The organism is Halopseudomonas sp. (genome assembly GCF_036961105.1).
Classification (GTDB): domain Bacteria; phylum Pseudomonadota; class Gammaproteobacteria; order Pseudomonadales; family Pseudomonadaceae; genus Halopseudomonas.
Window position 1 is genome coordinate 57672 of the sequence record NZ_JBALWW010000013.1, and the last position, 52509, is coordinate 110180.

Sequence of the window (52509 nt, forward strand, 5' to 3'; positions counted from 1 at the left end):
GACACCCGTTTGCGCCAAATACGTCAGCACAGCGGTGGTATTGAGATGGCGCTCAGTGACGGTACTCGACTGGAAGCTCGCCTTTTGGTCGCTGCGGATAGCCGTTTTTCAGAAACCCGACGTCTGCTCGGCATTGGCTCCCAGATGAAGGACTTTGGCAAGAGCATGATGGTCTGCCGCATGAACCACGAGGTCGACCATCAACAGGTCGCCTGGGAGTGGTTTGGCTACGGCCAGACGCTGGCTCTGCTGCCGCTAAATGGTCGCCAGTCCTCTGTGGTCATTACCCTGCCGCCGCGCGAGATCGAGAAGCTGCACGAGATGGACCCGCTGGCCTTTGCCCGCGAAATGGAAGCGCGCTTTTCAAACCGGCTGGGCAGCATGGAGCTAGCCAGTGGCCGTCATGTTTACCCGCTGGTCGGCGCCTACGCTCGGCGTATCGTGGCCCATCGCAGCGCGCTGATTGGCGACGCCGCCGTGGGCATGCACCCGGTTACGGCACACGGTTTCAACTTCGGCCTGTCCAGCGTACAGCGCTTGAGTCACTTGCTCAGAGAAGCCCATCAACGCCACCGCGATATCGGCGCGCATGCCCTGCTGGCACGTTATGAGCGCCAACAAAGGATGGCAACCTGGCCGCTGTACCAGGCCACCAACCTGCTGGTGGAATGCTATACCAACGATCGTCTGCCTATGCGTTTGCTGCGCGGTGCGGCGCTGCGCGCGGCGCAGCAGCTGATACCGCTAAAACGCGGTATTGCCCGCCACCTGACCACGGGATAGAGCACTTAGGGGAACGCCATCTGATCTGCATTATGGCTTAACTTCTGAGTCTGTTTTGTTTTGCTTTGCTTATCTTTTCTACAGTGCTGCTACTTTTGCGGCTACGGCCGCAGTCACTGTCAGAAAGGTTTTCAAGATGCCAAACACGGGTGCTGTGCAGCCTTACAACTATTGGGTGGTACGCCAGTTCGCCATCATGACGGTCGTGTGGGGCGTGGTAGGTATGTCTGTCGGGTTATTGGTCGCGTCGCAGCTGGTTTGGCCAGCCCTGAACTTTGATCTGCCCTGGACCAGCTTTGGCCGCCTGCGCCCAATGCATACCAGCCTGGTGATATTTGGCTTTGCCGGTAGCGTACAGTTCGCCGCCAGCTACTCACCGAGAGCCCTGCTGATAAACGAAAAAACCCGGCGCGAGGCCGGGTTTTTTCATTTATTGGCGGAGGGACAGTCCGCGCATACCGTGTCCGGGCTTTTCCGAACCTTTCCGCAAACCCTAGTATTAACGGGGCATACAGCCTACTATCTGTCCATAGCCGTTCGCACCAAAACCCTAGCTTCCGAACAAAAGTGTGGGAACAAGTGTGGGAACAAATTATTGGCGGAGTAATTTTGATGGGCAAGTTCAACCCCAAGCAAGTAGAGAACCTGACCGACCCCGGCACCTACGAGGACGGCGACGGCCTGCGCCTGGTCATTAAGAAGACTGGCCGCAAATATTGGGTGATGCGCTTCCAACTCAATGGCAAGCGCCGTGATATGAGCCTGGGGGCATACCCGGATGTTTCGCTGAAAAGTGCCCGCAGCAAAACAGCCATACATCGTGAACGGATAACCAACGGCTTAGACCCAATCAGCGAACGAGAAGCCAACCGGGAGGCCGAACGCGCCGCAGCCGCAACCCTGAGCGCCAAACAAACCACCTTTGATGGCGTGGCCGCAGATTACATTGCAGCCCACCGCCCCGGCTGGAAGAACGCCAAGCATGCCCAACAATGGGAAAACACCCTGAACACCTACGCTTCGCCCTTCATTGGCAAGCTGTCACCCGGTGACATAACCACCGAAGACGTATTGAAGGTGCTACAACCGATCTGGACGACCAAGCCAGAAACAGCCAGCCGCGTGCGCAATCGCATTGAACTGGTATTGGACGCCGCCAAGGCCCGACGCCTACGCGAAGGCGAGAACCCTGCACGCTGGCGCGGGCATCTGGACAAGCTGTTGCCCAAGCGTGAAAAGGTGCAAGCCGTGAAGCATCACGCCGCCCTGCCCTGGTCCGAACTGCCCGCCTTCATGGCTAAGCTGCGCAAGCTGGACAAGGTGACGTTCAAGGCTATGCAAATGACCATCCTCACCGCCTGCCGTACCAGTGAAGTGCTGGGCGCAACGTGGGATGAAATCGACCTGCAAGCCCGCGTGTGGACCGTACCGGCTGAACGCATGAAGATGCGCAAGGAACACCGCGTGCCGCTCGCTGATGCGCTTGTGGAGGTACTGGAGCAATTGCCACGGTATGACGATAACCCGCATCTATTCCCCGGCATGAAAGCAGGCAAGCCCCTGTCCAATATGGCTATGCTGATGGGACTGCGACACATCAAACGCGACGACCTGACCATGCATGGCTTTCGGTCAACATTCCGCGATTGGGCCGGCGAATGCACACCGCACCCGCGCGACGTTTGCGAGCAGGCGCTAGCCCATAGCCTGGGCAATGCAGTAGAGGCCGCTTATCGACGTGGAGACCTGTTCGAGAAGCGCCGGGCGCTGATGGATGATTGGGCGCACTACATCACCACCGCGCCAACGGAAAAAGTGATTCAAGGGAATTTTTCAAAGAAATCAGGATGACCACACCGGGCATCCGATAGGTGCCGAGCCACTGCGTCAACAGCGGCCCGGCTATCACACGGCGACCACTGAGAGGTACACGCCATGCAACAGCAAGATGATAACACCACGCAATCAGCACCCGGAGCGGCTCAAATGAACAAGCCTGAGCAGGGAGTAAATCCAATGGAGGTTTACGACCATTGCACACAAGCGCGGGAGATATTCCAATGGATGGAGGCGCTTTCCGGCGCAATTACGGACGCCAGCAAGAACGAGACGTGGGGGCCTTATAGAGCCAAGCGCCTAGCCGGCCTGATGCATTATCTCGCAACAGACTGGGGGGCCTACTTTGACGGAATAGCAGAAACCACTGCCAAGAACTACGGCTTCGATCACACCGTATAAACCGAGTTCGACCAGCCTAGCCCGACGGGGCGAAAAGCGGATCACCTACCCGCCTGGCTGGTTGATTTAGTAGGTCGCTTGAGGAGGCGTAATGACAAGTAAAATAAATTCTAAAGAAGAACTTCCTGAGTGGTTCGACCTAAAAAAATATGAACCTGTTTCGGCTTTTACAGCACGTGATTGGCTTAATGAGTTAATGCTTCGCACTTTTTCCCTCAATCAAACAATAGGCGCAAGAGAAATGTTTGAAGAGACTACTGATGAGAAGGTGCATAGCCCGCTGCAAGAAGCTAAACCAGAGCAAATGAAATACGTTTACGACTTCATCGACTTCCTCGATGCAATTCGACAACGGCCTGTTGGCTGCCAACTAAAAGGGAATTTTTTTTGGGATGCTGCAACTGTTTTGACACAGCCGGACTATGTTAACGGAAAGGCAGGGGTTCTCCCGTTAACAATGAGGGACCTTTATTTTCAGAAAATCGTGGACGAGGGGGAGCTGGAGGACGGGACGGGGACAGTAGCTGACGCCGAGCGCTGGAAGTATTTGACCGAAGAAATAGAAGTAGATCTCGAAGACGAAGAATTTCCATTCATTCCCATATCGCTGAACCGGTACGATCCTAACCGTTGGCAGGAACCGGCGCTGGTTGTAGATTTAAACTTACCTGACGCCTTGATATTAGAGTCGTTTAAAAGCTGGTTAAAAAATCGTCGAGCATCCCCGCCACCCGGCTTGAAAGCTAAGCGCAAGCCTCCTTACGAATGGTGGAGCCGCTACGGCCTACTGCCGTACATCGACTTACTAACCTGGAGCTATCAAACCGGCCACCATATTCCAGACCGGGTAATGGCGGAAGCGATTTCCAACTACAACTCTGGAGAGGATCGGTTAAGGAAAACGATTAAGCCAATCGTGGCCGATCTCAACGCACAAGTTGATGGGCTGTTGGAGTTGGTAGCGACCGAGCAAGCGCTTAGCTCCCCCGGAAGTTTTTGAACAGAAAATTCTTCCGGTATTTTTTTCGTCCGAAAACTTGGATCGAACCGAGGAAAAATAAGGTATTGAATAGCCATCGTCCACCCCATACCGGGGCCAACCGCAAAGGTAACGACGATGACCGAAAACGAACGCACCTACCGCTGTATCTGGCGACTACCTACCGTCAAGGCCCGCACCGGCCTGGGCCGGTCAACCATTTACGATCTGATGAAAGCCGACCGCTTCCCAAAGGGACGCCGCATTGCCGGGAGCAATATAACCGGCTGGGATAGCCTGGAAGTGGAGGCATGGATTGCCAAACAGTTGGGTGAGGTGGCCTAAATGACAAACAAGAAAAAGGCCGACCCGAAGGCCAGCCCCAAAACACACAACGCCAATAATACCAGCGCCAGCGCTCAACGTGCCCGACTATTGGAGCGCCTGCACCTGGAGCCGGTAGATACCTTTACTGCCCGCGATGAAATGAATCTGATGATGCCCGCCGCACGCATCAAGGAGCTACGCGACGCCGGCCACAACATCAAAACCCAACGCATCACCAAGACCGACCAGCAGGGCCGCAAGCATCACGGCGTAGCGCTGTATTTCCTAAGCCAGTCGGAGGCATAACCCATGAGGAATACCCAACACTGCAAAACAGCGGTGACGCTATCGGCTTGCCTGCTGAACGGTCGGCACCTGTTGCTGGCGCTGCAATCGGCTGGCCCGGATCTGGTTTTATTGCTGGCGCTGGAGGTGATGCTATGGACTATCTGAACGCCTTCCGTACCGCCCCGCAGGCGGTCTATGGGCCTATGGACCTGGACCCAATAGCAGACGGCATGATTCATCGTTTCACCGTGCCGGGCGACCGACCGGGCAGCAATAACGGCTGGTACGTCCTGCACGCTGGCGTCATTGCATCGGGTGCCTTTGGTAGCTGGAAGGTTGGCGACTGCCACACCTGGAGCAGCCGGGAGCCTGCCGACCAGCGCGAAGCCGAACACCTGCGCCAGCAGATGGAACAGGCCCGACGCCAACGGGAGGCAGACCAACGCCAGCGCCAGCAAGCCACCGCTGAATATGCCTGCTGGAGCTGGGACAACTCATGGTGCGCTGACCCGGCGTTTCCCTACCTGAGCGCCAAGGGCTGCCTCCCCTACACCCTGCGCCAGCGTGGCAACATGCTGCTGGTGCCGCTGTATTACGCCGGCCAGTTGGTGAACCTGCAACGCATCGCCGCCGACGGCAGCAAGCGCTTTCTGTCCGGTGGCCGCGTTAAAGGCTGCTGTAGCCCGCTGGGGCTGATACAGGCCGGCCAGCCGCTGTACCTGTGCGAAGGATGGGCAACGGGCGCAACGCTGCACGAGAACACCGGCCACCCCGTCGCCTGCGCGATGAACGCCGGCAACCTGCTGGCAGTCGGGCAGCAGCTGCAACGTACCTACCCTGACGCCCTGCTGATCGTAGCCGGTGACGACGACCGCCAGACCGAGGGCAACCCCGGCAAGACCGCTGCCATTACCGCCGCCGAGACGCTGGGCTGTGGTCTGATCCTGCCGCCCTGGAGCGGTGACGAACCCCTGAGCCTGACCGACTTCAACGACCTGCGCCAATGGCAGGAGGGCAAGCAATGACGCTGATACCTGAACCGCAATACTCAAAGCCTCTGCCACTGCTACCGGACACCGCACCGCCTACGCCCTACCCGATAGAGGCCCTGCCGGTACTTATGCGCGAAGCCGTCCAAGCCATTGCCGAACTTGAGCAAGTACCGTTAGCCATAGCCGGCCAATGCTCTATCGGCGCTGCTGCCCACTTGGCGCAAACCCGCGCTAATGCATGGCACCCCGGAGGCAACCCGGCTGGCGCGCCCTGCGCACTGTTCATGCTGTCACTGTTTGGGTCTGGTGAGGGGAAGTCCAGCGCCCGCCGTCTGGCATTCAAGACTATTGACGAGGCAGAGCGGGTGGCCCGCAATCAGCACCGCCAGCAGTGCGAAGAAATCAGCATTCAGGCACGGCAACTCAAAGGCAAAGCACGAGATGAGTTTATGGAGGCCAACCCGCTACCGGATGACCCGCGCACCCAATACAGTGACGCGACATTCGAGCCGCTGGCCGGCGACTTTATCCGAGGCAAGCCCGCTGCAAGCTGGGACACTGACGAAGGCGGGCAAATGCTGGGCGGATCATCACTCAAAGCTGACACCGTGGCGGCAACCTTGGGAGGGCTGACAAAAGCGTTCGACGCTGGACACTTCGAGCGCACCCGGTCACGCGGCAATGCCGAGGGCTCTGGCGTTGCTTATAACCGCCGCCTAAGCATCCACCTGCTGGCCCAGCCTGTAGCTGTGGCCGAAGCCTTGAGCAATCCATTACTGACCGGCCAAGGCTTCCTAGCACGCTTTCTGTTTGCCGCGCCCGATAGCCTAGCCGGCACTCGCTTTATCACTGTCGAATCATTGACCCGGAACGCTTACTCCGACGCACGCATGCAACGCTATTGGGCACGCTGCAAAGAGATAGCAGCCAGCCCTGAATATATCGACCCTGAAACCAACGAAGTAACACCGCCTGTACTCGCCCTAGATGCTGCTGCTATACGCAGCTGGGCCGACTTCAAGAACGATATTGAATCAACGCTTGGACCGCTGGGGGAATATGCCGGGATCAAACCCTTTGCCAACCGTGGAGCAGAACAAGCGCTGCGCCTTGCTGCCGTGCTGGGATGCTTTGAAGGGCTGGAGCAAATCAATGGCGACTGTTTAAACCGGGCCTGCCTGCTGGCGCGCTATTCATTGTCGGAGTGGCTACGTTATACCGAGGTGGGTAGCACCAGCCCACTACTGAAAAACGCAGCCTATGCCATGAGCTGGATGCTCAACCCCACGCGGGTAGATAACTGGCGGACGTTCGACAAAACAAAAGCGGGCAAGTCCTGGCCGCCGGTAATTCGACCTGCCAAAAGACGTGACGCAGTATTGGCCGCGCTGGTGGAGCATAAGCATCTACTGACCAGCAATGGCGAGCAATTTAGAATCAACCCTCGTGCAGAAGCTGCGGAAACTGCGGAAACTGCGGAAAGCCAGCAGCGCCAAGGCTCACCCGTTGCGGATGAACTGCGGAGAGTTGCGGAAAGCGCGCAACCTGCACACGCTGCCTATCCGTCATCCGCAGATTTTCCGCAATCTTCCGCAGATTCTCCGCAAACCAAAACCCAGCAAACACGGGGCTTTCCGCAAAATCCGCAGCTTCCGCAACCTGAGCCATCCGCAACCGCTCATGCTTATGGTGGCGAACTATGAACACCGCCGCCCTGATCGAGCAAGCAAACACGGCGGGCATCATGCTGGCGCTGAACGGCGACCGCTTAGCCTGGAGCGCCAGCAAGGAACCGTCGCCCGAACTGCTTACCCAGCTACGGGAAAGCAAAGGGCTGATCATCGAATATCTGTACCAGCAGCAACGCGCCTGGCTGGACCGTGTGGCCGCCCTGCTGAATACCAGCGCCAGCACACTACTGGAGCGGGGATTGATCGACCTGGACGATCTGGCGGAGCAGTACCGTATGCACCCACGCTTTGCCGCCCGACTGATCGAGACTAGCCCGGCATGGCTGGGGGTTAGCCTGGTACGAGACGAGGTGCGAGCCTCCCACGCGCGGGAGGTGCGTACCCAGTGCGTACCGCCCGAAGTTAACAACGTAAACACCCCCACGCGGGAGAACAGCGCCAACAAGCGGACAGTGCCAGAGTGGATAGCAGCACGCGACGCCTTCCACAGCCATGCAGTAGGTCACTGCGACGAGTGCTACCCGCCAGCAGGCCGCTACTGCCCGACCGGCTTAAACTTGCTGGCGCTGTATCAAAGGGCCACGCCATGAGCAGCACAGCGCAACTGCGCAAGCTATGGCGGCAATACCACCTGGCCAATCAGGCCCGCTATCAGGAGTGGGGGGAACGTGGCTACTGCCACCCGCCCCCGGCGTCTGTGCCCTACCCTGACGAGCTGGACGGCCTGACGTGTGGAGCCAAGACCAGAGCCGGCACGCCGTGCAAACGCCGTGACTTGTACCTATCTGGCCGCTGCCGATTACATGGTGGTCTATCGACTGGACCCAAGGGCAAAGCACCAACCCCATGAGAGCGGTGAGATTACGGTAAGGCCACCCCAAGATCACCCCAAGGCTAAACCCCATGAGAGGTTGTCAAAAGTTAACATTATCGGAGTCCTAAAAAGGATCGCCGCCCCGTTCGTGAAATAACCCCATGCAATGCACACAACGTTACACCGCCGTTACCCTCACGTTAGATAACGTTACTTCACCGTTATGAGATTCCCACCGATGGCGGTTATTAGAAATGTGTCCAGCGCTGGGCATGTCTCCCGCGACCTAACCGGCAAAGGCCACCGGCACCCCCACCCATTGGGTCCTCCCTGCCACCCCCTGGCCTGCGGGTAATTCGAGGCCCGGCGCTGCACTACATACCAGCCAGCGCCAGCAGTTGGTTGTTATTTAATCGTCACCCTGGACCAGCGCCAGCAAGCGGCCTACCGCGTAACAACGTAACAACCAGAACCGGGGGCCTATCCAATACCCAGCCGACGGTAAAGCGGAGACCGCACCCGATCCCATGCACAGATTATTTTCCCGGCCATGAAAAATGTTAACCGATGACGTTAACCATAAGGCCGGGGGGGATGGGGCAAAAGCCTGGCCAGTAGATGGCCGCAGCCGCCTACCAAGTTCACGCCCCACTAAGCGCAACAATTTAGCGTGTAATGGCGTGGCCCAAAGCCAAGCGGCCAAGGCAGGGGGTAGGTGAAAAGCTCGGACCAACGACAACCCGAACGACGGGGGGAACCCTTTTTCTGTTTCCACAAAATCCGCATTTTGGCCCGCTGGGGAAACACCCCATGCATGCACCGTTTAAATGTGATGGAAACCCACCTCTAAAGCCTGGGGCCGGGCGCTAATGGTGAATATCGCCCGTCACGCGACGCAATAGTGTGGGAACAAGTGTGGGAACAACCGAGCCCAGAAACAACAAAGCCCCGATATACGGGGCTTTGAGTACGAATAGTGGCGGAGGGACAGGGATTCGAACCCTGGGTAGGCTATTAACCTACGCCGGTTTTCAAGACCGGTGCATTCAACCGCTCTGCCATCCCTCCACGGCGGGCAATACTACCGGAAAATGCTGGTGAGTCAATGGGGTACATCGCAATGTGGCCAACTTATTACAGCGGATAATTGCCTGGTTCGTGAGCCTGCTCACCCTTTGCACATGAATAGAAATAGTTGTGCGCAAGCCTTGCCTTGATTTGACATGGTTTACCCGTATTATCTGGCAGTAACGAATGGATTATTTGATCTACCTCTACAGGAGCCGTGCATGAATATGCAAGAACGCCACTCAACTCTGCAACATAGCGGTGTAAACGAAGCGGAAGTAAGCAAGCTGTTCCGCAATACCTACACTCTGCTGGCCATGACCATGGCTTTCTCGGCCCTGGTTGCCTTCGTGTCCATGAGCATGAACCTGCCCTACCCCGGCATCATAGTGACGCTGGTGGGCTTTTACGGGCTGTTGTTCCTGACCACTAAGCTGCGTAACTCGGCCTGGGGCCTGGTCAGCACCTTCGCTTTCACCGGTTTTCTGGGTTACACCCTGGGTCCTATCCTCAACGCCTATCTCAGCCTGCCCAACGGCGGCTCTGTGGTAACCCTGGCACTGGGCATGACCGCGATGGTGTTCTTCGGACTGTCAGCCTACGCAATCATCTCGCGCAAGGATTTCAGCTTCCTGTCCGGCTTCATCATGGCGGGCTTTGTAGTGTTGCTGGTAGCCGTGGTCGCCAGCTTCTTCGTACAGATGAGCGGCCTGCAGCTGGCCATTTCCGCTGGCTTCGTGCTGTTCTCTTCAGCGGTAATTCTGTATCAGACCAGCTCCATCATTCACGGTGGTGAAGACAACTACATCATGGCGACCATTACTCTGTTCGTCTCGATCTACAACCTGTTCCTCAGTCTGCTGAGCTTGATCGGCGCCTTCAACGACGACTGATAACAATCAGTAGGTTATACTCGATGGCCCGCCCGCAACGGCGGGCCATTTTTGTTTCAAGAGCAGCTCACCATCATGAATTTTGCCATCGCCCTGCTTGCCGGGCCCCAGGATCCGGCCGCTCGCAGCGCCCTGAACTTTGCCCGGGCGGTGCTCGACGGCGGCCATCAGATAAGCAGGCTGTTCTTTTACCGCGATGCGGTACATCTTGCTTCCCACCTCTCCGTCCAACCCCAGGATGAAGCCGACCTGGCCCAGGAATGGCGCGACTTCATCGCGACCAACCATCTGGATGCCGTAGTCTGCATCGCTGCTGCATTGCGTCGAGGCGTGCTGAACGAGGCCGAAGCCTACCGCTGGGAGCGCCCCGCTGCCAATAGCGGTGACCCCTGGGAGCTGTCGGGCCTGGGTCAGTGGGTCGATGCCATGCAATCAGCCGACCGGGCGGTGACCTTTGGAAGCTAAGCTGCGCAGCCTGCTGGTTATCAGCCGCCACGCACCCGCGCAGGCGGCAGCGCGGGAGGCGCTGGACCTGGCACTGGCTGCGGCCGCCTTTGGCGTGCCGGTGGGCATGCTGTTTCTGGATGCCGGCGTGCTGCAGTTGCTCAAAGGTCAGGAGCCGGCTCTGATCCAGCAGAAGTCGCTCTCAGCCAACTTGCAGGCATTGCCAATGTTCGGTGTAGAAGACCTGTTCATCTGTCAGCATTCGCTGAGCGAACGCGGTCTCCAGCCTAACCAGCTATTGTTGCCGGCGAAAGCGGTGGAAGGGTCGGAGATAGCGACGCTGCTCGAGCACTATGATCAGGTGGTCACCCTGTGATCGCCGATTCTTTGGGAGTCTGAACATGTTGCACCTTCTTCGTCACGCCCCGCAGGATGCCAGCCGCTTTGCCAGCAGTTTGCGCGTCATGGGCCCCCGCCAAGGTCTTTTGCTGCTGGAAGATGGCGTTTACAGTCTGCTGCCACGCACCACTGCCTTGAGCGCGCTACAACTGCTGCCAGCCAGCGTACGCCTGTATGCGCTGGAAGCCGACGTTGTAGCGCGCGGCTTGCCCATGGACGACGTGCCCAAGCGAGTCAAGCTGATCGACTATCCAACTTTTGTGCGCCTGTGTACCGAATACGACAAGGTACTGAGCTGGTGAGCCAGGTATTGCACGTGGCAGGCCGCAGCATCGCGATAGACAAGGAAGGCTTCCTGATCGATCTGCAGGATTGGTCAGAGCCCGTCGCGGCGGCCCTGGCCGAGCAGGAGGGTATCAGCCTCAGCCCAGCGCACCTGGAAGTGATCAGAGTTCTGCGTGAGTTCTACCAGACTTATCAGCTGTCCCCTGCCATGCGCCCACTGGTCAAGTACGTGGGCGAGAAGCTGGGCAAGGACAAGGGCACCAGTCTGTATCTGCTCGGGCTGTTTCCCGGCAGCCCCGCCAAGTTCGCCGCCAAGCTGGCCGGGCTGCCCAAACCCGACAACTGCCTGTAATCGCTGTCTGCGTCTTGTCGGTTTACGGTTTACCAGCGCGCCCGGCGCTCATACCTCCGGCAAAGTGGTGAGCACCACCAGTTGATCGTCCGCTTTCAATCGTAGCGGCTCGTCGCGCGGCGGATTCAGATGCAGGCGACGGCCTTCCTCGTCCGGCTTGCTGCGATAGACCCCCAACGCCGTCTCGCCCTGCAGGGCCACGACCGCCTCAAGGTCAGCAAAGGTAGTCACGCTCTGCATCGAATAATCGCTGATCTGCCGGAAGAGGATCTCCGCTCCCCCGGTCGTGAACAGTTCCTCGAACATCAGCCCCAGTTCGCGGCGCTGGGCGATCTGCGCCATCAGATGGCTGAGAATCATCGGACTGACAATACTTTCACCACGCTTGCGCACTACCAGCGATTCGTTGGCAGGGTCGCTCAATTCCAGCAGTATCTGAGGTCGATGACTGCGTTCGCGCAGCAGTTCGTCGATGACCAGATAACCGACCATGGAGCGGGCGTCGGCTTCTTCGCCAGACTCCATTCGATCAGAGGAAAGTAGCAGCACGCTGTCGAAACGCTGCGTCAGCAGGTCCCGTAGCGCACCTTCAACCATGTAGTCTGCCTGCGTGTGCTGACAGCTCACGCGCGCCGTCTGCTCACTGTAGGCATTGATTTCCGCAACGCGCTGACTGGGCTCGACCACCGCGACCAGATCCACCTCGAAGCGATAGTCGGCATAGCCGGCCAGCTCATGGATCAGCGCTGGCACACGCCGGTTCCAGCCGAGAATGAGCAGGCGTCGCAGACCGCCGGCCACAGGCTTGACTTGGCGGATTGGGCGCTGCAACAAGCGCAACGGCTGCTCGGTATTGCTTTGCGGTTCGGCGTGGCTGTAATCGCGCGCCAGCATGACGATCTTGTCGCCCTGGCGAATCACTTCGTCCGTTGGCGCATTCAGCCAGGTGCGCCAGCTATCGCCCAGCGGCCGCATCAGACCGCAGAGAATCGCCTGCGGCGCCTGCCGGCCAACCTCACCGAGTGTCTGCCCCACGCTGTTGTCGGTCGAACGAATGTAGAACTCGTTGCCGTCGTGCACGGTCATTACTTCACCAAACAGCTCCGGCATGCCCGGGTGAATCAGCGACTGGGCAAACAGACGACTGACCATGGCATCGCTGGCAAGCACTTCCAGCGGTCCGCTGTAGGCGCGGCGCATTACGTTCAGCTTGCGCATGTCGTCGATTTCGGCGACCACATAGGGCGCGGGCGTTCCACGCAGATGCGCCTGAGCCTGCAGTGTCAACAGCGCCTTAATGGTTTCCACATCGCCGGTCAGCAGACTGTTGCCGGTCTGGTTACGCCCGGGAATCAGCACTACCGCCGCCTGCAGACACGCCACGCGGTCCAGATCTTCAGGTTGCAGCGCGGTGCCTGAGCGCAAAATGATGTTGCCCATGGCGCGACGGATCAGCGGGACTTCTCGCAGCTCTTCAACCCGTTCGGCATTGATTTCGTCGGCCAGAATCACCAGCCGCAGGCGCTTGGTGGCGCGGGCGCGCAATAGCCGTTGAATCCCGCCGCTGGTGTCGAGAATTTCCTGAATCAGAGGAATGGTACGATTGGTCCAGCCGAGAATGACAATGTGATCGCGCACCGTGACGGGCGTCAGGCCCTGCTCCAGCTTGACCATCATGGCAATCAACCAGCGGGTCATGATCGCTACCAGCGCGCCCAGAAAGACCACATAGCCGCTGACGGTCAGCACGGTAGAGACGATACGTCGCCAGGTCCCTTCGTCATCGCCCAGGTAGCCCGGATCAGTCAGACGCAGAAACGCCCACCACACCGAATCGGCCAGACTGCCGCCGGCCGGTGCAGTCGGCCAGGCCAGCCAGCCGCCCACCAGCGAAATCAAGGCAATAAATGCGGCCACCACCAGCAATTGATAATGCGCGCCTTTCACAAACTGCCGCTCAATCAGATAGCGCAGACGATCAACGAAGGAAAATGGCAGCATTCAAGGCCCTCTTTGCTTTGCCGGGATGTCGCAAGGGAGCTGCGCCGTTTGTAACTGACGGGATCAGCATCCAGCTGCGGTTTTTGATGCAGTGGTATTGTTAAAGTTGCAGCCAAATCCTGCTAGATTGAGCGCACTCGATATCCGACTCCGCGCAGAGCCAAGAACGACACTATGGAAAATCTCGAACATATTCTTGGCCTGGCGCTGGTCGTACTCTACTGGCTTTTCACTGCGGCCGTCACGCTGCGTGTAGTGGCCAAGCGCAACCCGGTGAGCGTTACCCTTTCCTGGTTGCTGGTGATCTATATCCTGCCGGTATTCGGCGCCGTGTTTTACCTGATGCTGGGCGAGCTGAATCTGGGCAAACAGCGTGCGCGGCGTGCCGAAGCCATGGTGCATCCATTCATGCAGAGTATTGCTGCGGACTTCTCTGCCACCAAGGCACCCATCAACGACAGCTCGCTGACCCACGGCATCTATCAATTACTGGCTACCCGGATGGGCATAGGCGCCCTGGGCTATCAGCGGATGCAGTTGCTGGATACGCCGGAGCTGATATTTTCCAGTCTCTGCGCCGATGTGCGCGCGGCCACCACTGCCATTCATATCGAAACTTATATCTGGTTTCCCGGCGGACGGGTAGATCACCTGTCCGAAGAGCTGATCAATGCCAGCAAGCGCGGCGTCAAGGTCTCGCTGCTGATTGATCACGCCAGCAGCCGACCTTTCTTCCGCTCCAACTGGCGCAAGCGCCTGGTCGATGCCGGGATTGAGGTCGTGCCCGCCCTGCCCGTGCGACTGCTACGCGCGCTGGTGCAACGTATCGACTTGCGGCTGCATCGCAAACTCATCGTGATCGACGGACAGATTGCCTACAGCGGCTCGATGAACATTGCCGATCCGCTGTATTTCAAGACCGAAGCCAAGGTTGGCGCCTGGGTCGACATCATGCTGCGCCTCGACGGCCCCGCAGCGCGCGGGCTCGACAAGGTGTTCGCCTGGGACTGGGAAGTCGAGACCGGGTTGCGGCGCCTGGAACCGGCGCCTGCCAGCATGCCGGTGTGTGACAAGTGGCTGTCGATTCTGCCCTCGGGCCCCGGCATCGGGGACGATCTGATTGGCCAGGCGGTGCTTTCAAGCATCTACCGCGCCAACCACAGCATCACTATCAGTACTCCCTACTTTGTACCCTCGGAGGCGATCTTCAATGCGCTATGTCAGGCAGCACAGCGTGGCCTGCGGGTAAAGATACTGCTCCCGGAGCGCAATGATTCCAAATTGGTAGGCTGGGCCAGCCGCGCGTTCTATGAACGCTTTCTGCAAGCCGGTGGCGAAATTTACCTGTTCCGTGATGGCCTGCTGCACACCAAAGCCATGTTGATGGATGATCAGTTGGCGTTGGTAGGCAGCGTCAATCTGGATATACGCAGCCTGCAGCTGAATTTTGAACTGACCCTGGCGCTGTTTTCGGCAGATGAATGCGCGCGTATAGGGGGCGTACTGGATGGTTACGAGGCAGCGTGCCATCGCCTGCAACTGGAAGATTGGCAACAGCGCTCACGGGCGGCGCGCATTCTGGAGCGAGGGGTCTTTTTCCTCAGCCCCTTGCTGTAGGGCGCCTGGAAAGTGACTCAATGCGCAGGCAAAAATAAATCTGCAAAAGCAGGTTGCTTTCCCGACGAGGGCGATTACAATCCTTAATGAGTTTGATTATCATTATGGATGAGCGCATGAAAGTACACCTGCTTCCCGTCAGCCTTACCGTCGCCATGATGAGCCCCGCCATGGTGATCGCCAACCCTGCCAGCACGGCATCCGGTCATTCGTTACACGCAGCAGTCATGCAACTGAGTGCGCACAATCAATTCTTGCAACAGCTGCTCAACGCGCCGCTGGACAGCGCAACTTTCAGCCTGATGGACGAGCTGAGCTACCAGTTGGAAAGTGACCTATTGCTTCTGGGCACGCCAAGTGCACCGGTCGCCGCACCGCTGGAATCGCTGCACCAAGCGGTGGAACATCAGGACGGCAATGCAGTGCTTTTGCATGCCACAGCCTATCTCAGCGCTGCCCAGCTCTGGCTGGGATTACAGCAAAGCTGATGCCAGGTGGTTTCTACTTTCAGAGCTGGCTGTCGATTGGCAACCAGCCCAAGGTCCAGCTCATGAAACGTCGAAAAGCGCCCGCAGCCGGCTCCTTGTGCCAGGTTTCCCCGTCTGCTTGCCATTGCAACTGCTCGGCGTCGTCGAGCGTAACCTGATAGGCAAAGTCTTCCGAGGTCCAACGGTCAAACAGCTCGACCATTTCCTGCGCGATATCCTCTTGTTCGATGTACACACCTGCCTCGGTGTTGAGCTTAACCGAGCGCGCATCCAGATTGATCGATCCGACAAACACCGCCTTGCGGTCAAACACAAAGGTCTTGGCATGCAGGCTGGCCAGGGACTCACCCATGAAGGGGCTGGCGCGTTCCTGCTGTCCCGCAATGGGACGCAACTCCCACATCTTGACTCCGCCACGCAACAAGGGCTCGCGAGATTTGACGTAGCCGCTGTGCACCGCCAGCACGTCGGTGGTGGCCAAGGAGTTGGTGAGCACAGATACCGCCACGCCTTTGTCGCGAATACCCAGCAGCAGGTTTTCGCCCCCTTCAAGGGGCACGAAATAGGCAGAGGTCAGCAATAGCTCGCTTTCAGCCGCCTTCATCGGTTCAACCAGGCTGCGCCCGAGGAAAGCGACCTCATTGCCGTCGCCATGCGGGTCGGATTTGGAAGGGTCATCGTAAAACCATTTCGCTGGCCCCCAATGCCACTGCAACCGGTCACTCTCCATTGCCGTGATAAAGGACGAACGTTCCGCCGCTTGCAGGTACGGGTCGTTTTCCGCTTGCCGGTTCATTGAGCCCAGAATGGCACGCATATCGGCCAGTGCCTCGGTATCGGACTTTTCCGACAGCGCAGCAATGGGGATGGCTATGCCGCTGTTCCAGAAGTTGTCGAAGCTGTCGGAGGCAGCGTCGGCAATGGGGCCGATACCCATCACGTCGACATCCTGAAAGTCGATATCGCTCAAGGTGAAGTACTCATCACCAATATTGCGTCCACCGGTTATCAACGCGCGATTGTCCGCAACGATCAGCTTGTTGTGCATGCGGTAATTGATGCGTCCGAACTCGCCAACCTTGCTGAATATCCTCAGCCAGGGATTGCGCAGGCTCAGCGGGTTGTACAGTCGTACTTCAATGCGCGGATGATGATCCAGCGCAGCCACGCGGAAATCCTTCAGGCCGCTGCCCACATCATCCAATAAAAGACGCACGCGTACGCCACGGTCTGCGGCCTTGAGCAAGCGCTCGGTTATCAGGCCGCCGGTGATGTCCGCCTTGTAGATATAGTATTGAATATCCAGGCTCTGATCGGCCATGTCGATCAGTTTGAGACGCGCAGCCAGGGCATCGTTACCTTTGTGCAGCAGGGTGAATCCCGAGAGCTCGGATTCCGCCGGCTGCTCTCGGGCAACATACTTGCTCAAACGTGTTTGCGGGTCGGCGGGCAGATAGTACGACGGTAGCTCGTCATGACTGACTCCTTGTGTCGCACAGCCCCAAAGGAGGCTGGAGATTGCCAGCAAGCCGAGTATTCGCATCCGTAGTAACCTTTTCCATTTGCCCGGCTATTGAGACGTCAGCCGGGCATGAGAGGTTCCTCGGCGCAGTTATTGCTCCGTGTAGATATCGGTCACGACCAACTGGTAATCGAATCGCCGACCACCCCGATTGTCAATCACCACGTAGCCGGCGCCCGAGGGTTTCAGACCTTGAGTATAGGCTGCACTGTACAAGGCTCGCCAGGCGCCCTCCACCGTCTGGGTATCCGGCTGATAGTGCAGGCTCAAAACCCGTTCTTGCGGGCGCTGTACAACCCGATAACCAGCAACGCTGGTAATGCTGCCTTCCACCGGGTAGCTGACTAGCGGCTTGAGCAGCGTTGGCGTGTTGTCTGCCAGGTTCTCGAAGGCTAGATTGAGTGGCCCGGTGATTTTGGCCCCCGCCTTGCGCCGCGTTGTCATGACCACGCTAACGGCAAGCCGGCCGACTTCTTCTGCCATCTCCGAGGGCGCCAGTTCTGCCGGGCGCCCAAACAGCGTCATGGCGGGGCGAGTGAGCAACCGGATGGCGTATTGGGTGCCATCGTCCCTGATGGTCATTTCATCGCCGCCGCGGATATCCACCAGCTTCTGTGCGCTAACAGGCACCGGCGCGTAGGCGGCCTTGCACAGGTCCGAGCTGCGGTAGCTTTGGCGTTGAGCAGAATCGAGCTGTGGATTCTTCTCCAACTGCTGACAGATCTGCTGATCGTATCCGCTCCATGCTTGACGAGCGGCGCCCGCATCCACCAGGGTATCGATCATTCCCTTGCCCGCTTCGCCAGCAGCAATCAGCAATGCAGTTTGTCGGGTGGATTCCGCTTCACGTCTGTCCGGCCCGCCAACACCAGCGCCAGGCGTACGTTTGGTCTGCGCGTGCACATTGGCGCCCGCATTCAGCAGCAACCTGGCACTGGCCGGCTTATCGGCCTGCGCGGCAGACATCAACGCGGTCTTGCCCCAGGCATTGCTGGCATCCACGGCAAAGCCTCGCTGCAGCAGAAAAGCGATGGCGTCCGGATTCTCGACTGCGGCCATCAAGGCAGTATCGCCATCTGCGCCCAAGCCACGCTGCGAGCCCAGTACCTCTGTTTCGTAATCAACGAAGTCGCTGATGACTGACAGCGGCGCACCATTGAGCAACACACTATGCAAGGTAGCAAACTGACGGCCCTGTTCCAGCGCACCGGCCTGCGGCGCTATGGCATAGCGCGGGCGGTAGCTGGCAAAGGGCGCCGGCGGTGCAGCCGGCGCCTGTACCGGCGCCTCCAGGTTCTCCATCGCACGGGCAAAGGTCTCATGGAACAACAAGTCAGCAGCGCTAGCAGCTTCCTGCGCGTTCAATCCCTGTGCGGCAAACATCGACACCAGCTCCTGATGCGCCGGCTGCAGCATGGGCATCACCCGGCGATACAGCTGTTTGGCGCCTATGTTGCGCTCTGACCATTCGAAGAACTCGTCCATGGCTGCATCATGCCGTGCGCGTATGGCTGCCTCCCGGCCGTTGCGCTGCAGTTGATCAACGCCCAGCAACGGCAGGTTGAGTAGCGTCCACTGGCGCTCTTTCCAGCGTTGGTGCAGATCGCGTCGTTCCTGCTGCGAGTAACCCGGCAGCGGGTCGCCAGCCAGTTTGTTCAGCTCGGCATCCAGTGCACTGTAGGAAGATAGGCCGCGTAGCGTATTGGTGCGCGGCGGAGTCAGATAGGCTTGTAGCAGGCACTGCGGAGTCACCCCGCCCTGCAGACTGTAGATGCCGGCATAGGCCGACTCCCCGCGGGCTGCCGGCGAGTAGAAACCCCAGGTTTCATTCACTAGCGCCAGGGTCTGGCCACGATAGGTGAACACATCAATGCTGCCGTAGTCACCAGTTTGTGATGACGAAGCGTGGGCGCGGCCGCCATAGTTGGGCTGCTCGGCTACCCAACGCGGCAGCATACGATCATCCATCACCACCTGGCCGTTTATCCGCAGGCCACGGGCACGCTGCTGATAACCGGCATACAGGCCCGCATCATACAACTCGACGCTGATCTGTTGGCCGCCTATGTCGGCGCTGCTGACCGGGGCGTGACTGCCGGCCTTGAGCTCTGCACCCGGCAAGGCCGCCATACTGATGCGGCCATCACGCGCCATAGCCTGATTGAGCCCATTGACGATGGTGCTGCATAGGCCGCTGCTGCGGTCCTCGGCAACGCGAAACTCGGCATAGGTCGACCAGGCATGGCGCTCGCGCTGGGCCTGTGGCTGCGGCGCGGGCCACGCCTTGAGTTGTGCCTCGCGTTGGCGATACATCGACTGCAGGCAGGCAATCGCATTGCTGTCGGCACTGACACCGGTCCCGGTATCAACTCCCAGGCCGCACTGCCCCGCCCGGCTCAGTAGCCACTGAGCCTGGTTGGCTTCCAGGACCAACGCGCCCGGGAGGTCGAGCTGATCAATGCGCTTGCGCAAGTAACCGGCCAGTTCCTTGTCCTGCAAGGCCAGCGCATCGCTGGCACAGATCTGGCGGTGTACCGCCGGCAAGGCGCCGGAACATTCAAAGCTGGCCTTGGTGTCGGCATTGAGTGGTGTCAGCCTGGGCGTCAAATCCGGTTTCGGCGCCGGGGGCGGCGGCGCGGTAGCACAGGCGCCCAGCGCAGCAATGGTTACAGCAAGCATCAGGCGTTGATTGATCGACATACTTGTCTCCTGCCTATTTGATGAAGATGGCGGTGCCATAAATGGTGTACTGGCCAGCGCCGTCACCTGGCGGCGCTGGGAATGGCCCGGCGCTGCGGATGGCTTGTTCGGCCGCCTGATCCAGCACCGCATCACCGCAACGGTCAATCTCGAACGACACCATGCGCCCATTGCCGTCTACGGTAATTTCGTAGGGGATGTAGCACTGACGCTTGAAATCATTGGGATCGCCCTTGTAGCCCGGTGGCGGCTTGTACACTGAGCCTTCGGGGCGTTTCAGGTTGGCGATAACCCGATTCTTCACGGTATCGGCATAACCGGACGGTGCCATTCGCCCACGGCTGCTTGGCGCGGCTGTCGGCGCCGGCGTCTGCGGGGCTGCCCATTGCTGGTTGGCACCGAAGCTGTGTACTGGCGGGCCACGCGGCTTGGGCGGTTGCGGCGGCGGTGGCGTCGGGCGCTCCACTACCCGCGGTTTGGGTTCAGGCTCAGGCTCGGGTTCAGGCTCTGGTTCAGGCTCCGGCTCCGGTTCCGGTTCGGGCTCCGGCTCGGGCGGTGGTGGCGGTATTTCCACCAGCTCCACGGCCACCACCTGCTGTTGCGGCGGCGCGGCATGGCGAAACTGGTTGCTGAAAAGCCACACCAGCAGCGCCGCATGCAGGCCCAACGAGACCATCACCACCAGCAGACGCATCGCCCACCGGCTGCTATCTGTCGTGCGATTCATCAGGGCTCCAGCTCTTCCGAGGCAACCAGACTGATACGGGTGTAGCCGGCTTTTTGCAGCGAATTCATGACCCTCATCAGGGTGCCGTAATCGACGGCCTGATCACCGCGCAGGAACAGCCGGGTATCCTTGGCGCCGGCGGTAACACCGGTTATCAAGGCTGGCAGATCACTTAGACTGGTGGCTTGCTCCTGCACAAAGAGCTTGCCGTCGGCCTGTACGCTGACATAAATGGGGTCCTGCGGCGGCGGACTCGGTGTCGCCGCATTGCTTGGCAAGTCCACCGGCACATCGACAGTCGCCAAGGGCGCCGCCACCATGAAGATAATCAGCAGTACGAGCATCACATCCACAAAGGGCGTGATATTCATTTCGGCGTTTTGCTGATAGTTATGCCGCTTGACCAGCGGCCCTGAACTGAGCTGGATTCCCATATCAGCGCCCTTCGTCGAGCTGGCGGGAGGCGCCGGCAATCATCTCCGCAGAGAAGTTGTCCAGAGCGCCAACAAAGCCGTTGATGTCACGGGCGAACTTGTTGAAGATCATTACTGCCGGAATCGCGGCAAACAGACCCAGGGCCGTGGCCAGCAGGGCTTCGGCAATCCCCGGCGCTACCACCGCCAGGCTGGCCGACTTGAGTGTGGCAATGCTGGCAAAGCTGTTGAGGATGCCCCATACGGTGCCAAACAGGCCGATGAACGGGGCGGTGGCGCCAATGGTAGCCAGCACCCCCATCATGCTGCCCATACGTGCAAGATCGCGCTCCTGCACTATGCCGGCGGTCAGCGCCATGCGCTGCAACAGCCTATTGATGCGATCCGGATCACTGGCCTCGCCAGCCATGCCCCGGTAATGCCTGAGCTCCGCCTGACCAACCTGCCACATGCGACCCATGGCGCTTTTCTCGGCTGTATCGGTCAGCACATCCAGCTGGCCGGCACGAAATGCCTTGAGAAAGCGCTGGTTGCCGCGGCGCGCGCGGGAGAATACAAAGATCTTTTCGAATAACACTGCCCAGGTCAGCAGTGAGCAGAACACCAGCAGCAACATTACCGACTTGACCAGGGCATCGGCCTGCTCATACATCTCACGCACACCGAATGCCTCGACCGGCGCCTCCTGCTGCGCGGCTATCTCCTGCGCAATGGTGGCTGTGGCTGACTGAGCGCTCTGGGTGGTCTGATTTGTGATCGGCTCTGCCGGTGCCGCGGTAGTGTCCTGCGATTGTGCCAGGACCCAGGACGCGGACGCCGCGCCAGTACCTAGCAGCAAGACCAGTGATACCGCGCGCAAACGGCTGTGCCAGCGATTGGCGATGGATGAAAACGAACGACTCTGCATGTTGCCCCCGATTGTTGTTATGTTGAGGTGTTGCTTACTGTGTTCAGTTATCTATGTTCTGCGGCGTGAGAATGGCGTGTAGCGTGGCCACATAGTGGGCAAAGGCCTCTCGACCCTTGGCCGTGAGGCTCACACGGGTACGCGGCTTTTTGCCGACAAAATCCTTTTTTATCCGTACATACTCGGCCCCTTCCAGGGTGCCCAGATGGGCGCCCAGGTTGCCATCGGTGGTATCCACGATGGCGCGCAGCGAGACGAACTCGATCCACTGGTTACTGGACAGGGTGTTCAACGCTGCCATGATCTTGAGCCGCACCGGTTGATGAATGAGGTCGTTGGGCGTCTGCATCAGGTGCGCCTCAACCAGAAGCTGGAGACGATGAAAGTGCCGCCCCAGCCGAGCCCCAGCCACCACCAGTAGTGCTCGGTCGCGAACAGAAAGCAGCAGAAGCAGAGGGTTGCCAGGGCGATGCCGATGCATAGGTAGCGCGGACGCGACTGAGCGCCTCGGATCACATAGAGGGTGGCGACAAAGAGTGGGACTATCATGCTGCCCTGGCGCGGTGTCAGCGGCCACATGACCGCATGCAGCAGGGCGGCAAACACTAGAACCGACCCCACCACCAGCAGATAGCGCCAGACGATACCGGGCAGTATCTCCTGCGCCATGCGCGCCAGATGCACACCCGCCATCAAGCCGACGATGACCACAGCCAGCCAGATCAGCAACAACCATTGGGGAAAAAGTGCGGTAAGAACGCAGCCAAGCAGATTGACCAGCCCCCACAGCATCAGCTGCCGGGACTCGGCGCGATAATCTTGAAAGCCGGCAGCGCGGGCTTGCACGCTGGTTATGGCGCGAAGAGCTGCCGCAGCTTCTTCAGGGGATGGAGACATGGATTATCTCTGTTTTTGTTTTCTGCAAAGCACTCTATTGAACAGAGTAGACAAAAACAAGATGTGTCTTGAAATTTTTATTCACCCTGACTGCGCAGTCACAAATCGCGAAAACCCGGCTGAACAGGGTTGCGCGCCATGGTCGTGCCGGACCTGTCAGCTTCGACGGCTGCCTGGTACTCAGCGCCAAGCGCCCTGCTCCAGGCTGTCGCCAGCGGCATTATTCAACCCAGAATGTCGTACTCACCACCGCGTTGCAGCGCGCGCTGGTAAGCCTGGCGTTCATGGATGCGCCGCAGATAGCCAATGAGGTGCGGCCAGTTCTCATCCAACCCGCCGCGCGCCGCTGCGGCCTCCAACGGGAAACTCATCTGTACATCGGCGGCAGTGAATTCATCCCCGACAAACCAGCCGGTGGCGGCCAGATGATCGTTCATGTAGTCCAGATGCTGCCTGATCTGCGGCTCGATAAAGCTGCTCTTCGCCTTGCCGGCAATGCCCCGCGCCACCGGCTTGATAAAAAACGGCATGGGCGCCGACTCTACTCGGTTGAACACCAATTTGAGCAACAGCGGCGACATGGCCGAGCCTTCGGCATAGTGCAGCCAGTAAATGAACTCCAGGCGCTGCGCAGTGCCCTGCGCCGGAGCCAGCGCATTCTGATCATAGGTATCGGTCAGGTATTGGATAATGGCTCCCGACTCGGCCAATGTCAGTTCGCCGTCCGTAATCACTGGCGATTTACCCAGCGGGTGCACGGCCTTGAGTTCCGGCGGCGCCAGCATGGTTTTCGGGTCACGCTCATAGCGCTTGACCTCATACTCCAGCCCCAGCTCTTCCAGCAGCCAAAGAATGCGCTGTGAGCGCGAGTTATTCAGATGGTGAACGACGATCATGGATACTCCTGAGATCAGGGAAAAAAGGTGGTGCTTGGCTAGCCAACCGCAGCCGCCAGCGTCTGGCTGGCCGGCACATGGCCACGCACACAGTTGCGGCCATCCTGCTTGGATTCATACAGGGCCAGATCTGCCTGATCAATCATCCGATAGAGATCCTGCTCGGAAAATTCACTAACGCACACGTAACCAATAGAGACGGAGTTATGCAGCACGACGTCCGCCACATCAAAGCGGCGTGCCTGCCACTGCTCGCGGATGCGTTCGGCCAGCGCCACTGCGCTGCTCTCATCGGCACCAGGCACCAGTAGCACAAATTCCTCGCCACCAAAACGGCACAGCAGGTCCTGCGCCCTCACCTGCCGGGCTACCTGCCGCGCAAAAGCGCCAAGCACTTCATCACCTACGCTGTGGCCGTGCAGATCATTGATGGCCTTGAAGTTGTCCAGATCCATGAGCAGCAACGCCAGCCCTTCGCCCTGCCGGCGGCTTACCGCCATCTGGCGCAACGCCAGGTCGGTAAAGGCGCGGCGGTTCAAAAGATTGGTCAAAGGATCACGGGTAGCCTGCAGTTTCAACTCCTCCTGCAGGCTGCGGGTAGCCAGGATCACGCACAACAGTGAGAAGGCATACAGAAACACTATGCCTTCCAGATAGTTGAGCGCCTCCACCGGCTCGGCTTCTTCGAAGGTGCTGGCGGCGATATAGGTGGTATCAAAAAGGTAGAGCAGGAAACGACGCAAATACAACAGACAGTGCATACACCAGATGCCGCTCCAGACCCAGACCAGCGCCCGCTGCGGCATGTGCATACGCCACAGTTCGAAGATCATCAGCAGACTCACCAGGACCACGATGCCGCTGTGCAGCATGACGCTGAAGCGCAGCGAATCCTGCAGAATAAAGAACAGCGTACCTTGGGCCAGCATGGACGTCGCCATGGCTGGCAAGAAACCCTTGGCCGAGCGGCCCAGGCGATAGCAGCGGGTGCCCCACAGCCACACCAGATACCCCTGGGTAATGACCGCTGCGCTGAGCCACAGCGGAAGGTAGGCGCGAACGCTCTGCAGGGCCAGGCCGACAACGATCACTATAAGCCCCAAAGCCCAGTAGCGAATGGCAAGCACCTGACGGTTCAGCACGCTGGCCACCAGCAGGCCTATGGCCGAAATCAGGGTGGTCAGCGTCAGCACAGCCATCAGGGTTGTCATGTCTAGCATGGACTGGGTTCTATGTTCTTTTGGGTTGGCTCAAGACTAGCGTTTGGCGCTGGCAAACACCATCGTAAAATCGTAGCTATGAGCCATCAACTCCTGCGCTGTTCAACTCTTTGTTTCGCCGCTCCCGCAAGCGTTGGCCGGGTGCGTCACCCAGATCAGCTCTGAAGTCGGGAAGCCGAGTGCCTCGGCACGCCGCACAAACTCATCCTTTACCGCCTGGTCCGGCTGTGGGCTGCGTGACAACAGCCAGAGATAGTCGGTATTGGGGCCGGATACAAACGAGTACTGGTAGTCCTGCTGGTCCAGCCCGAACACGGCATAGGTGCCGTAGAACGGACCGAAGAAAGACACTTTCAGAAAGCCTTGATTCGGTGTCTCGGCAAAATAGGCCTTGCCTTCAGCCTCCTCCCACTCGCCCTTCTCGGCATTGCAGCCGCGGTTGATCACTTTTATTCCGCCATCGTCGCGAAGGCTGTAGTTGGCCGTGACGCCAGACAGGCCACGTTCAAAGGAATGATCAAGACGGGCTACTTCGTACCAGGTTCCCAGATAACGCTCGGCTTCGAAGGGCTGCACCGGTGTCACTCCCTCGGGCAATTGTACGCAGCCGCCCACCAAGGAGACCGCCAGCAGAAGTCCTGTTTGGCGAAGGTAAGTCATGTAATCGTCTCCTCACGGGTAAGGTAATCGAGCAGGTCGTAGAGCAGCGCCGAGGTTTGCTCCAGCACGGGATCTGCAACACCGACGATGGCATCGGCCGGCTGTACGAAGTCTGCCGGCTGCAGGCTTTCGCCATCGGCCTCCACAAAGTCGGCCAGCAGCGCACGGGTTGCCTCCAGATGAAACTGCAGCCCTATCACCGAGCGACCCAGCTGAAACGCCTGGTTGGCGCAGGCCGTGCTGGATGCCAGGGGCACCGCACCATGCGGCAGATCAAAGGTTTCACCATGCCAGTGCAGTACCGTCACCTGTTCGGGAAAATGAAAGGCTGCGCCGTTGTGATGGGTGTTGCCCTGTATCGCAAACCAACCGATCTCGCGCTCGACATGGGGATAGACCGCCTGGCCCAACGCGCTGGCAATAAGTTGTGCGCCAAGACAGATACCCAGCACCTGCTTGTCAGCGGTAACGGCTTGCCGAATGAACGCCTTCTCTGCAGCCAGCCAGGGCAGTTGCCCTTCATCGTTCACGCTCATGGGCCCGCCCATGACGATGAGGAGATCGATCTCTTCCAAGGCCTGTGCATCAGGCAGTTGTTCATCGCGATAGAGGTGTGTACCCGTTACCTGATAACCCTGGCGATCAAGCCAGGTCTCAATCTGGCCAAGCCCCTCAAAAGCCACGTGTTGCAGATAATGCGCGCGCATTCGATGCTGTTCCTCGGAAATGTCCTGTTGGCCACGGCCGCCTCGCCTGGTTTTTCTGAGTGGGAGCCATGCCAAAGGTTCCCTCACACGGGTTTGAAGCGGAACACGTCTGCTTGCTGGTAACGCTTCAGACACAGGGTGATCAGCAAGGTGCGGTTGGGGCGAAACATATCGCGCACCTGCGCTCGGCTCAAGGACAAGGCGCCAATATCATCGTCGGTATAGGTACGGTAGCCGACTTTGCCACTACTCACCTCGGGATAGGCAGTGATGCTGATGCGCAAACGGTCCTGTTCCCGCAGCAGCAACTGGTACAGCAGGTCGCAGTTGATCAGCAGACTACGGTAGTGTTTTTCGCCAGAGAATACGTGTACTCCCTTGATCACCTCTTCCTGTATGACCTGCGTGAGGCGGCGCTCGCGGGTCGTTCTGTCATCGTTGACGTAAAGTTCTATGATGTAGTCGTTGACCGGCGCGCCGTGATTGTCCAGTACTCGAAAGACGGTGTTCTGATAGCGCTGAAAATGGTCGCCCGGCCGCTGCGCAGCCACTTCACTGACCTGGTGGCAATGGCTTGCCAGGCGCATGCGCCAGGCATCGAAGCCGGAATCCGGCACCATCAGCGCGCCGCAGATCAGGCTCCAGGTGATGGACTCGTTGGTGCCGCGCCCCTTGGCCGTAATGCTGCTGTGATCCTCGCCGTCGACCATAGTAAATGCCAGGGCGCTGTCATCCACCTGTTGATAGTCGATACGCGGAGCGCCGCCCGGCTCGTGACTGAAATCAATCAGCATGCGGGCCGCCTGCAGATTGGCCGTGGACACCCGCACTGTGCCGTCGGTGCCGGGCTTGTTGGCTACCGCAGCAATACCGCTGTAGCCGGCATTACCCACCAGCACGGTACAAAGCACGCGGCCGGGCGCAAAAACGCTGTTGTCGACAAAAAGGTCGCGCTCGGCCAGTTGCCAACTATAGCTGCTGGCTAGCTCCAATCCCTTGAGAATCTGGGTGCCGGTTTCAAACAATCGCGAGCCCTTCCAACCCTTGACCGCGCGACCAATCACCGAGCGACCGGTATGCGCGAGCGGCGAACCGAAATTGGCCGGAGCCAGCATCAAGAGCCGGTGGATGGGCACCTGGTCAGGCGGAAAACGGCTGAGCCAGTCGCGAATAACCAGGCCGCCAGTGCTGTGGACTACCGCATCGACACTGCGCGGGCTGCGTGGCAGGCCGGCATCCGTCCAGGCGCGATCCATAGCCTCCACCAGATCGGCGAAGGTCACCTGATCATCCAGCGAGATGTAATCACCCAGGTAAATCTGCTCTACCTGGGCACCAATACCGTCGGGTAACGGCGACGCGAGCCGTTTGGCCAGCGCACGAAACGAGCTGAAATTGTCACTCCAGCCATGGATGATCACCAGCATCCGGACCTCCCTGAACAATGTGATACGGGCATGAATCACGACTGCTGGCTGTGAACGGCATCCTGCCTGCGGGTTTTTCGAGTTTTGGTGCAACAGCGCAAGCCGCGCGCGGCGTCTGGTCAGACAGCAGCAAACTCTGGCGGCATTCGATTAAACATAGCCCAAAATGACTCAGCTGCAGGCATCTTAGAAGCGGTCAAAGCAAACGGCGCTTGCTTATTTTTTCCGATGTGAGAGCAACCCTCGTCGTTATCTGAAGTCTGCTGCTGTGCCATAGTGAAAATTGCCTTTCGCAACAGCGAGCACAGAACGGCTTTTTAATCACTTCCGATTCGGGTTTCGCCCCCGTTTGCCAAAACAGAGGAGCCAATATGCAGATCGATCTCACTAACAAAACCGCCATCGTCACCGGCTCGACCGGCGGCATCGGCCTGGCTATTGCCCATGGCCTGGCCGCCGCCGGCGCGACGGTGGTCATCAACGGTCGCAAACAGGACGGCGTGGACGCAGCCCTGCACCAGCTCCAAGCAGCACTGCCCAAGGCTCGAATACGTGGCGTGGCTGCCGATCTGAGCAGCGCAGATGGGTTGGAGCAGCTGCGCTCGGCGGAGCCCAAGGCCGACATTCTGGTGAATAATCTGGGCATCTATGCCGGGCAGGATTTCTTCGATACGCCGGATGAGGTGTGGCAGCAATACTTCGACGTGAATGTCATGTCTGGAGTGCGCGTGGCCCGTGCTTATGCGCCGGCGATGGTCGAGCAGGGCTGGGGGCGCATAGTTTTCATCTCGTCCGAGTCCGGCCTCAACATTCCACCTGACATGATTCACTACGGTTTCAGCAAGGCAGCCAACCTGGCAGTCGCGCGCGGTTTGGCCAAGCGTCTGGCTGGCACTGGTGTCACGGTCAACGCGGTGCTGCCCGGTCCTACGCTCTCCGAGGGGGTCAGCGAAATGCTGGAGCCCGACGCAAAGCGCAAGGGGGTTTCCCTGCAGCAAGCCGGAGATGAGTTCGTCAAGGCCAAGCGGCCTTCGTCCATCATCCGCCGCATTGCCGCCCCCGAAGAGACCGCCAACATGGTGGTTTACGCCTGCTCGCCGCAAGCCTCGGCTACCACCGGCGCAGCGCTGCGCGTGGAAGGCGGCATAGTCGACAGCATCGGCTAACGCCAAAGGGTTGCCACTCCGCCCTGCTTTTGGCTTACAAAGACAAAGGCTTGGCGGGGTTTGCCCTCTCCCGCCCAACGCCTCACACCTATACTCCTTGCAACACAACAGGCCCAGGCCCATAAGAATCAAGGAGCCCCACCATGCCCGCCACAAGAAACGCGCTTGCCCGGCTGTCTCGCTTTTTTAGTATCGCCGGACTGGTGCTGCTGGCCGCGCACAGCATGGCAGCGGCGCGCCCCAACATTCTGCTTATCGTTGCCGATGATATGGGGTTCAGCGATCCGGGCGCCTACGGTGGCGAGATCAGCACACCCAATATCGACGCCCTGGCCGCTGCCGGCATGCAGTTCACCAACTTTCATGTATCCGCCACCTGCTCGCCCACGCGCGGCATGTTGATGACAGGGGTAACCAACCACCTCGTCGGCATGGGTAACATGAAGGAGATCATGGCGGACAACCAGAAGGGCAAACCCGGCTACGAGACTTGGCTGAACGATAGCGTGGTGACCCTGCCCACCCTGCTGCAAGACGCCGGTTACAACACCTATATGGCCGGCAAGTGGCATCTGGGCATGCGGACCGAAAGCCAGCCACTGGCGCGCGGCTTCACCCATTCCTTCGCCTTGATGGAAAGCGGCGCGGACAACTGGGAGGAAAAACACTACCTGCCAGGCGGCAGCGCGACCTGGATAGAAGACGGTAAACAGGTGGCGTTGCCGGAAGATTTCTATTCCTCATTCACCTATGCCGACAAGCTCATCAGCTATATCGACGAGGGTCAGGACCAGGATCGCCCCTTCTTTGGGTACCTGGCATTCCAGGCAGTACATGCGCCCCACCAGGTACCGGAAGAATACATAGAGAAATACAGCGACCAATACCACGCCGGCTGGGATGCGATTCGCCAGCAGCGTTATGCCCGCCAGCTGCAGGCGGGTTTGCTGCCCGATACTGGCGAGCGGGCTGTAAGTGATGACTGGGGGACCTTCTACTCCACCCCGCACATTGATTGGGACCAGCTCAGCGACGAAGAACGCGCCTATCGCGCACGTCAGATGGCGGTCTTTGCCGGTATGGCCGAAGCCATGGACCAGAGCATTGGCAAGGTCATCAAGTATCTGAAGGACAGCGGCCAGTACGACAATACCCTGATCATATTCATGAGTGACAACGGCGGCGAGTCGACTGTACTGCGTGAAGTGGCGCCGCTGTTCTACCGTTTGCGCTATAACACCGACCAGGAGGCGCTAGGCGCCAAGGGCAGTTATAGCGAATACGGCCCGGGCTGGGCGTACGCATCCAACACGCCGTTCTACTCCTACAAGGGCTCGCCCTTCAGCGGCGGCATGCGGGTGCCCTTCATCATCAGTCAGCCAGGCCAGATCAAACCCGGATCACGTAGCAACAGCTTTGGCTTTGTGACCGATATCACCCCCACCCTGCTGGAGGCTGCCGGCGTGGCCGCCCCCCAGGGCGAATACCGTGGTCGTAAGGTGCATGAAATCATGGGCACCAGTATGCTCCCGCTGCTGCGCGGTCAAGCAACACGCATTCACGACCCCGAGCACATCACGGTCTACGAGCTGGCCGGCGGTATCGCTGTGTGGCAAGGCGACTACAAACTGGTCACCTCGAAAACCGGCGCCATACCTGCGCGCAAGGGTATGCAGCTGTTCGATACCAGCAAGGATCCACTCGAGCGACACAACCTGGCCGCCGAGATGCCGGAGAAAGCCGCCCAGCTTTACGGCGCCTACGAAGACTATGTGAAGCGTTACAACGTCATTGAAGTACCCGACGACTATCGCGCTTGGGAACAGGTGAAGATCAACGGCCGCGCCAACTTCATCGCCGAGAACCGCAGCGCGCTCTTTGCCATCGGGCTGATCGTATTGGTGATACTGGGCATGCTTGTACGCCTGGTAATCAGGCGTCGCCAGCGCTGAGACGCAGCGGTCCAATCCGCGACTGAATAACCAGAGCTATCAGACCAGTATCAGTAGCGACCATGAAGCTCCATTTGCTCAATGATTGACGCTGTTCCGCTCTCCGCCCCAGGGTTAAGGTTCTTCATCACCTAATGGAGTGCAGCAGATGGAGTTGGCCAAACCCTTCTACGACGTCGGCGTTTTTAGCAATCAATCGCAAGCGCAACTGCAGTTTTGGCAGCAGCAGGTTGGCCTGGCTTTCGATCACAGTTTGAAGCTGGGCGGCGGCGTGCTGCAGCATCGCCACCATGCCGCAGGCGCGGTGCTCAAGCTCAACGATGCGCGCGACCCCCTACCCCTTGCGCTAGATGGCCCCATTGATGAGTTGCTGGTAGCCAGTGAAAAGGTGCATGAGCCGCAACTGTTGAGCGATCCTGATGGCAACCCCGTGCGCCTGGTCCCGCCGGGATACCGGGGCATTCAGGGCCTGGCAGTGCAGCTGAAGGTGCAGGATCTGGCCCGTAGTGAAGAGTTTTATTGCCAGGTTTTGGGTCTGCAACCGGTGGAACCCGGATTGCTGGCCTGCGGTGATACCCGGTTGCTACTGAGCGCAGGCGCCGCCGGCGTCGACCTTGCCGCGCCGCTGGCGGCAACGGGCGTGCGCTATATCACCTTGCAGGTGTTTGATTGCGACGCCACTTACGCCAAGGCGCTGGCCGGCGGTGCGACCTCGGGCCGCGAGCCGGTGACGCTCGGCAGTACGGCGCGCATCGCCTTCATTCGCGACCCCGACGGCACCTGGATAGAACTCTCGGAACGAGCGTCCGTCACGGGTAAAGCGGTGTAGCGAACATTCAGCGCTTAGTCAGCCGCATAGGTAGGTGCCGGTACCGACGGCGATCAGTGTGCCGTCGTTGGCATGCAGCTCGGAGCGCACCACGCCCACCTTGTTGCCCGAGCGCAGCAGTGCCGAGGTGCAAATAAAGTGTTCCCCGCGACCGGGGCGCAGGTAATCGACCCGCAGATCGATGGTGCCCAGCTTGGCCAGACGAATCATGCGCTCCTGCACGCTCAGGTGCGCGTGCCGCTCGAAGGCGCCGATCAATGCCATGGCACCGCCACACACATCAATCAGCGAGGAAATCGCGCCGCCGTGCAAGATACCCTGGGTGAAATTACCGATCAGGTCGGGGCGCATGGGCAGGCTCATGGCCACGCAGTCACTGCGCAGCGTATCGATTTCGATGCCCAGCAGGCGATTGAAGGGAATACGGTTGAAGAAGCCCTGTACCGCCTCCGTCAGCTCGCTCGGTAATTCGTTGCCTGCCATCTGGGGCGCATGTGAAGCCATTGTTGTTATATCTCGTCAGCTGGACCTGAAGCCAAACCGTGCCCTATTTATCCCGGCAGTGCCAGCCTGAGGCGCTTCAGGTACGGTTTTTGGCCGTATAGTCCTATCGCTGAGTCAAAGTACACCCTGCGAGACTACATCCGTAGAGGGCGAAAACCATTTGAGCTTGTCGTGTAGGCTGACCACCTCTCCGACTATCACCAGCGTCGGCGGTGTCACCTCGGTTTCCGCTACTAACGCGGGCATACTTTCCAGAGTGCCTATCAGTACTTTCTGATTGCTGGTTGTGCCCTGCTGCACCAGCGCCACCGGTGTGCTGGCCGCGCGACCATGCTGAACCAGCTTGCTGCAGATTTCCGGCAGCCCCACCAGGCCCATGTAGAACACCAGGGTCTGCCCCGGCGCCACCAGGTCTGCCCAGGCCAGATTGGTCGAACCATCCTTCAGGTGGCCGGTCACAAAGCGCACCGATTGCGCATGATCCCGGTGCGTCAGCGGAATACCGGCATAGGCAGAGCAGCCATTGGCCGCCGTGATGCCGGGCACCACCTGAAAGGGTATGCCGTTGGCCGCCAGCTCTTCGATTTCCTCGCCGCCACGACCAAAAATGAAGGGGTCGCCGCCCTTCAATCGCAACACGCGCTTACCTTCCCTGGCCAGGCGCACCAGCAACTGATTGATCTCTTCCTGCGGCACGGCATGATTGGCGCGCGCCTTGCCCACATAGATACGGTCGGCATCACGGCGGCACAGATCAATGATGGCCGGTGCGACCAGACGGTCGTGCAAGACCACATCGGCCTGCTGCATCAACCGCAGTGCGCGGAAAGTCAGCAGATCCGGATCGCCCGGTCCAGCGCCGACCAGATACACCTCGCCCTGGTAGCGCTCTCCCGCTTGCCGGCTGAGGTGTTCTTGCAACAGCGCGGCAGCTTCTTCGTCGCGACCGGAAAACACTCGCTCGGCCACATCGCCCTGGAAGATGTTTTCCCAGAATACCCGGCGTTGATTGATCGACGGAAAGGTGTCCTTAACCTGTTGGCGAAAGCGCTTGGCCAGCTGCGCCAGGCGGCCGTATGCGGCAGGGAACAGCGTTTCAATGCGCGCCCGCGTGAGCCGCGCCAGCACCGGCGCATGGCTGCCACTGGAGACCGCGATCACCAGAGGTGAACGGTCAACGATGGCCGGAAAGATCACGGTGCACAGGTGCGGCGCATCCACGGCGTTGACCGGAATATTACGTGCCTGAGCATCGGCCGAAACCTGCGCGTTCAGCGCTTCATCATCCGTGGCGGCAATCACCAGAACCGCGCCATCCAGATCACTCGCCTGATAACCGCGCAATTGGCAAGTGCCCTTGCCCTGCTCCACCAGCTGCACCAGCTGCGTTTCAATTTCCGGTGCCACGACGCGCAGTGCTGCGCCCGCTTCACTCAGCAGGCGCGCCTTGCGCAAGGCAATCTCGCCGCCGCCGACCAGCAGTACGCAGCGCGCTTGCAGATTATGAAAAAGGGGCAGGTATTCCATGCAGCAACCTCGTAGGCAGACCGCCTACGGCGTCCTGCTGGCGTTCAAAAGGGGCGCCCGTCGCAGGCGCCCCGCTGGTAACCGGCCTTAAGCGATGCGCTCAATACCACCCATATAGCCGCGCAGCACAGCGGGAATCTCGATGCTGCCATCAGCCTGCTGGTAGTTTTCCAGAATCGCCACCAGTGTGCGACCTACCGCCAGGCCAGAGCCGTTGAGGGTATGCACCAGCTCCGGCTTGCCGCTTTCCGGATTGCGCCAGCGTGCCTGCATGCGACGCGCCTGAAAATCGCCACAGTTGGAGCAGGAAGAGATTTCGCGGTACTTGCCCTGGCTGGGCACCCAGACTTCAAGATCGTAGGTCTTGACCGCGCTGAAGCCCATGTCGCCAGTGCACAGCGCCAGGGTGCGGTACGGCAGCTCCAAGCGTTGCAGCACATCTTCGGCGTGACCGGTCAGGGCTTCCAGGGCGGCGGGCGATTCTTCCGGGCGCACCACTTGTACCATTTCGACCTTGTCGAACTGATGCTGGCGGATCATGCCGCGGGTATCGCGGCCCGCCGAGCCGGCTTCGCTGCGGAAACAGGGCGTGTGCGCGGTAAATTTGATTGGCAGCTGTTCTGCGGCAAGGATGCTCTGGCTGACGATGTTGGTCAGTGAGACCTCTGCGGTGGGAATCAGGTACAGATCGCGCTGGCCTTCGCCGCGCACGATCTTGAACAGGTCTTCCTCGAACTTGGGCAACTGTCCGGTACCCTGCAATGCATCGGCCTGCACCAGATAGGGTGTATACACCTCTTCATAGCCGTGCTCGTTGACATGCAGATCCAGCATGAACTGCGCCAGCGCCCGGTGCAGCCGGGCAATGGGCCCGCGCATCAGCGCAAAGCGCGCACCGGACAGTTTGGCCGCGGTTTCAAAATCGAGATAACCATGCTGCTCGCCCAGCGCGACATGATCCTTGACCTCAAAATCAAACTGGCGGGGCGTACCCCAGCGGCGCACTTCAAGGTTGTCGTCCTCATCCTTGCCCACCGGCACGTCGGCATCCGGAAGGTTGGGCATGCCGGCCATCAGCGCATCCAGCTCGATCTGGATGCTGTCCAGCTCTTGCTTGGCCTCGCTCAACTCGTTGCCCATGCGATCCACATCCGCCAGCAACGGCTGAATGTCTTCACCACGCGCCTTGGCCTGGCCAATGGACTTGGAGCGACTGTTGCGCTCAGCCTGCAGGGTCTCGGTGCGCGTCTGCACTTCCTTGCGACGCGACTCCAGCGATTCCAGCTGTGCTACATCGAGAGTGTAGCCACGGGTCGCCAGACGTTCGGCAATCATTTGCGTTTGGGTACGAACCAGTTTCGGATCAAGCATGAATAATCATCTTCAACAGTAGTCAGGTGGCAGTCTGCGTTGAGCGCTCAGCGCGTCAGCGACAGACCGGCCCAGGTGGCAAGCAGACCAATGCACACGCTGAGCAGAATATAGGTTATGGCCAACAGGCCTTCGCCGTTTTCCAGCAACCGCAAGGAGTCGAGCGAAAACGTCGAGAAGGTCGTAAAAGCGCCCAGAAAACCAACCATAAGGGTTTGTCGCAGCAGTGGCGACAACTCAGGGCGCTGCAGCCAGATGCCGTAGAGTATACCGATCAACAGACAGCCCAGCAGATTAACAATCAGCGTCGGCAGCGGAAATGCCTTTGGCCAGTATTGCATCGACCATTGCGCCACGCCATGGCGTGCCAGCGCACCCAGAGCGCCACCAATGGCGACAGCGACTACCGTATTAATCATCTGCTGGCTTCCTTCGTTTCTTCACGCTGGCGCTGTCCAGCTGCCGCAAGTGCTGCATCTTCTGGCCGATCTTCAGCTCCAGGCCGCGCGGCACCGGCTGATAATACGCGCGTGGCTCCAGCGCCTCGGGGAAGTAGTCTTCACCGGCGGCGTAAGCATCGGGTTCGGTATGCGCGTAGCGATAGCCTTCGCTGTAGCCGAGCTCCTTCATCAGCTTGGTCGGCGCGTTGCGCAAGTGCAGCGGCACATCAAACGACGGCTGGCTGGCCACATCGCGCATGGCCGCGTTGAAGGCATTGTACACAGCGTTGCTTTTTGGCGCACAGGCCAGATAGCTGATGGCCTGCGCCACTGCCAGCTCGCCTTCGGGGCTGCCCAGACGCTCCTGCACATCCCAGGCATTGAGCGCCAGTGTCAGCGCACGCGGATCCGCGTTGCCAATATCTTCGCTGGCCATGCGCACCACGCGGCGAGCGATGTACAGCGGGTCGCAGCCGCCATCGATCATGCGCGCGAACCAGTACAGTGAAGCGTCCGGATTGGAGCCGCGAACCGATTTGTGCAGCGCCGAAATCTGGTCGTAGAAGGCTTCGCCGCCCTTGTCGAAGCGCCGCCGACTGTCGTTCAGCAGATCGCTGACCTGTTCGGCCTCGATGGTACCGCCCTGCTCGGCCAGATCGGCGGCAATCTCCAGCAGGTTGAGCAGGCGTCTGGCGTCGCCGTCCGCGGCGTCCAGCAGAATGCGCCGTGCCTGCGGCTCCAGGCTGAGCTGGAGCTGGCCAAGGCCGCGCTCGCTGTCGCCCAGCGCGCGGTCCAGCAAACCGTCCAGCGCTTCGTCATCCAGCGACTTGAGCACGTAGACACGGGCGCGCGACAGCAAGGCGTTGTTGAGTTCAAACGAGGGGTTTTCGGTGGTCGCACCGATGAACAGCAGGGTGCCGTCTTCTACATAGGGCAGAAAAGCATCCTGCTGCGCCTTGTTGAAGCGATGCACCTCATCGACAAAGAGAATGGTCTGACGGCCATTGAGGCTGAACTGCTGACGCGCCAGGTCAACCGCGTTGCGGATATCCTTCACCCCGGCCAGAACCGCCGAGATGGTTTCAAAATGCGCATCGGCCAGCGTGGCGATCAACCGAGCCAGGGTGGTTTTGCCTACCCCAGGCGGCCCCCAGAAGATCATCGAATGCAGCGCGCCCTGCTCCAGCGCGACCCGCAGCGGACGGCCAGCGCCCAAAATGTGGGCCTGCCCGGCGTACTCATCCAGATTCTTCGGCCGCATGCGCGCCGCCAGCGGCTGCTGCGGCGCGGGCGCTGCGAACAGGCCGCCGTTACTCACTGATAACGTCGACCCCGTCAGGCACCTGGAAATTGAACTGGCTGGCGTCCACCGGCTGGTTCAATTTCACCCCTTGAAACAGGATGTTGGTGCGCTGACCTATGGGGTCGTTGAGCTGCATGTCGTTGATCACGCCATCGCGAAATGACAGTCTCAGGGTCTCGAACATGCTGTCGCTGGCTTTCGGTGACAGCACAAAGTCGTCTACCGAGCTGCCTTCTTTCCAACTGATGGTGAAGTTTTCCGCCAGTGTGCTGACGTCGCCAGAGAGCAGCAGCGCGGGCGTGTGGGTCAGGCGCTGGTCCAGTTTCTGAATGGTTACCTGTTCCAGGTCCGGATCATACAGCCAGATTTTCTCGCCATTGGAAACCAGTACTTGCTCCAGCGGCGCGTCGGTGTGCCAGCGAAACATGCCCGGGCGCTGCAAGGTAACCTGCCCGGTGGTTTCCTGCAGGCTGGAGCCGTTGGAGCTGAGCGTCATCTGCGAAAAAGTGGCCGACATGGTGTTGGCGGCAGACAGCAGCTCGTTGAGGCGATTGGCTGCATTTTTCTGTCCAGCATCCTCAGCCTGGGCGGGCAAGGCCAGCAACCAGGCACACAGCAGCAGTACAGGGCCACGCAGCAGGGATTTCAGCATAATGGATCTTGTCTCCAGTTAGTCGCGAACCGGCGGAGGTGCAATGACCTCACGCGAGCCGTTGGTATTCATTGATGTGACCACGCCTGCCATTTCCATGGCTTCGATCATGCGGGCAGCGCGGTTATAGCCGATCTTGAGCTTGCGTTGTACCGAGGAGATGGACGCGCGGCGACTCTCGGTAACAAAGCGTACGGCTTCGTCATAGAGGGCATCTTCTTCACTGTCATCGCCACCCATGCCGCCACCTTCAAAGCTGCCACCGCCAGCGCCATCATCGGCGCCGTCGAGAATCTCCTGAATGTAATCAGGCGCACCGCGCTTTTTCCATTCCTCGACCAGACGATGCACCTCGTCATCCGACACGAAAGCACCATGCACCCGCACCGGCAAACTGGTGCCCGGCGGCATATAGAGCATGTCGCCATGGCCCAGCAACTGTTCGGCGCCACCCTGATCGAGAATGGTGCGCGAATCGATCTTGCTGGATACCTGGAATGCCATGCGGGTAGGGATGTTGGCCTTGATCAGACCGGTAATCACATCTACCGAAGGGCGTTGGGTCGCCAGTATCAGATGAATCCCGGCGGCACGCGCCTTCTGTGCGATACGTGCAATCAGTTCCTCAACCTTTTTACCGACAATCATCATCATGTCGGCAAACTCGTCGATCACCACTACGATCACCGGCAAGGCTTCAAGTTCCGGCGCCTCATCCTCCATGCTCTCACGGCGATACAGCGGGTCGCGCAGCGGCGCGCCGGCCTTCTCGGCATCCTTGACCTTGCGGTTGTATCCCGCTAGGTTGCGCACCCCCAGCGCGGCCATCATCTTGTAGCGTCGTTCCATTTCGGCGACACACCAGCGCAGCGCATTCGCCGCCTCCTTCATGTCGGTCACCACTGGCGCCAACAGGTGGGGAATGCCCTCGTAGATCGACAGTTCCAGCATCTTGGGGTCGACCATGATCAGGCGCACTTCCTGCGGCGTCGACTTGAACAGGATGCTGAGCAGCATGGCGTTGACGCCTACCGACTTACCCGAACCAGTGGTGCCTGCTACCAGCAAGTGCGGCATCTTGGCCAGATCGGCCATGACCGGATGCCCGCCAATATCGTGTCCCAGCGCCAGGGTCACCGGCGACTGGGCATCGTCGAACTCGCGGGTTTCCAGCACCTCTGACAGCCGCACTATCTCGCGGTCTTCATTGGGTATCTCAATGCCCACGGTGGTCTTGCCGGGAATCACCTCAACTACTCGCACACTGATCACCGCCAGCGAGCGCGCCAGATCCTTCGCCAGATTGGAAATCTTGCTGACTTTTACTCCGGGCGCCGGTTGAATCTCGAAACGCGTGATAACCGGACCGGGCTGAACCTTCTCGACCTCGGCATCCACACCGAAGTCCTTGAGCTTGATCTCCAGCAGGCGCGACATGCCCTCGAGCGACTCAGCCGAAAACCCCTTGGTTTTCTTGCTGGCCGGATCAAGCAGCGAGATGGGCGGCAGCGAGCCAGGCTCGTAGTTGTCAATAAACAGCTTGGACTGCTTTTCTTTCTGCAATCGCACGCTGGCTTCCGGTGGTTTGGTGTCGGGTGGCACAATCTCCGGCGGCACTCGGCTTTCCCGCGCGGCCGTATACTTGGCTTGCGCCTCCTGGCGCTGGGCGCGCGAGGCATCGCCCCGACGCTGCTCTTCGGCACTGAAAGCCGGTTCCTGCCGCGCCGTCTGAGGCTTGGCAGCGCGCGAGGGCGGCGCATCATCACCACGCAAGCGCTCATCGGCCCGACGCGAACGCCAGCCGCCCCAGGCTCGCTTGAGCAGATCAAGCAAGTCCAGGGTGAGGCGCCCGGTCAGGTCCATCACCTTGAACCAGGACAGGTTGGTGAACACGGTGATACCGAACAGAAACAGAGTGAGAAACAGCAGTGTGCTGCCCTGCATGTTGAGCACAGGCTTGGCCAGATCACTCAGCAACTGACCGAGCACGCCCCCTGCCCCCGCGCCTTCCGGGAAGCTTTCGGGCGCAGTGCCGTGCAGCGCAGCCAACGCAGTGCCGGCCAGCAAGGTGAGTACAAAACCAATCAGGCGCCAGGAAAACAGCCAGCCATTCCAGACGAACGGCAAGTGCCGGCACTGAAACATCTGCCACACCTTGACGCCGACGATCAGCGGAAACAGGAACGCCAGATAACCCAGCGTCAGCAGCAGCACATCGGCAATCCAGGCGCCCATGCGGCCACCGGCATTCTGCACCGTCACCGGACCGGCACTGCGTGTCCACCCGGGATCTGCCGCGTGATAGGTAAACAGCGCCATGCACAGATACAGGCACAACGCGATCATCGCCAAGAGGGCGCCTTCACGCAGTCGCAGCGAGAGCTGTTCTCGCCAGGCAATGGGGTTCTTCTGGGCTGCAGTATCCTTCAAAACGGAAGCTTCCATCGTAATTAAGGCGGTTATTGTACGGTCTCTATCAATGCTTTTCACAACCGCAGTGCTCAGTAGCGTTAACCATGACCACTTGTGAACGCACTTGTTCCCCTCTGCGGGTTGTCTTTCCTTATGAAGGACAATAACTTATAAGGCAATATTGATAAACCATTTGAACGATGCAACCGACATGAGGCGCCAATGGGCACCCTGACCTGGCTGGACGCACAGACTACCGACTTTCCGCCCGCGAGCAGAGCAATGACCTCCCCCAACGGTTTGCTGGCGGCCGGCGGCGACCTGTCGCCGGAGCGTCTGTTACGCGCTTATCGCAACGGCATCTTCCCCTGGTATGGCGAGGGTCAGCCGATTCTGTGGTGGTGTCCGGATCCACGTACCGTTCTGGCTCCCTCTGAACTGCATATTGCGCGCAGCATGCGCAAATTCATCCGCCAGAACGAATTCACCATCAGCCTGGACAGGGCGTTTCCCGCTGTCATGGCCGCCTGCGCCGGTCCGCGGCGCGATACCGATGCCACCTGGATCACGCCAGCAATGCAGGCTGCCTATACCCAGCTGCATCGCCTGGGACACGCTCACTCGGTCGAGGTCTGGCAAGGCGATGAACTGGTGGGCGGGCTTTACGGCATTGCGCTGGGCAAGGTGTTCTTTGGCGAATCCATGTTCAGCACCCGCAGCAACGCATCCAAATTGGCCTTCGTCACCCTGGCACAGCACCTGAACGACTGCGGCTTCGCCCTGATCGACTGCCAGATGCCGACCGACCATTTATTCAGCCTGGGCGCCAGGAGCATGCCACGCGCGGAGTTTCTACGGCAATTGGCACACCTGTGCCCCGCAACCGGCAAGTCGAACTGGCGGCTTCCACGCTGAGGGTCTGCGCGGCCAAATCAGCCTTTGAAGCCCCTGCGTGACCGCTCTATACTGAGGGCGCACGCCGCCGGGAGCCAGACCATGACCGACCTGTCGCAACTGAAGTTCTACGCTACACACCCGCACCCCTGCAGCTATCTGCCGCGCGAACAGGCCACCACCCTGTTTCTGGACCCGCAACAACCGCTGGACATAGAAACTTACAGCCAGCTCTCTGAAATGGGGTTTCGGCGTAGCGGCGACCATCTCTACCGCCCGCACTGCCGCGCCTGCAACGCCTGCATTCCTGCACGCATTCCGGTTGAAGCCTTTGTGCCCAGCTCGCAGCAGAAACGTATTCTGAAGAGGAATCGTGATCTGGCGGTGGAAGAAGTCAGTCCTCACCCGAGCGATGAAATCTACGATTTGTATCAGCGTTACATCTGCGCCCGTCATGCCGACGGCGACATGTACCCGCCGAGTCGTGAACAGTTCGCATCCTTTCTGGTCAAGGATTGGCACTTTTGCCGGTTCTTCACCTTTCGCGATCCGGCCGACAGACTGCTGGCGGTGGCCGTCACCGACAGAATGGTGAATGGCATTTCGGCGGTCTATACCTTTTTCGATCCCGCTGAACACAGGCGCAGCCTGGGGCGCTTTGCCATTCTATGGCAAATAGAACACACCCAGCGCCTGGAGATGGACGCAGTGTATCTGGGCTACTGGATCAAGGACTGTCGCAAGATGAATTACAAGACCGAGTACCGTCCTATCGAAATGCTGGTGAACCAGCGCTGGGTCCGTCTTACCTGAACCTATTGGCCTTCCGCCCTGTCTATCGCACCGCAATTATTAAAAAAAGTCCGGCAAACTTGGCGCTTGCGCAGTTTTTCAGGCACAATTGCTCACCTTTTTTGCGGGTATTACCCTCAAAACGCCCGCCTGTGAACAAACCCAAGAGGTCATTGCTTAATGGCAAAAGAAGACAGTATTGAAATGGAAGGCACCATCATCGACACCCTGCCGAACACCATGTTCCGCGTTGAACTGGAAAACGGCCATGTCGTGACTGCCCACATTTCAGGCAAGATGCGTAAAAATTACATCCGCATCCTTACCGGTGACAAGGTTCGCGTTGAGCTGACACCTTACGACCTGACCAAAGGTCGCATCACCTACCGCGCCCGCTAGCCGGAGCGCTGCCGGGCTCCCTCCTCCGCTCGGCTACAGCAACGTCAATCCCGTCGCTTCATCCGAAATACCTTTCGGGTGAGCGTTGCTGCGTCTGCGGTTTGAACTCCAGCCTGACACCAGACACAAAAAACCCGCTCACCAGGAGCGGGCTTTTTATCCGGGCTACCGGGCTCAGCGAGCCATGTACTTGCCCAGCTCGTGCTTGCCAATAGCGGCACGGTGCACTTCATCCGGACCATCGGCCAGACGCAGGGTACGCTGCATGGCATACATGTGCGCCAGCGGAGTATCTTCCGACACGCCGGCACCGCCGTGCATCTGAATTGCGCGGTCGATCACGCGCAGCGCCACGTTGGGAGCTACGACCTTGATCTGGGCGATTTCGCTCTTGGCGACCTTGTTGCCCACGGTATCCATCATGTAAGCCGCGTTCAGGGTCAACAGGCGAGCCTGGTTGATCTCGATACGGGACTCAGCGATCAGGTCGATATTGCCACCCAGCTGCGCCAGGCGCTTGCCGAAGGCCTCACGCTCGACCGAGCGGCGGCACATCAGCTCCAGTGCACGTTCGGCGGCACCGATGGAACGCATGCAGTGGTGAATACGGCCTGGCCCAAGGCGACCCTGAGCAATTTCAAAACCACGACCTTCACCCAGCAGCACGTTTTCGTACGGAACGCGCACGTTTTCCAATACCACTTCGGCGTGGCCGTGCGGCGCGTCGTCGTAGCCAAACACTGGCAGCGGACGAATAACCTTCAAGCCGGGCGCATCCATCGGCACCAGGATCATCGAGTGCTGCTGGTGACGCGGGGCATCCGGGTTGGTCAGACCCATGAAGATCATCACCTTGCAGCGAGGATCGCAGGCACCGGATGTCCACCATTTGCGACCATTGATAACCCACTCGTCGCCTTCACGGCGAGCATTGGCCTGCATGTTGGTAGCGTCAGAAGAAGCGACACCCGGTTCGGTCATACCGAAGCAGGAGCGAATCTCGCCAGCCAGCAGCGGCTTGACCCAACGTTCTTTCTGCTCTTCGTTACCGTAGCGAACGATGGTTTCCATGTTGCCGGTATCCGGCGCGCTGCAGTTGAAGGCTTCCGAGGCCAGACCGGAACGGCCCATCAGTTCCGCCAGCGGCGCGTATTCGAGGTTGGTCAGACCAGCACCCAGCTCGGACTCCGGCAGGAACAGGTTCCAAAGACCAGCGGCACGCGCCTTGACTTTGAGTTCTTCGACGATAGCCGTAGGCTGCCAGCGATCTCCTTCATTCACCTGCTGGTGAAAAACGTGCTCGGCTGGAAAAACATGCTCCTGCATGAAAGCGTCAACACGCTCTCGCAGATCTTTAACCTTGGGGGAATATCCGAAATCCATAGTGGTTGCCTTTGGTTGTTGGGTATCGACGAGGAAAATGCTAGATGACCTCGCCCGATTTATCTAACCTATTTTTGTCGTGTATTAACATTCATAAGCAATATATACTTGGCCGATCCGCAGACCTGTTTGTCTCGTCATGAGCCATTTAAGTAAGGAAGTTGCGATGAACCTCAGTAAGGTCGATCTGAATCTGTTCATTGTGTTTGACGCAATCTATACAGAAGCCAATCTTACCCGCGCCGGGCAAATCGTCGGCATCACTCAGCCAGCGGTCAGTAACGCCCTTGCCCGCCTGCGTGAAACCTTCAATGACCCGCTGTTTGTGCGCACCGCCCAAGGCATGGTGCCCACGCCCATGGCGCAGAACATCATCACGCCGGTGCGCAACGCCCTGCAGCTGCTGCGCGTTTCGGTGCAGGAAAGCCGTAGCTTTGTGCCCGAGCAGGCCACCAAGACCTACCGCATCAGCATGACCGACCTGACCGAGGCGGTGATCCTGCCACACCTGGCGGGCCGCATCCGCCGCATGGCTCCGAACATCAATATAGACAGCTTCCTGGTCAAGCGCCGGGAAACTACCAAGGAACTGGCCGCCGGCCGCCTGGATTTTGCCATTGATGCTCCGCTCAACACCGACACTCAGGTACGTCACGTCAAATTGTTCGAGGACCGCCACGTCTGTGTAATGCGCAAGGGGCACCCGCTGGCAAAGAAGGACAAGATCACCCTTGATGACTATCTGGCGCAGTCACACATTCACATTTCCAGCCGCCGTAACGGCCTGGGTCACGTGGATTTGGCGCTCGGCAAGATGGGCATCCAGCGACGCGTGGTCATGCGCTCACAGCATTACCAGATGGCGCCACTGGTGCTGGAGTCTACCGACATGGTCATGACCGTACACGAGCGCTTTGCCGAACGTCACGACCTGCACTGGACAGTGTTACCAATCGAAGACGTACCAGCGATTGAAACCCACCTGTTCTGGCACGAAAGCACCGACCAGGATCCAGCCAACCGCTGGATGCGCGAGCAGATCATCGAGCTGTCACAGCAGCTAAAGCGTCAGCACCTCAAGGCGCGAGAAGCAGCCGCTGCAGCCGCCGCCCAGCACTGAGTATCGCGCTCGAAAGTCCAAAAAAAGGCAGCTCCTGGAGCTGCCTTTTTCTATATACAACATTCAATAAAAATTATAAATATCTGATTTTTATCAGGATGCCTTTCTTACTTGCGCCGCATCCAGTAGTAGATCGGTCTGCTCTTTTTCCTGCAACAGTTGCTTGGCCAGCACCCCTAGCGTCATCACCGCCTGCTCGGCCGCGCGATTCCAAGGGATGCCGCAGTTCAGTCGCAGGCAGTGGTTGAACTGATCCGAATTGCTGAACACCACACCAGGGCAAATGCTGATGTTGTGCGTCAGGGCGCGATTGAACAGTGTCAGCGTGTCCACTCCTCCCGGCAGGCTGATCCAGAGTATGAAGCCGCCCTTGGGCCGGGTAATCTGCGTGCCCTCCGGGAAAAACTGCTGCACCGCCAGCTGGAACAGACTCAGATTCTTGCAGTACTCCTGACGGATGTGCCGCAGGTGGCGGTCGTAACCGCCATTTTCCAGATAGGCAGTCACTGCCATCTGACTGACGCTGCAGGCCGAAAGCGTGGTGAACGTCTGCAGTTTCTCGATCTGCTCCTGATAGCGCTTGGTAATCAGCCAGCCTGCGCGCAGGCCCGGCGAGATGGTTTTCGAGAAGCTTGAGCAATAAATGACCGTGTCAGAGCAATCAAAGGCCTTGAGCGCCTTCGACTGACCATGATCGAACATCAGCTCGCCGTAGATATCATCCTCGATGATCGGCAGATTGCGCTGCGCCATCATCGAAACCAGCTTGCGTTGACGATGCTCCGGCATGGTAGCGCCCATGGGGTTGCCGGCCCGTGCGGTAAGCACCAGCGCCTTGATCGGCCACTGCTCCAGCGCCGATTGCAGGGTTTCCAGGCTTAGCCCGGTATCCGGATCGGAGGGGATCTCCACCACCTTGAGCTCAAGCAGCTCGCACAGCTGCACCAGGCCGTAGTAGCTCGGTGACTCGGTCGCAATCAGGTCGCCCGGCTTGGTGACCGCACGCAAGGACAGCTGCAACGCCTCTACGCAACCATTGGTAATCACCACGTTGCCCGGATCGACCACCGCGCCGGCGTCGCGCATGCGAATGGCGACCTGCCGTCGCAGAGGCTCGTAGCCAGGACTGAAGGTATAGCTGAAAGCCTTCTGCCCATGAAAGCGCGTGACCTTGCTCATCTGTTGATGCAGCGCCCGCAGCGGCAGAAACTCGCTGGAAGGCACTGCAGCGCCCAGGGGAATGATCCCCTCGCGACGCGCCTGGCGCAGAATCTGCGTGATGATGCTGCTGCGGGTCACCGCATAGGGCGCTTCCACCCGGGCAATGGCCGGCGTGGGTGCAGTAAGCGCAGGTGTTTGATGAACGTAATAGCCCGACTGTGGGCGCGCGTGGATCAGCCCCTGATCCTCCAGGGTCGCATACGCCTGCAACACCGTGGCGTGACTGACGCCCTTCTGTGTACTCAGTTTTCGCACCGAAGGCACCCGCTCACCCGGCTGATATACGCCGCTCTGGATATCCTCGGCCAGTTGACTGGCGATTTTCTGGTACAGCAGACTGCTCATTGCGCTTGCCCTCCCGGCAGGTAAGCCCACCACCACAGGTGGACGCCGTTACAGGCTAACCGAGACGATCAGCACCGCAACAGTGACAGATGCAATACAGTTGACCGGTACAGATTAGCGTAAAACAGAGTGTTCGCGTTTTTGCCCTATTCTTCCAGGGGTATTTCCGCCGATTCGACTGCTGGCATGAAAGGCGCGGCCCAAAGGTTACGGTACTTGTCCAGCAGGCGGCGGCTTTCCCCACGCTGCGCCATCTCCTGCATGCCAAGCGCCAGCGCCGCGCGCAGCTCTGGCGAGTTGCATACCGAATTGTGTGATATGGCCACGTACAGCGGAGCATTGATGAACGAGCCTTCCAGCGTATCCAGTTGCTCATCGACGCGCATCTGCTGCGCCAGGGCCAGGCCCTGGTAGCGCTCAAGCACGACATAGTCGAGCTTGCCGGCAAGCAGCTTGCGCAATGCCTCTTCGCCTGTTGCCACGCGCTGCAGCTCAAGATTGTCCTGTGCGTAGGTATCAAACGACAAACCGAAACGACTACCCTCCTGCGCCGCACCGCGCTTTCCGCGCAGATCCTGCCACCCGGTGTAGGGGAAAGCTGCGCCACGGCGCACAAAGAATACGCTAGGTACTTCCATGATCGGTGGATACACGTAGTCCACGCTGGATAGACGCTCACGGGCCATGAACAAACCGGCCATGATGTCGACCTGACCGCGCTCCACCGCCTCCAACGCCTTGGCACGGGTGCCAAGATTCAAAACCTCTACCCCGATATTGCTTTCGGCCAGGGCGGACTGCAGCATTTCCACCGCAACGCCAGTCAGCGCCTGATCGCCCTGCTCCGGCGCCCAGATAATCGGCGGATAGTCCGGATTGCCGGTAATCACCACCCGCTCACAGACATTGTCTGCAGCCATAACCCCGGCAGCGCCAAGCAGCAGCGATACCGCGCCGAGGCGCCGCAGCAAGCGCGGGAGCACCGCGTGGGCGCGTAATGAAAGGCAAGGTCGAGCGGACGGCTGAGGCATCAAATCACTCCCTGGAAACAAAAGCGGTTATGCCACAGACAGCATCACCGCACTGAGGTTGCAGCCTATCAGGCGGCAACCCCACTGTGAAAACGAAAGTCCGCGTCATCAGCCACTACCGCCTGGCCTTCGGCCTCGGCAAAGAGCGCGATGCGATCGTCGATGGGTCCGTCGGCATAGCTGCGCGCCAGCTTCAGGTAATCCTGATAATGCCGAGCCTCCGATTTGAGCAATGAGCGGTAGAAATCGCCCAGTTCCTCATCCAGGTGCGGTGCCAGCTTGGCAAAACGCTCGCAGGAGCGCGCCTCGATAAAGGCACCCACGATCAAAGTATCAACCAGTCGGCCCGGCTCCACTGTGCGCACATGCTGGCGCAGCCGCTGGGCGTATTGGCTAGCCGACAGGCCGCGGTAGGTCACGCCACGCTTGTGCATGAGGGCGGTGACTTGCTCGAAATGGCGCAGCTCCTCGCGCGCCAGACGCGACATCTTCTGCAACAGGTCGGGCTTGTCGATGTAGCGAAACATCAGATTCAACGCGGTCGACGCAGCTTTCTTTTCGCAGTTGGCGTGATCAATCAGCAATTCATGCGGATGGGCAAGGGCCTGCTTCACCCAGGCGTCGGGGGTGGCACAAGGTAAAAAGGCAATGAGTTCATCTGGCAGCATGGCAATGGGTCAGGGCAGCGGTAAAGCGCCACAGTATACCTGTTTGTGCTCTGTTATCAGCCGCCTGTATAGACCTGAATCAATGCCAGCGCGGGAAAAAAGGACTACATTGAAAACAGATCAACAGTATCGCCGCAGGCTATATAAGGAGAACGCCATGCAAGCAGTCAAACGCATTCTAGTGGTAATCGAACCGGCCCAGAACGAGCAGGTAGCGCTAAAACGCGCCTCACTGATTGCCGGTTTCATTGAATCGGAGCTGCATCTGCTGGTATGCGAGAATCGCGAGGACTACACGCCCTTGTTGCAGGACCTGGCCGAGCAATTGAGCGCGAGCGGCATCCGTTGCGACTTCAGTCAAAGCTGGCACAGCGGCCTGACCGAGACCATCAACCGCGCGGTAGTGCGTGAAGGCTGCGGTCTGGTGATCAAGCAGCACCGCCCCGATAGCGCCCTGCGCAAGGCACTGTTGACCCCGGAGGACTGGAAACTGCTGCGCTACTGTCCAGCTCCGGTACTGATGGTGAAAAACAGCGAAAGCTGGATCAAGGGCAGCGTGCTGGCAGCGATAGACCTGGGTAGCCACGACGACCAGCACCATATCCTGCACGACACCATTGTCAGCCATGCCGCCGATATCACCGAGATGGTCGGCGGCCAATTGCACCTGATCAGCGCCCATCCGGCGCCCATGCTGTCGTCGGCAGACCCCACATTCCAGCTGCGTGAAAGCATCGCCGCCAGCTACGAAGAGGCAGCCGGCGAATATACCGGCAAATACGGCATCAACGCTGACCGCGTGCACATCGACGAGGGCCCGGCGGATACGCTTATCCCCCATGTCGCCAGGAAGATCGGCGCCAGTGTGACGGTTATCGGCACTGTGGGCCGCAAGGGCATTGCCGGAGCCCTGATCGGTAACACCGCAGAGGTGGTGCTGGATCAGCTCGATACCGATGTCCTGGTACTCAAGCCCGACGACACCCTGGCGCACCTGGAATCCTTGCTGGAAAAGTAAGTACCGGCCTGTGCCTAGCGCGCTGCGCCAATGCGGCGCTCGTGGTAGGCACGGGACAAATCGAAGTAGGCGCTGTCCAGTTCATCGCGCAATTGTTTGAGGCTGTACGAAGCGCAATGCGGGCGCAGCCGCAAACCGCAGGCCATCAACGCGTCTTCATCAAGCCGTGGAATCAATCGCAGCACCTGCAACGCAGTCGACGCATCGACGGGCACCTTCACCTGCAGCCGCACTAGCGCTGCGCGCAGGGCCACCACCGAGACCACCTCGACCCGCGCCATCACTACCTGCTCCAGCAATTGCTCCAGCCGTTGCCATACCGCCGCTTTCTGCTCATCAGCGTAGCGATTCCAGTCGATAATTTCGTGGCTGAAGCGCTTGCAGCCGCGGCAGACAAGATCTCCGTAAACGGTGGAGCACAAGCCAATGCAGGGCGTGGTGCGCATGTAGTCAGGCAAATCGGACATGGCTCTCTCTGATGCGGGAAGGTGCAGCAACAAGGCGCCCATGTTAAACCAGCCGGGCCGCAATCCCAATGCGCCTCGCGCCGCCCTGGCTCATTGCATAGACAATGCATACGCGCCTTAACTTTGCGCCGCTGTTACTGTAGAATCGGCCCGCCGTTAGGGCTGTGTCTCAGGCGCAAGCCCGCAACCCGTTTCGTATCTGCCAACCCAGTTACCCAGGTTGCCCCCCACCTTACGGGCCTGCGTCTGAACCTGTCTTTATTGTCGGCACACAGGGAAGCACTGAATAGCCCCCTTTACCCAAGATGTTTATTCAGTGCTTCCCGGGGTCCGAGAGGATGACCGTTCCGTTACGAGCGGAACAGACTGATGAGGGTAATAACTGTGCTTGAAGCCTATCGCAAACACGTTGAAGAGCGCGCAGCCCAGGGCATCGTGCCTCAGCCGCTGAACGCCGAACAAACTGCCGGTCTGGTAGATCTGCTGAAGAACCCGCCAGCCGGCGAAGAAGAGTTCCTGCTTGATCTGCTCACCAACCGCGTCCCGCCGGGTGTTGATGAAGCTGCCTACGTCAAGGCCGGCTTTCTGTCTGCCATCGCCAAGGGTGAAGCGACCTCCCCACTGCTGACCAAACTGCGCGCTGTTGAACTGCTCGGCACCATGCAGGGCGGCTACAACATCGCCACCCTGGTTGAACTGCTGGACGATGCTGAACTGTCTGCCGCTGCTGCCAAGGAACTCAAGCACACGCTGCTGATGTTTGATGCCTTCCATGACGTTGCCGACCGTGCCAAGAAAGGCAATGCCAACGCTGAAGCCGTGATGCAATCCTGGGCTGCCGGCGAATGGTTCACCAACCGCCCCCAGCTGGCCGACAAGATCAGCCTGAGCGTGTTCAAGGTAACCGGCGAAACCAACACCGATGACCTGTCCCCGGCACCTGATGCCTGGTCACGTCCCGACATCCCGCTGCACGCGCTGGCCATGCTGAAAATGGCCCGTGAAGGCATCGAGCCCATGGAGCAAGGTGTTACCGGCCCGCTAAAGCAGATTGAAGAGCTCAAGGCCAATGGCTTCCCGGTTGCTTATGTTGGCGACGTTGTGGGCACCGGTTCTTCGCGCAAGTCCGCTACCAACTCCGTGCTCTGGTTCTTCGGTGACGACATTCCGTACGTACCCAACAAGCGCGCTGGCGGCTTCTGCTTCGGCAACAAGATCGCTCCCATCTTCTACAACACCATGGAAGATGCCGGCGCCCTGCCGATCGAGTTTGACGTCTCCGAAATGAACACCGGCGATGTGATCGACGTTTATCCGTACGAAGGCAAGGTCTGCAAGCACGGCACCGATGAAGTCATCACCACCTTCGAACTCAAGACCCAGGTCCTGTTGGACGAAGTACGTGCTGGCGGCCGTATCCCGCTGATCATCGGTCGCGGTCTGACCGACAAGGCCCGCGCTGAAATGGGCATGGCCCCTACTGATCTGTTCCGCAAGCCAGTCGCACCGGCTGAGAGCAACAAGGGCTACACCCTGGCGCAGAAGATGGTCGGCAAGGCCTGTGGCGTTGAGGGCATCCGCCCCGGCACCTATTGCGAACCGAAAATGACCACCGTCGGCTCCCAGGACACTACTGGCCCGATGACCCGCGACGAGCTGAAAGACCTGGCTTGCCTGGGCTTCTCCGCTGATCTGGTGATGCAGTCGTTCTGTCACACTGCGGCTTATCCCAAGCCAATCGACGTGACCACCCACCACACCCTGCCCGACTTCATCCACAACCGTGGTGGTGTTGCGCTGCGTCCGGGTGACGGCATCATCCACAGCTGGTTGAACCGCATGCTGTTGCCCGACACCGTCGGCACCGGTGGCGACTCGCACACCCGCTTCCCGATGGGTATTTCCTTCCCGGCCGGTTCCGGTCTGGTTGCCTTCGCTGCGGCTACCGGCGTAATGCCGCTGGACATGCCCGAATCCGTTCTGGTTCGCTTCAAAGGCAAGATGCAGCCCGGTATCACCCTGCGTGATCTGGTGCATGCGATCCCCTACTTCGCTATCCAGGAAGGCCACCTGACTGTCGAGAAGAAAGGCAAGAAGAACATCTTCTCCGGCCGTATTCTCGAGATCGAAGGTCTGGATCACCTGACTGCCGAGCAAGCGTTCGAGCTGTCCGATGCCTCCGCCGAGCGCTCCGCTGCCGGCTGTACCATCAAGCTGAGCGAAGAGTCGGTTGCCGAGTACCTGAAGTCCAACATCGTCCTCCTGCGCTGGATGATTGCCAACGGTTATCAGGATCCGCGCACCCTTGAGCGTCGCGCTCAAGCCATGGAAGCCTGGCTGGCCGATCCCAAGCTGATGCAGGCAGATGCCGACGCCGAGTATGCCACCGTGATCGAAATCGATTTGGCGGACATCAAGGAGCCGGTTCTGTGTGCACCCAACGATCCGGACGACGCTCGCCTGCTGTCTCAGGTGGCTGGTCAGAAGATCGATGAAGTCTTCATCGGTTCCTGCATGACCAACATCGGTCACTTCCGCGCTGCCGGCAAGCTGCTCGAGAAGAACAAGGGCGCCCTGCCGACCCGTCTGTGGCTGGCTCCGCCAACCAAGATGGATCAGTACCAACTGACCGAAGAAGGCTACTACGGCATCTACGGCAAAGCCGGTGCACGCATGGAAATGCCGGGCTGTTCGTTGTGCATGGGTAACCAGGCACGTGTGGCAGCCAAGTCGACTGTGGTCTCCACCTCCACGCGGAACTTCCCGAACCGCCTGGGCGATGGCGCAGACGTCTTCCTGGCCTCTGCCGAGCTGGCTTCGGTCGCATCCATTCTGGGCCGCCTGCCAACCGTTGAGGAATACATGGGCTACGCTGCGCAAATCGACAGCATGGCCAGCGATGTTTATCGCTACATGAACTTCAACGAAATCGAGTCCTACCAGAAAGCTGCAGCGTCCATCCCGGTCGCTCAGATCTGATAGCAGACACGAGGGAAAGCCCGGTTTGACGCTTCATTTGAACGTTGAGCCGGGTTTCCAAAAAAAATCCGATACCAGATCCCTGGTATCGGATTTTTTATGCCTGCTGCAGAGTTCGCGATGACCCGATTCCCAGACATCCCGTGTTGGCTGCTCCCGGGACGGTCGTATATGGTCTCCTCCCTCATTGCAAGGCCTCCAGTTTTTGATAACAAGAGCAGGTTGTCTGTCGTATATCCGGCCTCAATCTGCAGCACAGTGCTGCGGGCCTTGATGAGCA

54 protein-coding genes and 1 tRNA gene (1 of these 55 cut by a window edge) are annotated in these 52509 nt (G+C 59.3%); 28 read left to right on the forward strand and 27 right to left on the reverse strand.

Going from position 1 to position 52509, the window contains the following annotated elements; translation table 11 throughout:
- From ubiM to V7756_RS13160, 12 genes are all read left to right on the forward strand, one after another.
- A protein-coding gene (ubiM, locus tag V7756_RS13105; protein WP_335610634.1) for a 5-demethoxyubiquinol-8 5-hydroxylase UbiM crosses the window boundary here: on the forward strand, positions 1-783 show its 3' portion. Its footprint begins 387 nt before the window's first position; the window shows 783 of its 1170 coding nt (coding positions 388-1170); the start codon falls outside the window, past its left edge; the stop codon is at positions 781-783.
- Between the two features lie 136 nt (positions 784-919).
- Entirely contained in the window at positions 920-1390 is a 471-nt protein-coding gene (locus tag V7756_RS13110; RefSeq protein ID WP_335610635.1) for a cbb3-type cytochrome c oxidase subunit I, read from the forward strand.
- A gap of 5 nt (positions 1391-1395) precedes the next feature.
- On the forward strand, positions 1396-2634 hold the full coding sequence (locus tag V7756_RS13115; protein WP_335610636.1) for a tyrosine-type recombinase/integrase: 1239 nt from the start codon (positions 1396-1398) through the stop codon (positions 2632-2634).
- An 84-nt stretch (positions 2635-2718) separates the two neighbouring features.
- On the forward strand, positions 2719-3021 hold the full coding sequence (locus tag V7756_RS13120) for a hypothetical protein (RefSeq protein ID WP_335610637.1): 303 nt from the start codon (positions 2719-2721) through the stop codon (positions 3019-3021).
- A 91-nt stretch (positions 3022-3112) separates the two neighbouring features.
- The gene (locus V7756_RS13125) at positions 3113-4021 is read left to right on the forward strand and encodes a DUF6387 family protein (protein WP_335610638.1); all 909 of its coding nucleotides are present in this window, start codon (positions 3113-3115) and stop codon (positions 4019-4021) included.
- Between the two features lie 117 nt (positions 4022-4138).
- Positions 4139-4345, forward strand: coding sequence for a helix-turn-helix transcriptional regulator (locus V7756_RS13130; protein WP_335610639.1), 207 nt, complete (start codon positions 4139-4141; stop codon positions 4343-4345).
- Positions 4346-4633, forward strand: a complete 288-nt coding sequence (locus V7756_RS13135) for a helix-turn-helix domain-containing protein (protein ID WP_335610640.1) — start codon at positions 4346-4348, stop codon at positions 4631-4633.
- Positions 4634-4636: 3 nt separating this feature from the next.
- On the forward strand, positions 4637-4780 hold the full coding sequence (locus V7756_RS13140; RefSeq protein ID WP_335610641.1) for a hypothetical protein: 144 nt from the start codon (positions 4637-4639) through the stop codon (positions 4778-4780).
- Positions 4768-5640: a toprim domain-containing protein gene (locus V7756_RS13145; protein ID WP_335610642.1), complete on the forward strand. Its 873-nt coding sequence runs from the start codon at positions 4768-4770 to the stop codon at positions 5638-5640. Before V7756_RS13140 ends, V7756_RS13145 begins: the two co-directional genes overlap by 13 nt.
- Entirely contained in the window at positions 5637-7310 is a 1674-nt protein-coding gene (locus V7756_RS13150; RefSeq protein WP_335610643.1) for a DUF3987 domain-containing protein, read from the forward strand. The genes V7756_RS13145 and V7756_RS13150 overlap by 4 nt, the downstream gene beginning before the upstream one ends.
- Complete coding sequence (locus tag V7756_RS13155) at positions 7307-7888, forward strand: hypothetical protein (RefSeq protein ID WP_335610644.1); 582 nt, start codon at positions 7307-7309, stop codon at positions 7886-7888. The genes V7756_RS13150 and V7756_RS13155 overlap by 4 nt, the downstream gene beginning before the upstream one ends.
- Positions 7885-8148, forward strand: a complete 264-nt coding sequence (locus V7756_RS13160) for an HGGxSTG domain-containing protein (protein ID WP_335610645.1) — start codon at positions 7885-7887, stop codon at positions 8146-8148. The genes V7756_RS13155 and V7756_RS13160 overlap by 4 nt, the downstream gene beginning before the upstream one ends.
- Before the next feature lie 941 nt (positions 8149-9089).
- Here V7756_RS13160 and V7756_RS13165 read toward each other — a convergent pair.
- A tRNA-Ser gene (locus tag V7756_RS13165) sits at positions 9090-9180 on the reverse strand.
- A gap of 227 nt (positions 9181-9407) precedes the next feature.
- On the opposite strand from V7756_RS13165, the gene V7756_RS13170 reads away from it, so the two are divergent.
- The 5 genes from V7756_RS13170 (at position 9408) to V7756_RS13190 (ending at position 11553) form a co-directional block, all read left to right on the forward strand.
- Entirely contained in the window at positions 9408-10073 is a 666-nt protein-coding gene (locus tag V7756_RS13170) for a Bax inhibitor-1/YccA family protein (protein ID WP_335610686.1), read from the forward strand.
- Positions 10074-10148: 75 nt separating this feature from the next.
- On the forward strand, positions 10149-10538 hold the full coding sequence (gene tusD / locus V7756_RS13175) for a sulfurtransferase complex subunit TusD (RefSeq protein ID WP_335610646.1): 390 nt from the start codon (positions 10149-10151) through the stop codon (positions 10536-10538).
- Entirely contained in the window at positions 10528-10893 is a 366-nt protein-coding gene (gene tusC / locus V7756_RS13180) for a sulfurtransferase complex subunit TusC (RefSeq protein WP_335610647.1), read from the forward strand. Before tusD ends, tusC begins: the two co-directional genes overlap by 11 nt.
- A gap of 25 nt (positions 10894-10918) precedes the next feature.
- Positions 10919-11218 (forward strand): sulfurtransferase complex subunit TusB, encoded by a 300-nt coding sequence (tusB, locus tag V7756_RS13185; RefSeq protein ID WP_335610648.1) that lies wholly within the window; start codon positions 10919-10921, stop codon positions 11216-11218.
- Entirely contained in the window at positions 11215-11553 is a 339-nt protein-coding gene (locus tag V7756_RS13190) for a TusE/DsrC/DsvC family sulfur relay protein (RefSeq protein ID WP_335610649.1), read from the forward strand. The genes tusB and V7756_RS13190 overlap by 4 nt, the downstream gene beginning before the upstream one ends.
- Before the next feature lie 48 nt (positions 11554-11601).
- Here V7756_RS13190 and V7756_RS13195 read toward each other — a convergent pair whose 3' ends face one another.
- The gene (locus tag V7756_RS13195; RefSeq protein WP_335610650.1) at positions 11602-13554 is read right to left on the reverse strand and encodes a CASTOR/POLLUX-related putative ion channel; all 1953 of its coding nucleotides are present in this window, start codon (positions 13552-13554) and stop codon (positions 11602-11604) included.
- Between the two features lie 174 nt (positions 13555-13728).
- Here V7756_RS13195 and cls point away from each other — a divergent pair, with 174 nt between their 5' ends.
- Positions 13729-15171 (forward strand): cardiolipin synthase, encoded by a 1443-nt coding sequence (gene cls / locus V7756_RS13200; RefSeq protein ID WP_335610651.1) that lies wholly within the window; start codon positions 13729-13731, stop codon positions 15169-15171.
- Between the two features lie 116 nt (positions 15172-15287).
- Positions 15288-15659 carry a DUF6746 family protein gene (locus tag V7756_RS13205; RefSeq protein WP_335610652.1) on the forward strand — a complete coding sequence of 124 codons (372 nt, stop codon included), beginning with the start codon at positions 15288-15290 and terminating at the stop codon, positions 15657-15659.
- 19 nt (positions 15660-15678) lie between these two features.
- Here V7756_RS13205 and V7756_RS13210 read toward each other — a convergent pair whose 3' ends face one another.
- The 12 genes from V7756_RS13210 to V7756_RS13265 all read right to left on the reverse strand — a co-directional run bounded on the left by V7756_RS13210 (position 15679) and on the right by V7756_RS13265 (position 27756).
- Positions 15679-17202, reverse strand: a complete 1524-nt coding sequence (locus V7756_RS13210; RefSeq protein ID WP_335610653.1) for a phospholipase D family protein — start codon at positions 17200-17202, stop codon at positions 15679-15681.
- A gap of 69 nt (positions 17203-17271) precedes the next feature.
- Complete coding sequence (locus V7756_RS13215) at positions 17272-19881, reverse strand: ankyrin repeat domain-containing protein (protein WP_335610654.1); 2610 nt, start codon at positions 19879-19881, stop codon at positions 17272-17274.
- Positions 19882-19894: 13 nt separating this feature from the next.
- The gene (locus V7756_RS13220) at positions 19895-20608 is read right to left on the reverse strand and encodes a TonB family protein (protein WP_335610655.1); all 714 of its coding nucleotides are present in this window, start codon (positions 20606-20608) and stop codon (positions 19895-19897) included.
- Positions 20608-21042 carry a TonB system transport protein ExbD gene (gene exbD / locus V7756_RS13225; RefSeq protein ID WP_335610656.1) on the reverse strand — a complete coding sequence of 145 codons (435 nt, stop codon included), beginning with the start codon at positions 21040-21042 and terminating at the stop codon, positions 20608-20610. The genes V7756_RS13220 and exbD overlap by 1 nt, the downstream gene beginning before the upstream one ends.
- 1 nt (position 21043) lies before the next feature.
- On the reverse strand, positions 21044-21949 hold the full coding sequence (locus V7756_RS13230) for a MotA/TolQ/ExbB proton channel family protein (RefSeq protein ID WP_335610657.1): 906 nt from the start codon (positions 21947-21949) through the stop codon (positions 21044-21046).
- Positions 21950-21992: 43 nt separating this feature from the next.
- Positions 21993-22298, reverse strand: a complete 306-nt coding sequence (locus tag V7756_RS13235) for a winged helix-turn-helix domain-containing protein (RefSeq protein ID WP_335610658.1) — start codon at positions 22296-22298, stop codon at positions 21993-21995.
- Positions 22298-22846: a hypothetical protein gene (locus V7756_RS13240; RefSeq protein ID WP_335610659.1), complete on the reverse strand. Its 549-nt coding sequence runs from the start codon at positions 22844-22846 to the stop codon at positions 22298-22300. Before V7756_RS13240 ends, V7756_RS13235 begins: the two co-directional genes overlap by 1 nt.
- Positions 22847-23070: 224 nt before the next feature.
- Positions 23071-23742 (reverse strand): glutathione S-transferase, encoded by a 672-nt coding sequence (locus V7756_RS13245; RefSeq protein WP_335610660.1) that lies wholly within the window; start codon positions 23740-23742, stop codon positions 23071-23073.
- A gap of 38 nt (positions 23743-23780) precedes the next feature.
- Positions 23781-24962 carry a GGDEF domain-containing protein gene (locus V7756_RS13250; RefSeq protein WP_335610661.1) on the reverse strand — a complete coding sequence of 394 codons (1182 nt, stop codon included), beginning with the start codon at positions 24960-24962 and terminating at the stop codon, positions 23781-23783.
- Positions 24963-25064: 102 nt separating this feature from the next.
- Entirely contained in the window at positions 25065-25622 is a 558-nt protein-coding gene (locus V7756_RS13255) for a lipocalin family protein (RefSeq protein ID WP_335610662.1), read from the reverse strand.
- A complete protein-coding gene (locus tag V7756_RS13260) occupies positions 25619-26329 on the reverse strand; it encodes a type 1 glutamine amidotransferase (protein ID WP_335610663.1) in 711 nt (236 codons plus the stop codon). Before V7756_RS13260 ends, V7756_RS13255 begins: the two co-directional genes overlap by 4 nt.
- Before the next feature lie 83 nt (positions 26330-26412).
- Complete coding sequence (locus V7756_RS13265; RefSeq protein WP_335610664.1) at positions 26413-27756, reverse strand: esterase/lipase family protein; 1344 nt, start codon at positions 27754-27756, stop codon at positions 26413-26415.
- 371 nt (positions 27757-28127) lie between these two features.
- On the opposite strand from V7756_RS13265, the gene V7756_RS13270 reads away from it, so the two are divergent.
- From V7756_RS13270 to V7756_RS13280, 3 genes are all read left to right on the forward strand, one after another.
- Positions 28128-28922, forward strand: coding sequence for an SDR family NAD(P)-dependent oxidoreductase (locus V7756_RS13270; RefSeq protein ID WP_335610665.1), 795 nt, complete (start codon positions 28128-28130; stop codon positions 28920-28922).
- Between the two features lie 143 nt (positions 28923-29065).
- Positions 29066-30874: an arylsulfatase gene (locus tag V7756_RS13275; RefSeq protein ID WP_335610666.1), complete on the forward strand. Its 1809-nt coding sequence runs from the start codon at positions 29066-29068 to the stop codon at positions 30872-30874.
- A gap of 148 nt (positions 30875-31022) precedes the next feature.
- Complete coding sequence (locus V7756_RS13280) at positions 31023-31703, forward strand: VOC family protein (protein WP_335610667.1); 681 nt, start codon at positions 31023-31025, stop codon at positions 31701-31703.
- Positions 31704-31721: 18 nt separating this feature from the next.
- On the opposite strand, the gene V7756_RS13285 is transcribed toward V7756_RS13280, so the two are convergent.
- The 7 genes from V7756_RS13285 to V7756_RS13315 form a co-directional block, all read right to left on the reverse strand.
- Complete coding sequence (locus tag V7756_RS13285; protein WP_335610668.1) at positions 31722-32186, reverse strand: thioesterase family protein; 465 nt, start codon at positions 32184-32186, stop codon at positions 31722-31724.
- Positions 32187-32321: 135 nt separating this feature from the next.
- Positions 32322-33734, reverse strand: coding sequence for a siroheme synthase CysG (gene cysG, locus V7756_RS13290; RefSeq protein WP_335610669.1), 1413 nt, complete (start codon positions 33732-33734; stop codon positions 32322-32324).
- Between the two features lie 87 nt (positions 33735-33821).
- Positions 33822-35105 (reverse strand): serine--tRNA ligase, encoded by a 1284-nt coding sequence (gene serS / locus V7756_RS13295; RefSeq protein ID WP_335610670.1) that lies wholly within the window; start codon positions 35103-35105, stop codon positions 33822-33824.
- A 47-nt stretch (positions 35106-35152) separates the two neighbouring features.
- Positions 35153-35524 carry a fluoride efflux transporter CrcB gene (gene crcB / locus V7756_RS13300; RefSeq protein WP_335610671.1) on the reverse strand — a complete coding sequence of 124 codons (372 nt, stop codon included), beginning with the start codon at positions 35522-35524 and terminating at the stop codon, positions 35153-35155.
- Positions 35517-36806, reverse strand: a complete 1290-nt coding sequence (locus V7756_RS13305) for a replication-associated recombination protein A (protein WP_335610687.1) — start codon at positions 36804-36806, stop codon at positions 35517-35519. The genes crcB and V7756_RS13305 overlap by 8 nt, the downstream gene beginning before the upstream one ends.
- Positions 36807-36855: 49 nt before the next feature.
- Complete coding sequence (gene lolA, locus V7756_RS13310) at positions 36856-37500, reverse strand: outer membrane lipoprotein chaperone LolA (RefSeq protein WP_335610672.1); 645 nt, start codon at positions 37498-37500, stop codon at positions 36856-36858.
- An 18-nt stretch (positions 37501-37518) separates the two neighbouring features.
- On the reverse strand, positions 37519-39945 hold the full coding sequence (locus V7756_RS13315; protein WP_442908999.1) for a DNA translocase FtsK: 2427 nt from the start codon (positions 39943-39945) through the stop codon (positions 37519-37521).
- A 189-nt stretch (positions 39946-40134) separates the two neighbouring features.
- Here V7756_RS13315 and aat point away from each other — a divergent pair, with 189 nt between their 5' ends.
- From aat to infA, 3 genes are all read left to right on the forward strand, one after another.
- A complete protein-coding gene (gene aat / locus V7756_RS13320) occupies positions 40135-40827 on the forward strand; it encodes a leucyl/phenylalanyl-tRNA--protein transferase (RefSeq protein WP_335610674.1) in 693 nt (230 codons plus the stop codon).
- Between the two features lie 81 nt (positions 40828-40908).
- Entirely contained in the window at positions 40909-41619 is a 711-nt protein-coding gene (locus tag V7756_RS13325) for an arginyltransferase (RefSeq protein WP_335610675.1), read from the forward strand.
- Between the two features lie 159 nt (positions 41620-41778).
- The gene (gene infA, locus V7756_RS13330; RefSeq protein WP_080050557.1) at positions 41779-41997 is read left to right on the forward strand and encodes a translation initiation factor IF-1; all 219 of its coding nucleotides are present in this window, start codon (positions 41779-41781) and stop codon (positions 41995-41997) included.
- A 174-nt stretch (positions 41998-42171) separates the two neighbouring features.
- Here infA and V7756_RS13335 read toward each other — a convergent pair whose 3' ends face one another.
- Entirely contained in the window at positions 42172-43380 is a 1209-nt protein-coding gene (locus V7756_RS13335) for an acyl-CoA dehydrogenase (RefSeq protein WP_335610676.1), read from the reverse strand.
- A 166-nt stretch (positions 43381-43546) separates the two neighbouring features.
- Here V7756_RS13335 and V7756_RS13340 point away from each other — a divergent pair, with 166 nt between their 5' ends.
- Positions 43547-44500, forward strand: a complete 954-nt coding sequence (locus V7756_RS13340) for a LysR family transcriptional regulator (protein ID WP_335610677.1) — start codon at positions 43547-43549, stop codon at positions 44498-44500.
- A 93-nt stretch (positions 44501-44593) separates the two neighbouring features.
- Here V7756_RS13340 and V7756_RS13345 read toward each other — a convergent pair whose 3' ends face one another.
- The 3 genes from V7756_RS13345 to V7756_RS13355 form a co-directional block, all read right to left on the reverse strand.
- Positions 44594-46066 (reverse strand): aminotransferase-like domain-containing protein, encoded by a 1473-nt coding sequence (locus tag V7756_RS13345; RefSeq protein WP_335610678.1) that lies wholly within the window; start codon positions 46064-46066, stop codon positions 44594-44596.
- A 146-nt stretch (positions 46067-46212) separates the two neighbouring features.
- Entirely contained in the window at positions 46213-47097 is an 885-nt protein-coding gene (locus V7756_RS13350; RefSeq protein WP_335610679.1) for a substrate-binding periplasmic protein, read from the reverse strand.
- Between the two features lie 68 nt (positions 47098-47165).
- Complete coding sequence (locus V7756_RS13355; protein WP_335610680.1) at positions 47166-47765, reverse strand: tRNA-(ms[2]io[6]A)-hydroxylase; 600 nt, start codon at positions 47763-47765, stop codon at positions 47166-47168.
- Positions 47766-47922: 157 nt separating this feature from the next.
- Between V7756_RS13355 and V7756_RS13360 the strand changes: the two genes are divergently transcribed.
- Positions 47923-48783 carry a universal stress protein gene (locus V7756_RS13360; RefSeq protein ID WP_335610681.1) on the forward strand — a complete coding sequence of 287 codons (861 nt, stop codon included), beginning with the start codon at positions 47923-47925 and terminating at the stop codon, positions 48781-48783.
- 14 nt (positions 48784-48797) lie between these two features.
- Here the strand turns inward: V7756_RS13360 and V7756_RS13365 are convergent, their stop codons facing one another.
- Complete coding sequence (locus V7756_RS13365; protein ID WP_335610682.1) at positions 48798-49250, reverse strand: DUF1289 domain-containing protein; 453 nt, start codon at positions 49248-49250, stop codon at positions 48798-48800.
- 369 nt (positions 49251-49619) lie between these two features.
- Here V7756_RS13365 and acnB point away from each other — a divergent pair, with 369 nt between their 5' ends.
- Positions 49620-52229, forward strand: a complete 2610-nt coding sequence (acnB, locus tag V7756_RS13370; RefSeq protein ID WP_335610683.1) for a bifunctional aconitate hydratase 2/2-methylisocitrate dehydratase — start codon at positions 49620-49622, stop codon at positions 52227-52229.
- Here the strand turns inward: acnB and V7756_RS13375 are convergent.
- Positions 52220-52509: hypothetical protein (locus V7756_RS13375; protein ID WP_335610684.1), on the reverse strand; the 290-nt coding region annotated here is incomplete at its 5' end. The genes acnB and V7756_RS13375 overlap by 10 nt on opposite strands.

What these genes read in the sequence shown, in the direction of transcription:
- V7756_RS13110 (WP_335610635.1), top strand. Translation starts at nt 920, where the DNA reads ATGCCAAACACGGGTGCTGTGCAGCCTTACAACTATTGGGTGGTACGC.
- V7756_RS13115 (WP_335610636.1), top strand. Translation starts at nt 1,396, where the DNA reads ATGGGCAAGTTCAACCCCAAGCAAGTAGAGAACCTGACCGACCCCGGC.
- V7756_RS13120 (WP_335610637.1), top strand. Translation starts at nt 2,719, where the DNA reads ATGCAACAGCAAGATGATAACACCACGCAATCAGCACCCGGAGCGGCT.
- V7756_RS13125 (WP_335610638.1), top strand. Translation starts at nt 3,113, where the DNA reads ATGACAAGTAAAATAAATTCTAAAGAAGAACTTCCTGAGTGGTTCGAC.
- V7756_RS13130 (WP_335610639.1), top strand. Translation starts at nt 4,139, where the DNA reads ATGACCGAAAACGAACGCACCTACCGCTGTATCTGGCGACTACCTACC.
- V7756_RS13135 (WP_335610640.1), top strand. Translation starts at nt 4,346, where the DNA reads ATGACAAACAAGAAAAAGGCCGACCCGAAGGCCAGCCCCAAAACACAC.
- V7756_RS13140 (WP_335610641.1), top strand. Translation starts at nt 4,637, where the DNA reads ATGAGGAATACCCAACACTGCAAAACAGCGGTGACGCTATCGGCTTGC.
- V7756_RS13145 (WP_335610642.1), top strand. Translation starts at nt 4,768, where the DNA reads ATGGACTATCTGAACGCCTTCCGTACCGCCCCGCAGGCGGTCTATGGG.
- V7756_RS13150 (WP_335610643.1), top strand. Translation starts at nt 5,637, where the DNA reads ATGACGCTGATACCTGAACCGCAATACTCAAAGCCTCTGCCACTGCTA.
- V7756_RS13155 (WP_335610644.1), top strand. Translation starts at nt 7,307, where the DNA reads ATGAACACCGCCGCCCTGATCGAGCAAGCAAACACGGCGGGCATCATG.
- V7756_RS13160 (WP_335610645.1), top strand. Translation starts at nt 7,885, where the DNA reads ATGAGCAGCACAGCGCAACTGCGCAAGCTATGGCGGCAATACCACCTG.
- V7756_RS13170 (WP_335610686.1), top strand. Translation starts at nt 9,408, where the DNA reads ATGCAAGAACGCCACTCAACTCTGCAACATAGCGGTGTAAACGAAGCG.
- tusD (WP_335610646.1), top strand. Translation starts at nt 10,149, where the DNA reads ATGAATTTTGCCATCGCCCTGCTTGCCGGGCCCCAGGATCCGGCCGCT.
- tusB (WP_335610648.1), top strand. Translation starts at nt 10,919, where the DNA reads ATGTTGCACCTTCTTCGTCACGCCCCGCAGGATGCCAGCCGCTTTGCC.
- V7756_RS13195 (WP_335610650.1), bottom strand. Translation starts at nt 13,554, where the DNA reads ATGCTGCCATTTTCCTTCGTTGATCGTCTGCGCTATCTGATTGAGCGG.
- cls (WP_335610651.1), top strand. Translation starts at nt 13,729, where the DNA reads ATGGAAAATCTCGAACATATTCTTGGCCTGGCGCTGGTCGTACTCTAC.
- V7756_RS13205 (WP_335610652.1), top strand. Translation starts at nt 15,288, where the DNA reads ATGAAAGTACACCTGCTTCCCGTCAGCCTTACCGTCGCCATGATGAGC.
- V7756_RS13210 (WP_335610653.1), bottom strand. Translation starts at nt 17,202, where the DNA reads ATGCGAATACTCGGCTTGCTGGCAATCTCCAGCCTCCTTTGGGGCTGT.
- V7756_RS13215 (WP_335610654.1), bottom strand. Translation starts at nt 19,881, where the DNA reads ATGTCGATCAATCAACGCCTGATGCTTGCTGTAACCATTGCTGCGCTG.
- V7756_RS13220 (WP_335610655.1), bottom strand. Translation starts at nt 20,608, where the DNA reads ATGAATCGCACGACAGATAGCAGCCGGTGGGCGATGCGTCTGCTGGTG.
- exbD (WP_335610656.1), bottom strand. Translation starts at nt 21,042, where the DNA reads ATGGGAATCCAGCTCAGTTCAGGGCCGCTGGTCAAGCGGCATAACTAT.
- V7756_RS13230 (WP_335610657.1), bottom strand. Translation starts at nt 21,949, where the DNA reads ATGCAGAGTCGTTCGTTTTCATCCATCGCCAATCGCTGGCACAGCCGT.
- V7756_RS13235 (WP_335610658.1), bottom strand. Translation starts at nt 22,298, where the DNA reads ATGCAGACGCCCAACGACCTCATTCATCAACCGGTGCGGCTCAAGATC.
- V7756_RS13240 (WP_335610659.1), bottom strand. Translation starts at nt 22,846, where the DNA reads ATGTCTCCATCCCCTGAAGAAGCTGCGGCAGCTCTTCGCGCCATAACC.
- V7756_RS13245 (WP_335610660.1), bottom strand. Translation starts at nt 23,742, where the DNA reads ATGATCGTCGTTCACCATCTGAATAACTCGCGCTCACAGCGCATTCTT.
- V7756_RS13250 (WP_335610661.1), bottom strand. Translation starts at nt 24,962, where the DNA reads ATGCTAGACATGACAACCCTGATGGCTGTGCTGACGCTGACCACCCTG.
- V7756_RS13255 (WP_335610662.1), bottom strand. Translation starts at nt 25,622, where the DNA reads ATGACTTACCTTCGCCAAACAGGACTTCTGCTGGCGGTCTCCTTGGTG.
- V7756_RS13260 (WP_335610663.1), bottom strand. Translation starts at nt 26,329, where the DNA reads ATGCGCGCGCATTATCTGCAACACGTGGCTTTTGAGGGGCTTGGCCAG.
- V7756_RS13265 (WP_335610664.1), bottom strand. Translation starts at nt 27,756, where the DNA reads ATGCTGGTGATCATCCATGGCTGGAGTGACAATTTCAGCTCGTTTCGT.
- V7756_RS13270 (WP_335610665.1), top strand. Translation starts at nt 28,128, where the DNA reads ATGCAGATCGATCTCACTAACAAAACCGCCATCGTCACCGGCTCGACC.
- V7756_RS13275 (WP_335610666.1), top strand. Translation starts at nt 29,066, where the DNA reads ATGCCCGCCACAAGAAACGCGCTTGCCCGGCTGTCTCGCTTTTTTAGT.
- V7756_RS13280 (WP_335610667.1), top strand. Translation starts at nt 31,023, where the DNA reads ATGGAGTTGGCCAAACCCTTCTACGACGTCGGCGTTTTTAGCAATCAA.
- V7756_RS13285 (WP_335610668.1), bottom strand. Translation starts at nt 32,186, where the DNA reads ATGGCAGGCAACGAATTACCGAGCGAGCTGACGGAGGCGGTACAGGGC.
- cysG (WP_335610669.1), bottom strand. Translation starts at nt 33,734, where the DNA reads ATGGAATACCTGCCCCTTTTTCATAATCTGCAAGCGCGCTGCGTACTG.
- serS (WP_335610670.1), bottom strand. Translation starts at nt 35,105, where the DNA reads ATGCTTGATCCGAAACTGGTTCGTACCCAAACGCAAATGATTGCCGAA.
- crcB (WP_335610671.1), bottom strand. Translation starts at nt 35,524, where the DNA reads ATGATTAATACGGTAGTCGCTGTCGCCATTGGTGGCGCTCTGGGTGCG.
- V7756_RS13305 (WP_335610687.1), bottom strand. Translation starts at nt 36,806, where the DNA reads ATGCGGCCGAAGAATCTGGATGAGTACGCCGGGCAGGCCCACATTTTG.
- lolA (WP_335610672.1), bottom strand. Translation starts at nt 37,500, where the DNA reads ATGCTGAAATCCCTGCTGCGTGGCCCTGTACTGCTGCTGTGTGCCTGG.
- V7756_RS13315 (WP_442908999.1), bottom strand. Translation starts at nt 39,945, where the DNA reads ATGGAAGCTTCCGTTTTGAAGGATACTGCAGCCCAGAAGAACCCCATT.
- aat (WP_335610674.1), top strand. Translation starts at nt 40,135, where the DNA reads ATGGGCACCCTGACCTGGCTGGACGCACAGACTACCGACTTTCCGCCC.
- V7756_RS13325 (WP_335610675.1), top strand. Translation starts at nt 40,909, where the DNA reads ATGACCGACCTGTCGCAACTGAAGTTCTACGCTACACACCCGCACCCC.
- infA (WP_080050557.1), top strand. Translation starts at nt 41,779, where the DNA reads ATGGCAAAAGAAGACAGTATTGAAATGGAAGGCACCATCATCGACACC.
- V7756_RS13335 (WP_335610676.1), bottom strand. Translation starts at nt 43,380, where the DNA reads ATGGATTTCGGATATTCCCCCAAGGTTAAAGATCTGCGAGAGCGTGTT.
- V7756_RS13340 (WP_335610677.1), top strand. Translation starts at nt 43,547, where the DNA reads ATGAACCTCAGTAAGGTCGATCTGAATCTGTTCATTGTGTTTGACGCA.
- V7756_RS13345 (WP_335610678.1), bottom strand. Translation starts at nt 46,066, where the DNA reads ATGAGCAGTCTGCTGTACCAGAAAATCGCCAGTCAACTGGCCGAGGAT.
- V7756_RS13350 (WP_335610679.1), bottom strand. Translation starts at nt 47,097, where the DNA reads ATGCCTCAGCCGTCCGCTCGACCTTGCCTTTCATTACGCGCCCACGCG.
- V7756_RS13355 (WP_335610680.1), bottom strand. Translation starts at nt 47,765, where the DNA reads ATGCTGCCAGATGAACTCATTGCCTTTTTACCTTGTGCCACCCCCGAC.
- V7756_RS13360 (WP_335610681.1), top strand. Translation starts at nt 47,923, where the DNA reads ATGCAAGCAGTCAAACGCATTCTAGTGGTAATCGAACCGGCCCAGAAC.
- V7756_RS13365 (WP_335610682.1), bottom strand. Translation starts at nt 49,250, where the DNA reads ATGTCCGATTTGCCTGACTACATGCGCACCACGCCCTGCATTGGCTTG.
- acnB (WP_335610683.1), top strand. Translation starts at nt 49,620, where the DNA reads ATGAGGGTAATAACTGTGCTTGAAGCCTATCGCAAACACGTTGAAGAG.